The sequence below is a fragment of the Ramlibacter sp. genome (assembly GCF_036676645.1).
Lineage (GTDB): Bacteria > Pseudomonadota > Gammaproteobacteria > Burkholderiales > Burkholderiaceae_C > Ramlibacter.
The window spans coordinates 1-55,107 of sequence record NZ_JAKFCM010000007.1 but is presented as its reverse complement, the minus strand read 5'-3'; the positions used below and the strand labels follow the sequence as shown (position 1 = coordinate 55,107).

Sequence of the window (55,107 nt, the reverse complement as noted above, 5' to 3'; positions counted from 1 at the left end):
TGGCCCGGCTGGTGCGCGAAGCGCTGGCCGAGGCCGGCCTGCCCGAGGACGCGGTGCAGCTGGTGCAGACCACCGACCGGGAGGCCGTGGGCCAGCTGATCGCCATGCCGCAGTACGTGGACGTGATCATCCCGCGCGGCGGCAAGGGCCTGATCGAGCGCATCAGCCGCGAGGCGAAGGTGCCGGTGATCAAGCACCTGGACGGCAACTGCCACACCTACGTCGACGACCCCTGCGACCTGGCGATGGCCACCCGGCTGGTGGACAACGCCAAGACCCAGAAGTACAGCCCGTGCAACGCCAGCGAAGGGCTGCTCGTGGCGCGCGGGATCGCCGCCGAATTCCTGCCGAAGATCGGCGCGGTGCTTGCGGCCAAGGGCGTGGAGATGCGCTGCGATCCCGAGGCCCGGGCCATCCTGGCGGATGCGGCGCCGGGCGACCTGCTCAAGGACGCCACCGAGCAGGACTGGTACGAGGAGTACCTCGCCCCCATCATCAGCATCAAGGTGGTGGCCGGCCTGGACGAAGCGATCGCCCACATCAACCACTACGGCAGCCACCACACCGATGCCATCGTCACGCGCGACCACGTGCACGCCCAGCGCTTCCTGCGCGAAGTCGATTCCGCGAGCGTGATGGTCAATGCGAGCACCCGCTTCGCGGACGGCTTCGAGTACGGGCTGGGCGCGGAAATCGGCATCAGCACCGACAAGTTCCACGCCCGCGGGCCGGTGGGCATCGAGGGGCTCACCTCGCTGAAGTGGGTGGTGCTCGGCCAGGGCGAGACGCGAAGCTAGCCGCCATGCCCGACTTCTGGCGCGGCTGCGGCTGGCGGCTTCTGCAACCCGGCCCCGAAGGCCAGCTCACCGTCACCGACGACTTCCTGCGCAGCCTGCTGCTGCGGCCCGAACTGGCGCCGGTGCCCGAATCCTGCGACAGCGAACGCTCGCTGCACCAGTGGCTGCTGGACCACCCGCGGCAGCCGGTCGACCCCGCCCGCCTGCACACCCTCGCCGACCCGGACGCGCAGTCCAACTACGAGGTCTGGCTGCGATTCCGTGGCCGCCTGCTCGCCGGCCCGACCCTCGAAGCCAGCTACCTGCAGCTGTTCCGCGCCGACGTCGACGTGCCGCCGGTCCTGGTGCACCTGCTCACCCAGGTGCTGCTGCGGCAGATTCTGGGCGAGGAAGCGACGCCGATGCAGGCGCGGGCAGCCGAGATGCTGTTCCGCCCCCAGCGCATCGCCATCCAGGACGACGGCCAGGTGATGGCGGCCGACGAGGAGACGGTCGAGCGCCAGGCCGAGGCCAGCTTCGGCGGAATCGGGCAGCTGCTGCGCCAGGCCGGGGCCACGCCGCGCACCGCCGAGCTGGATGTGCTGAACGATGCCAACGCCGGCGACTACTGGGCGCGCAGCGAAGCGCACGATTTCGTCATCGCCCTCAACCACGGGCAGTCCGCCCTGGACGCGCTCTGCCGCGTGATCGAGCGCTGGGTCGGACACTTCCTGGCGGTCGAAGTGCGGGTGCAGCCCGAGCGCGAAATCGACGAGGACCACTGGGTCTGGCACGTCGGCCTGGACGCGCAGGCGAGTGCCGTGCTCAACGCGCTGTACCGGGGCGAGGAGATCGAACCCGCCCAGGGCAAGCGCATGCTGTGCCTGTTCCGGCTGGAGTTCGGCGACCCGCGGCTGGTGGCGCCGCAGGTGGCCGGCCATCCGGTGTACCTGGCGATGGCGATGGACGAAGACCAGCGGCTGCGGCTGAAGCCGCAGAACCTGCTGCTGAACCTGCCGCTGGCGCGCCAGGGGTGAGCGCCGCCGCGCCTTGCAAGCTGCGCCGGCGGCCCCAGATTTCTACAATCGTCGAACCCCCGCGATCGAAGGCTGCATGGTTCCCCACCTCATCACCGCCCTGACCGGGCCGATCAACGAACTCGAGCAGCGCGTACTCGAATCGATGCCTGCCATCGAGCGCTGGTTCCGGCTGGAGTGGATGGAGCACACGCCGCCCTTCTACACCTCGGTGGACCTGCGCAACGCCGGCTTCAAGCTGGCGCCGGTGGACACCAACCTGTTCCCGGGCGGCTGGAACAACCTGACCCCGGAGATGCTGCCGCTGGCGGTGCAGGCGGCGATGGCGGCGATCGAGAAGATCTGCCCGGAGGCCAAGAACCTGCTGGTGATCCCGGAGAACCACTCGCGCAACACCTTCTACCTGGCCAACGTGCTGCAGTTGCAGCGCATCTTCCACATGGCCGGCCTGAACGTGCGCATCGGCTCGATCAACCCGGACATCAAGGAGCCCACCACGGTGCGCCTGCCCACCGGCGAGGCGATCCTGCTGGAGCCGGTGGTGCGCAGCCAGGGCCGCCTCGGGCTGAAGAACTTCGACCCCTGCACCATCCTGCTCAACAACGACCTGTCGGCCGGCGCGCCCGGCATCCTGGAAGACCTGCACGAGCAGTACCTGCTGCCGCCGCTGCACGCGGGCTGGTCGGTGCGGCGCAAGAGCCGCCACTTCCAGAGCTACGAGGAGGTCTCCAAGCGCTTCGGCAAGATGCTGGGCATCGATCCTTGGCTGGTGAACCCCATGTTCAACCGCTGCGGCGAGATCAACTTCGCCGAGGGCGCCGGCATGGACTGCCTGACCACCAACGTCGATGCGCTGCTCACCCGCATCCGGCGCAAGTACAAGGAATACGGCATCAACGAGAAGCCGTTCGTGGTGGTCAAGGCCGACAACGGCACCTACGGCATGGGCATCATGACCGTGCGCGACGTCAAGGACCTGGAGCAGCTCAACCGCCGCACCCGCAACAAGATGGGCGTGGTCAAGGACGGCCGGCCGGTGCAGGACGTGATCATCCAGGAGGGCGTGCAGACCTACGAGCGCATCCAGGACGCCGTGGCGGAACCGGTCGTCTACATGATGGACCGCTACGTGGTCGGCGGCTTCTACCGGGTGCACCCCGAGCGCGGCATCGACGAGAACCTGAATGCGCCCGGGGCCGGCTTCGTGCCGCTGGCTTTCGCCGAAAGTACGCGCTTGCCTCAGCCGGGCGAAAAGCCGGGCGCCAGCGCCCCCAACCGCTTCTACATGTACGGCGTGATCGGCCGGCTCGCCATGCTGGCGGCCAGCTACGAGCTGGAGGCCACCGACCCGCACGCCGAGAGTTACGACTGAACGGCCGGGCGCCAGTTGCTGCGCTGCAACATCGCAGGCTGAAGAGCTGCGCAGGCGTCGCACAATACGCGGTCCCGGGTTGTCCCGATTGCACCCGCGCGAAGACGGGGCTCCTTCGTGCAAACAAGCAAAAACTCGCTCGCGGCACTCACCCTCGGCGCCATCGGCGTCGTCTACGGCGACATCGGCACCAGCGTCCTGTACGCGGTCAAGGAGGTGTTCGGCTCCGGCCACGTGCCTTTCACGGCGGGCAACGTGTACGGGATCCTGTCGATCTTCTTCTGGACGCTGACGGTCATCGTCACGATCAAGTATGTCGTCCTGGTCCTGCGCGCCGACAACAACGGCGAGGGCGGATTGGTCGCGATGCTGGCGCTGGCCTCGCAGGCGATCAAGGACAAGCCGCGACTGCGGGCCCTGCTGCTGGCCGTGGGCATCTTCGGGACTTGCCTGTTCTACGGCGACGGCGTGATCACGCCCGCGATATCGGTGCTGTCGGCCATGGAGGGCCTCGAAGTGGTCTCGCCGCGGTTCGTCGACTGGGTGATCCCGCTGACGCTGCTGATCCTGTTCGGCCTGTTCGCGTTCCAGAAACACGGCACCAGCGGCGTCGGGCGCTACTTCGGGCCGGTCACCTCCCTGTGGTTCGTGGTGCTGGCGGTGCTGGGCGTGTCCAACATCGTGGACCACCCGCAGATCCTCACGGCCATCAGCCCGCACCACGCGGTGGGATTCATGTGGCGCAACCCGGGCACCACCTTCATCATCCTGGGCGCGGTGGTGCTGTGCGTCACCGGCGCGGAGGCGCTCTATGCCGACCTGGGGCACTTCGGCAAGAAGCCGATCCGGCTGGCCTGGTTCGCCATCGTCATGCCGGCGCTCACGCTCAACTACTTCGGGCAGGGCGCGCTGCTGCTGGAGCGGCCGGAAGCGGTCAAGAATCCCTTCTACATGATGGCGCCCGACTGGGCGCTGCTGCCCCTGGTGGGGCTGGCGACGGCGGCCACCGTGATCGCCTCCCAGGCGCTGATCACCGGCGCCTTCAGCGTCACCAAGCAAGTGCTGCAACTGGGGTACCTGCCGCGCCTGAACGTGCAGCACACCAGCGTCAGCGCGACTGGCCAGATCTACATTCCCTTCGTCAACTGGGGCCTGTTCGTGGCCATCGTGCTGGCGGTGGTTCTGTTCCGCTCGTCCAGCAACCTGGCGGCGGCGTACGGCATCGCGGTGACGCTGGACATGCTGATCACGACCGTGCTGACCTTCTTCGTGATCCGCTACGGCTGGCGCTATCCGCTGTGGCTGTGCATCCTGGCGACCGGCTGGTTCTTCGTGGTCGACCTGACCTTCTTCGCCTCCAACCTGCTCAAGGTGCTGCACGGCGGCTGGTTTCCGCTGGTCATCGGCGGCGCGATCTTCACGCTGATGATGACGTGGAAGCGCGGCCGCGCCATCCTCAACGAAAAGCTGCTCAGTGACGCCATCGACCTCAAGAGCTTCCTGGACGCGGTGTTCGTCAGCCCGCCGACGCGGGTGGAGGGCACGGCGGTGTTCATGGCGGCGGAGCCGGGCGCGGTGCCCAATGCGCTGCTGCACAACCTCAAGCACAACAAGGTGCTGCACGAGCAGAACCTGTTCGTCACGGTGCGCAGCCACGAGGTGCCGTGGATCGGCATGGGCAAGCGGCTGGAGGTGGAGTCGCTCGGGCGCAACTGCTGGCAGGTGGTGATCCACTACGGCTTCAAGAACGACTACGACGTGCCGCGTGCGCTGGAGCAGCTGCGCGGCCGCGGCTGCGAGCTGCAGCCCATGACCACCAGCTACTTCCTGTCGCGCGACCTGGTGGTGCCCACCCTGGGCGGCGGCATGGCGCCCTGGCGCGAGAAGCTGTTCGCGCAGATGCACCACAACGCGGGTGCGGCCGCGGAGTACCTCAACCTGCCGAGCAACGCGGTGGTGGAGCTCGGGGCGAAGGTCGAGATCTAGGAACGAAGGACGGGGCGCCCTGCGTCCGTTTCTGGGACCCGGCGTCCGCCTCCAGGGCATTCCGCCTCTGGGCCGGGGCGTTCGGCCCCCTGGGGCCGGGGCGTTCGCCTCTGGGCCCCGGCGTTCGCCGGGGCGGCCACCTGCGGCGGCGCGCTGCGCCGCCTTCAGGTGGCCGGCTTGTCGCTCTGGGCCTTCAGGTTCTCCTTCAGCTCGGGCGCCATCGGGAAGCCGAGGTTCGCGTTGCGCGGCGGGATGGGCGAGGTGAACCACCTGGCATACAGCTTCTCGAAGGAGCCGTCCTTCATCATGCCGCCGATCACGCGGTTGACCAGCGCATGGAACCGCGGGTCGTCCTTGCGCAGCATGCAGGCATACGGCTCCACCTGCAGCGCCTCGCCGACCACCTCGCAGTCGGCCGGGGTGCGGTCGCTGGCCTTCAGGCCGTACAGCAGGATGTCGTCCATGCCGAAGGCGACGGCGCGGCCGGACTCCACCAGCAGCTTGGATTCGGCGTGGTCCTTGGCTGCGATGATGTTCATGTCCAGGTTCTTGTCGGCGTTGTGCTTGCGCATGACCTGGAAGTTGGTGGTGCCGGTGGTGGTGGCCACGGTCTTGCCGGCCAGGTCGGCCCAGTCCTTGATGCCGCTGCCCTTCTTCACCAGCAGGCGCGTGCCGGTGTAGAAGTGGTTGATCGCGAACTGCACGTCCTTGCCGCGGGCGCTGTTGTTGGTGGTGGAGCCGCATTCCAGGTCCACCGTGCCGTTGGTCGGCAAGGGGATCCGGTTGGCCGAGGTCACCGCCTGCCAGCCCACCTCCAGGTTGGGCTTGTTGGTGACCTTCCGGACCTCGGCGGCGATGGCCTCGGAGATCTCCACCATCATCCCCACCGGCTTCTCGGGCCCGGCCAGGTAGCTGAAAGGCACCGAGGCCTCGCGGTAGGCCAGCGTGATCCGGTTGCTGTCGGCCACCTTCTTGAGCGTGTCGGCGCTCGCGCCGGCCGCCGCCAGGGCCAGCGCCAGGGGAACCAGGAATAGCTTGTTCGTTCGGACTCCTGTCGAACGGGGTCGCAGCCCATCGCTGCCGGGCCAGTGTAGGCAGGTTGCACGGCGCGGCGTCTCCGCGCAAACCCATGCCGCGCCGCCCGGAAAATCCACACGCCGTGGCCCCCGGGGCAGGCGTGCTACGGTGTCGGCATGACAACGGACCTGTCCAAATTCCCCGTCACCCGCAAGTGGCCGGCGCAGCACCCCGACCGGCTGCAGCTGTATTCGCTGACCACACCCAATGGCGTGAAGGTGTCGATCGCGCTGGAGGAAACCGGCCTGCCCTACGAGGCGCACCGGGTCGATTTCGAGAACCAGGACCAGCTCTCGCCCGAGTTCCTGTCGCTCAATCCGAACAACAAGATCCCGGCCATCCTCGACCCCGACGGCCCGGGCGGGCGGCCGCTGGCGCTGTTCGAGTCCGGCGCCATCCTGCTGTACCTGGCCGAGAAGACCGGCCAGCTGCTGCCGCGCGATGCGGCGCTGCGCTGGCAGGCGGTGCAGTGGCTGATGTTCCAGATGGGCGGGGTCGGGCCGATGTTCGGCCAGGTCGGCTTCTTCCACAGGTTCGCCGGCAAGGACTTCGAGGACAAGCGCCCGCGCGACCGCTACGTCGCCGAAGCGAAGCGCCTGCTGGCCGTGCTGGACCAGCGCCTGGGCGAAAGCGCCTGGCTTGCCGGACCCGAGTACGGCCTGGCCGACATCGCGACCTTCCCCTGGGTGCGCAACCTGGTCGGCTTCTACGGCGCCGGCGAGCTGGTGGAGTTCGAGCGGTTCGCGCATGTGCGCCGCGCCCTCGATGCCTTCCTTTCGCGCCCGGCCGTGCAGCGCGGTCTCGCCATCCCGGCGCCGCGCACCTGAACGCCCCGCCACTGCCACGCCAAACGATGAAGCTGCTCTTCGTTGCCGATCCGCTGGAGGCCTTCAAGGTCTACAAGGACACCACCTTCTCCATGATGCGCGAGGCGCAGCGGCGCGGCCATGCGGTCGCCGCGTGCGAGCCGCGCCACCTGTCGTGGCGCTCGGGCGGGCCGGTGCAGGCCCGCGTGCGCGAGATCCGGCTGACCGGATCGGACGAGGACTGGTTCGTCGAGACGGCGGACGGCGTGCGCGCGCTGAGGGATTTCGATGCGGTGCTGATGCGCAAGGACCCGCCCTTCGATCCGGAGTACTTCTACGCCACCCACCTGCTGGAGCAGGCCGAGCGCGAGGGCGCGCGCGTGTTCAACAGCCCGCGGGCGCTGCGCGACCACCCGGAAAAGCTGGCGGTGATGGAGTTCCCGCAGTTCGTCGCGCCCACGCTGGTGACGCGCGACCCCGAGGAGGTCAGGCGCTTCCACGCCGAGCACCGGGAGATCATCCTCAAGCCGCTGGACGGCATGGGCGGCATGGGCATCTTCCGGGTCGGCGCCGACGGCCTGAACCTGGGCTCGATCACCGAGACGCTCAACGGGCAGGGCGACACCACCATCATGGTGCAGCGCTTCGTGCCCGAGATCGTGCAGGGCGACAAGCGCATCCTGGTGATCGGCGGCCAGCCGGTCCCGTTCAGCCTGGCGCGCATCCCGCAGGGATCGGAAGTGCGCGGCAACCTGGCCGCCGGCGGCAAGGGAGTGGCGCAGCCGCTCACGCCGCGCGACCGCGAGATCGCGCAGGCGCTCGGGCCGTTGCTGGCGGCGCGCGGCCTGCTGCTGGTGGGCCTGGACGTGATCGGCGACTGGCTCACCGAGATCAACGTCACCAGCCCGACCTGCTTCCAGGAGATCCACCAGCAGGCCGGCTTCGACGTGCCGGCGATGTTCGTCGATGCGCTGGAGGCGGCACTGGCCGGATGAGCCGGTTCAGGCCAGGGCGCTGCCGTCCACGAACACGCGCAGTTCCCCCGGCTGCATGGCGGCCCAGTGCTCGTTCACCGTCAGCGGCGCGGTGACCACCACCGCCACCCGGTCCTGCGGCGTGGTGTGGCGGGCGAAGTCGATCGACAGGTCCTCGTCCCTGAGGCGGGCATGCGCGAAAGGATGCTTGCGCTCGACATGGAAGAGGCTGGTGGCGCAATGCGCCCACAGGGCCTCGCCATTGGACAGCAGGAAGTTGAACGGACCGTGCCGCGCGATGCGGGGCGCCAGTTCGCGCAGCGTGAGCGTCAGCTCCTGCACGCTGGGCACGCCGGCGTGCGACTTGCGCAGCTCCTGCAGGATCCAGCAGAAGGCACGCTCGCTGTCGGTGCTGCCCACCGGCTGGAAACCGGCGTGCAGCCGCGGCTGGAAGTCCTTCAGGTCGCCGTTGTGGGCGAACACCCAGTAGCGCCCCCACAGCTCGCGCACGAAGGGGTGGCAGTTCTCCAATGCCACTTCGCCCTGGGTGGCCTTGCGGATGTGGGCGATGACGTTGCGGCTCTTGATCGGATAGCGGCGGATCAGCTCGGCGACGGGCGACCGGGAAGCCGGCTCGTGGTCGACGAAGTGGCGCAGGCCCCGTCCTTCGAAGAAGGCGATGCCCCAGCCGTCGGCGTGGTGGTCGGTGCGCCCGCCGCGCTGTGCAAAACCGGTGAAGCTGAACGTGATGTCCGTGGGTGTGTTGCAGTTCATCCCGAGCAGCTGGCACATGCGGCCATTATTCGCGAGCGCCGCCCGCCGCGGGCGCTGCGGGGCGGAAGCGCCCCGGGCTAGCGTGCGCTGCCGGCTGCGCAGGCCGGGCAGATGCAGGCCCTGGCCGTCGCTTCCGCCGGCACCCGGGCGAGCAGCTCGGGTGCGAAGTCGACGCCGGTGCACCAGCAGGGCGGCTGCGGCCGGCCGCTGGCCTTCTCCAGCTCATGGGCGCAGCGGTTGGCCTGCCCGCACAAGGGGCAGAGCATCGGGTCCACGGGGTGGCAGTGCATGCCCCGCAGTCTAGCCAGGCCGGGCGGCCGGCGCGCCGAGGCTGGCTGCCGCGCGGCCGGGCTACTGGATCGGCGTCGCCGGCTGCGGGGTCGCCGGCGCGGCTGCCGCGGCGGACCCGGCGGCATCGATGCGTGCCAGTCGCATGCGGAAGCAGGCTCCGGCCCCGGTCCCCGGCACCAGCTCCAGCGTCCCGCCCAGCCGCCGCACGATCTGCCAGCTGATGGCCAGGCCCAGGCCGGCGCCCTGCATGCCCGGCAGGCGGGGCACTCCGCCGCGGGTGAACTTGGAGAACAGCCGGTCCTGCACCTCGGGTGCGATGCCGGGGCCGTTGTCCTGCACGGTCAGCTCGTAGTGGCCGTCGTCCAGCCGGCTGGTGATGAGCACCCGCGGGGCCCGATCGGTGTTGTGCCGGATCGCATTGGAGATCAGGTTGATGAAGACCTGGCTCAGGCGATCGGGGTCGGCCATCACGCAGGGCCCCTTGTCGTGCGGCGTGCGCACCACTTCCAGGCGGGCCGAGCTGGACAGGCCGCGGCAGATGTTCACCGCGCTTTCCAGCGCCACGTCCGGGTCGATGGCGCGCAGCGCCCAGGTGCTGTGCCCGCCTTCGAGCACGCTCAGCTCCAGGATGTCGTCGAGCAGGCGCGTCATGCGGATGCTCTCGTCGTGGATGATGCGCAGGAAGCGCTCGGACTGGGCCCGCTCCAGGCCGGGAGTCTGCAGCAGGATCTCGGAGAACGAGCGGATCGAGGTCATGGGCGTGCGCACCTCGTGGCTGACCTGGCTGAGGAAGTCGTCCTTCTGGCTGTCCAGGGCCTTGAGCCGCTCGTTGGCCACGCGCAGTTCCCGCGCCGTCTCGGCCAGTTCCCTGGACTGCGTCTCCAGCTGCCGGCTGTAGTCGCGCACCCGCTGGGTCTCGTCGGCGATCTGCAGCAGCCCGGCCAGGCTGATGGTCTCGCCGGTGACCACCTGCGAGACCATCGCGCGCGCCGATGCCGCGCCGACGCTGCCGGCCAGCCTGCGCTCGAGCTCGGTGATCAGCACGTCGTCGGCGACCGGGTCGCCGGGCGCCGGGTTGCCGCCGTGGCCGCCGGCGGCGAACAGCCGCCGCGCCTCGTCGACCCCGATCAGCCGTTGCGCCAGCACGTTGAGGTCATAGGTGTCGGCCGAGCGGCTGACGAAGCGCGAGGTGTCCGCGCTGCCCCGGCGGAAGACGTCGACGAACAGCGTGGCCTGCAGGTGCTCCAGCGGGCGCGGCTCACGCATCAGCGAGACGCCGATGAACACCGCGGTGTTGAAGGTCAGGCTCCAGAACACCGAGTGCACCAGCGGATCGACGCCGTGCATGCCGAACAGCTGCTGCGGCCGCAGCCAGGGCAGCCCGAACGGGCCCTCGGCGATGTCGGTCGGCGACAGCAGCCACGCGCCCTGGAAGCTGGGCAGCAGCAGCGTATAGGCCCACATGGCGGCGCCCACGGCCAGCCCGGCCACCGCGCCGCGGGCGGTGGCATGGCGCCAGAACAGGCCGCCGATCAGGCAGGGCAGCAGCTGTGCCGCGCCGGCGAAGGCGGTCAGGCCGATCGATGCCAGCGGGTTGAAGCGGGCGCTCAGCCGGAAGTAGACGAAGGCCAGCAGCAGGATCAGGCAGATGCTCACGCGCCGGCTGCGGATCAGCATGCGGCGCACGTCGCCGCTGGCGTTGATCGAGACCCACGGCAGCCGCAGCGCCAGCGGCAGGAGGATGTGGTTGGAGATCATGGTCGACAGCGCGATCGCCGCCACGATCACCATCGAGGTCGCCGCCGAGAAGCCGCCCAGGAACGCCAGCAGCGCCACTTCCTGCCGGCCGGCCCACATCGGCAGGGTGAGCATGAACATGTCGGGGTTGGCACCGGCCGGCAGCAGCGACAGGCCGGCGATCGCGATCGGCAGGATGAACAGGCTGATCAGGAACAGGTACAGCGGGAACAGCCAGGCGGCGGTGCGCAGGTGGCGCTCGTCGCCGATCTCCACCACCGTCACCTGGAACTGGCGTGGCAGGCAGATCACCGCGGTGGCCGACAGGAAGCACAAGGTGACCCAGCGCGGCCCGAACACCTCCTGCGCATGCAGCATGTCGGCCGGCATGCGGGCGAAGACGTCCGCCGGACCGGCGCCGATGCCGAACACCACCAGCAGCCCGACCGCCAGCATGGCCACCAGCTTGACGACGGCTTCCAGCGCAATGGCCGCCACCACCCCGGGATGCCGTTCGCTGGCATCGATGTTGCGGGTGCCGAACAGGATGGTGAACACCGCCATGCCGGCGGCGATCCAGAAGGCGAGGTGGAAGTTGGGCCGCGCGCTGTAGAAGCCCGACAGGGCGGCCGGCCCCGAGCCGCTGATCACCTGGAAGCTGGTGGTCACGGCCTTGAGCTGCAGCGCGATGTACGGCGTGGAGGCCGCCACCACGATCACGGTGACCAGGGCGGCGAGCCCGGCGCTCTTGCCGTAGCGCGAGGACAGCATGTCGGCGATCGAGGTGATGCGGTGCCGCTGCCCGATGCGCACCAGCTTGCGCAGGAACAGCCACCAGCCGACGAAGACCAGCGTGGGCCCCAGGTAGATCGTCACGTACTCCAGGCCGTTGCGGGCGGCCGAGCCCACCGCACCGTAGAAGGTCCAGGAGGTGCAGTAGATCGAGATCGACAGCGTGTAGGTGACCGGCGACTGCAGCCAGCCCAGCTGCCCCTGGCGCGCACGGCTGTCGCCGAGGAAGGCGACGCCGAACAGCACCGCGACGTACAGCAGCGCGGTCGCAAGGATCAGGTTGCCCGAGAGCATAGGCGTGCGGCCGGCTGTGCTTCAGCGGGCCCGGGTCTCCCCGGAGGGCCGTGCCGCGGCGCCGCCACGAACCTGGAGTCCCGGCATCGCTTCAGGCCGGCGGTTCCGGCTCGCCGCCGATCCGCCGGGCCAGCCACCAGGCCAGCCCGATCAGCGCGGCCCAGACGCCGAAGATGTAGACGACGATGAGCGGCATGCCCAGCACCTGCACGCGCGCGGTGAACAGCGGCAGGAACGGCGGCAGCAGCAGGAACGCGCCCAGGAAGGGCAGCACCACCGCCGCGCTGCGCAGGCGCTGCCGCGAGAGGCGCTCGATCGGCTTCACGCGCGGGTCAGCCGCCGCACCTGCTCGACCAGGTCGCGGTTGGCGAAGGGCTTGGTCAGGTAGGCCGCCGCGCCGATGGCTTCGGCCATTTCCCGGTCGCGCTGCTGGGTCTTGGCGGTCAGCACGATCACCGGCAGCGACTGCAGGCGCGCGTCGGCCTTGATCGCCTTGAGTACCTCGAAGCCGTTGCGCCCGGGCAGCATCACGTCGAGGATCAGCAGGTCGGGCAGGCCGCGCCGCAGCTGCTGCAGGACCGCTTCGCCATCGGCCACCGTGGACACGGCGTGGCCTTCCCGGCTGAGAATGAAGCTCAGTGATTCGGAGATGTTCGCCTCGTCCTCGGCGATCAGAACGCGTGCCGCCATGGCTGCCTGCCGCTGTGTTGGAGCGGCCCAGTCTAGCGGCGGCGCGTCGCGGCAGCCTCAGGACATGCCCGCATCGAAAAGGGGTTCTTCCTGGCGCCAGCTGCAATCGCGCCGCACGCAGACGCGGCAGGCCTGCCCCACCGGGGTGGCCGGCGCGCGTGGCGTCAGGTCCATGCCGTCGCCGTAGACCAGGCGGTCCGCGTGCAGGGCGTCGCAGAACAGCATGACCGACAGCAGGCGCGGGGGCGCGCCGAAGCCGGTGCCGTCCTTCTCCACCACACGCGCCACCATCAGGTAGCGGTCCCCGCCGGGGAATTCGGCCAGCTGCCGCACGATGCTGCCGGGGCTGCGGAAGGCCGCATGCACGGCCCACAGGGGACAGGCATTGCCCCAGCGTGGCAGCGGCAGGCGCGGCAGCGACAGGCGCTTGGTCACGAAGCCGGACGGATCGGTGCGCAGGAAGCCGAACGGGATGCCCTCGGCGCCGGGCCGGTGCAGGGTGGCGAGCCGGTGGCACACCTGCTCGAAGCTGGTGCCGAAGCGGCGCGCCAGCAGCTCGATGTCGTGGCGCGCCGCCGCGGCCGCGGCCTGGAAGACCTCGTAGGGCATCAGCAGCGCCGCGGCGGCGTAGCCGAACAGCGCGCGCCGCGCACGCCGCCGCGCGGCCTCGCTGGCGAGCACGCCCTGGGCGCGCGCCAGTTCCGCTTCGACCGCGTCGCCGCAGGCGCGCTCGCAGGCGGCCCGGGCCAGCGCGAAGCGGCGGCTGGCCGGGCTGGCCAGGGCCGGGAGTTCCAGCACGAGGGGGGAGGACGGCTCGCTGCCGGAGCTGCGCGCGGGCCCGGCCTCCCAGTCGGCGTCGCGCACTTGCAGGCCATGCCGCTCGCGCAGCCACTGCGCCAGGGCGGCCGTGGCAGGCATCGCCGCGCCGATCTCGCCGGCCAGCGACCGGGCGGCGTCTTCCAGCTGCGGGAAATGGTTGCCGCGGTCGAACAGGTAGTCGTCCACCTCCGCCGCCGGCGTGCTGGGCGGGCCCGAGGCCAGGTCGCGGCCGAGGAAGGAGGCCAGTGCCTGCGCCACGTCCGACAGCCGGCGGCTGTCCTGCGCGATGATGGACACGAAGCGGCGCTGGTGCGCGCCGTCCAGCGTCTCCTCGCCCTCCAGGATCTCGGACGCGGAGCGGATCGCCGTCAGCCGGGTGAGCAGCGCGTGCACGGCCTCGGCCACGAACGGGTCCTGGCTGAGCCGGTCGGACAGGGCCGCCACCGTCTGCCGCTGCGAGATGCCGGCGCGATGCAGCGCCACCAGGGCGCGGCCCCAGCCCGGATGGCGCGCCACCAGGTCGGCTGCCGAAGCCGCGTCGAGGTGCAGCGCGGACAGCAGCGGCTCGGCCGCGATCTCCGCCAGGTCGTCGAGCAGGCGGCGCTCGGCGGCGCCGTCGAATTCCTCCAGCGGCCGCTGGAGCGCCTGCGCGATGCGGTGCAGCAGCGCCCCGGCGATGTTGCGCCGGTCGCTTTCGATCAGGTTGAGGTAGGAAGGCGAGATGCCCACCCGCTGCGCCAGTGCCGCCTGTGTGACGCCCTGGGCGCGGCGCTGGTCGCGAATGCGCTGGCCGACGAGGGTGCGTGCCATGGAAAACCCTTCCGTGAAAACCCGCGTGTTGGCCGTTGCGGCTGTCAATCCTTGACCGAGCGGCCCGGGCGTGACAGCGGATCTTTACTAGAAAGTCCTTTGTCGTCAAACATTTATTGAAACCTTGACAAACCCATGAGATGGTCCGGCCCGTGCCGTGCAGTCGTCCGGCGGCGCATTCGATTCACTTCAACCCGATCGACGAGGTCCACCATGGAAGACAAGGTTCGACGCAACGTACTCAAGGGCATGGGCGCGATGGGGGCCGGTATCGCGGCGCCCACGTTCTTCATGCGCAACGCCTGGGCGGAGGAGTTCCGCAACAACCCGGGCAACAGCAAGACCGTGACCCTGGGCTTCAACGTGCCCCAGAGCGGCCCCTATGCCGACGAGGGCAACGACGAGCTCAAGGCCTTCAAGCTCGCCACCAAGCACCTCAACGGCGAGGGCGACGGCGGCATGATGAAGACCTTCAAGCCGTCCTCGCTCAAGGGCAACGGCATCCTGGGCAAGAAGGTCCAGTACGTGACCGGCGACACCCAGACCAAGGCGGACGCCGCGCGCGCCTCGGCCAAGCGCATGATCGAGAAGGACGGCGTGATCATGTTCTCCGGCGGCTCGTCCTCGGCCGTCGCCGTGGCGGTGCAGTCGCTGGCCCAGGAGATGGGCGTGATCTTCATGGCCGGCCTGACCCACTCCAACGACACCACCATGAAGGACCGGCGCCGCTATGGCTTCCGGCACTTCTTCAATGCCTACATGTCGGGCCAGGCGCTGGCGCCGATCCTGGCCCAGGAGATGGGCAAGGACCGCAAGGCCTACCACCTGACCGCCGACTACACCTGGGGCTGGACGCAGGAAGAGTCGATCAAGAACGCCACCGAGAAGCTCGGCTGGCAGACGGTCAAGGCGGTGCGCACGCCACTGGGCGCCGGCGACTTCTCGCAGTACATCACCCCGGTCCTGAACTCCGGCGCCGACGTGCTGATCCTGAACCACTACGGCAAGGACATGGTCAACTCGCTGCGCCAGGCGGTGCAGTTCGGCCTGCGCGACAAGAGCGTCAACGGCAAGAACTTCGAGATCGTGGTGCCGCTGTATTCGCGCCTGATGGTGCAGGGCGCCGGCGATGCCGCCAAGGGCATCCTGGGCACCGCCAACTGGCACTGGACGCTCAAGGACGAGGGGACCAAGGCCTTCACCAAGTCGTTCGGCCAGGAGTACGGCGAGCCGCCTTCGCAGGCCGCGCAGACCTGCTACGTGCAGACGCTGCTGTACGCCAACGCCGTGGAGAAGGCCGGCACCTTCTATCCGCCCGAGGTGATCAAGGCGCTGGAGGGCTTCAAGTTCGACGGCCTGGGCAACGGCCCGACCGAGTACCGCGCCGGCGACCACCAGTGCTTCAAGGACGTGCTGGTGATGCGCGGCGCCGAGAAGCCCAACGGCCGCTTCGGGCTGCTGGAAGTGGTCAAGGTGGTGCCGCGCGCGCAGGTCGAGTACGACCCGAAGATGGGCGGCGGCGAACTCGGCCCCTACAAGGTCTGACGGCAAGGGGCCCCGCGCGATGGACGCCATCCTGCTGCAACTGCTCAACGGCCTGGACAAGGGCGGGGCCTACGCCCTCATCGCCCTCGGCCTGACCCTGATCTTCGGCACGCTGGGGGTGGTGAACTTCGCCCACGGGGCCCTGTTCATGCTGGGCGGCTTCTGTGCGGTCGTGCTGCACAAGCTGCTGACGATCTCGAAGATGGTCAAGGACACGACCGTGACCTTCTTCGATTCGTACAAGGAGGTGCCCTACCTCACGCTGTGGTTCGGCGACGCCGGTGCGACGGTGATCGACTACGCGGTGCCGCTGTCGGTGCTGCTGGCGATCCCGCTGATGCTGGTGCTGGGCATCGCGTTCGAGCGCGGGCTGGTCCGGCACTTCTACCGGCGGCCGCACGCCGACCAGATCCTGGTGACCTTCGGGCTGGCCATCGTGCTGCAGGAGCTGGTCAAGGCCTACTTCGGCGCCAACCCGATCCCGGTGCCGACGCCGGACGCCTTCACCGGCAGCGCCGACGTCGGCGCCTGGCTGGGGCTGGGCAGCAACGCGATCACCTATCCGTGGTGGCGACTGGTCTACTTCGTGTTCTCGCTGGTGGTGATCGGCGCGGTGTTCGCCTTCCTGCGCTTCACCACCTTCGGCATGGTGGTGCGCGCCGGCATGCGCGACCGCGAGACGGTGGGCCTGTTCGGCATCCACATCGAGCGCCGCTTCACCGTGGTGTTCGGCCTGGCGGTGGTGGTGGCGGGCATCGCCGGCGCGATGTACACGCCGATCCTGGCGCCCGACTACCACATGGGGATGGAGTTCCTGGTGCTGTCGTTCGTGGTCGTGGTGGTGGGCGGCATGGGGTCGCTGGCGGGAGCGGTGCTGGCCGGCTTCCTGCTGGGCATCCTGCAGTCGTTCGCCTCGATGAACGAGATCAAGGCGCTGGTGCCCGGCATCGACCAGGTGATCATCTACCTGGTCGCCGTGGTGATCCTGCTGGTGCGCCCGCGTGGGCTGCTGGGCCGCAAGGGCCTGATGGAAACCTGAAGGAGGCGGCATGACGATCAATGGCCGCAAGGACCTGCTGCTGCTGGGCGGCTTCGCGCTGGCGGTGCTGGCGCTCCCCCTGTGGGCGGCGCCGCTGGGCGCGGGCTACCCGGACCTGCTGCAGAAATTCGCCATCTACGGCATCTTCGCGATCGGCTTCAACATCCTGTTCGGCCTGACCGGCTACCTGTCGTTCGGTCACGCCGCCTTCCTGGGCGTCGGCTCGTACACGGCGGTCTGGTGCTTCAAGCTGCTGACCATGAACGTGCTCCCGGCGGTGCTCTGCGCCATGGTCGTGGCCGGCCTGTTCTCGCTGGCGATCGGCTACATGAGCCTGCGCCGCTCCGGCATCTACTTCGCCATCCTGACGCTGGCCTTCGCCCAGATGTCCTACAACCTGGCCTATTCGGTGCTCACGCCGATCACCAACGGCGAAACCGGGCTGCAGATCACGCGCACCGACCCGCGCATGATCGACACCTGGTTGAGTGGGGCCAGCAGCGCGATCCCGCACACCAACCTGTTCGGCATCCCGATGAGCGGCTACAGCGGCTTCTATTTCTGCGCGGTGCTGCTGATCCTGGCGTTCTACGTCGCCTTGCGCATCAGCCGCTCGCCGTTCGGCACCATGCTGCGCGCCATCAAGTCCAACCAGAACCGGCTCAACTTCACCGGGGTGCACTCGCGGCCCTACGCACTGGCGGCGTTCGTGATCTCCGGCGTGTACGCCGGGCTGGCCGGCTCGCTGCTGGCCGTGACCGACCCGCTGGCCGGCGCGGAGCGCATGCAGTGGACCGCCTCCGGCGAGGTGGTGCTGATGACCATCCTGGGCGGCGTCGGCACCCTGCTGGGCCCGATGCTGGGCGCCGTGGTGATCAAGTACTTCGAGAACATCTTCTCGGCCTTCAACGCGCAGACCCTGCACGGCATCTTCTCCTTCCTGCCCGACCCGGTGGAGAACGCGGTGGTCGGCCTGCTCGGCCTGTTCGTGGGCGAGGGCTGGCATCTCACGCTCGGCGTGCTGTTCATGATCATCGTCATCTTCCTGCCGGGCGGGATCATGGAAGGCATCGAGCGCATCGGCCGCCTGCTGCGGCGGCGCAGCGCCGGTGAGCCGCAGGCGCATGCGGCGCCCGCCCACCCGGCCGGGCCGCACCACGCCACGCCCCATCCGGCGGGCTCGCAGCCGGGCGCACCGCAACCAGGGACATCGCACCCCGGATCGCCCAATCCCGTCACGCGCCCCGCGCAGGGCACCGCCTAGGAGGAAGGCCATGTCGATCCTCCACGTCAAGGGCGTGAGCAAGAGCTTCGCCGGCCTGAAGGCCCTGAACGACGTCAACCTCGCCGTCGAGGAAGGCAGCGTGCACGCCATCATCGGCCCGAACGGCGCGGGCAAGTCCACGCTGCTCAACTGCTTCGTCGGCCGGCTGGCGCCCGACAGCGGCTCGGTCACCTTCGACGGCAAGTCGCTGGTCGGGCTGGCGCCGCACGAGATCAACCAGACCGGCGTCGCACGCGTGTTCCAGACACCCGAGATCTTCGGCGACCTCAGCGTGCTGGAGAACGTGGTGATCCCGGCGCTGGCGCGCCGCGACGGCGCCTTCGCCTTCAACGCCTGGCCGCGCGCCGACGCCCAGGCCGAGGTGCTGGAGCGGGCCGAGCACGCGCTCGAGGACGTCGGCCTGGCCGGCAAGCGGCACGCCGTGTCGGGCAACCTCTCGCGCGGCGACAAGCGCCGGCTGGAACTGGCCATGTGCCTGGTGCAGGAGCCGCGCCTGCTGCTGATGGACGAGCCCACGGCGGGCATGTCGCGCGCCGACACCAACAACACCATCGACCTGCTGCAGCGGGTCGGCGAGGGCAAGGTGACCAAGGTGATCATCGAGCACGACATGCACGTGGTGTTCTCGCTGGCCCGGCGCATCAGCGTGATGGCGCAGGGGACGGTCATCGCCGAGGGCGACCCGCAGGCCATCAAGGGCGACGAGCGGGTCAAGCAGGCTTACCTGGGAGGCGCCCACCTGTGAACGCCGCCGTCACCACCCCCGAGCGCGAGAGCGCCGTCACGCCGGCTTCGCCGGCCTTCTTCTCCTGCCGCAACCTGCACGCCTACTACGGGCAGAGCTACGTGGTGCAGGGCGTGGGCTTCGACGTGCACGAAGGCGAGATCGTGGCCCTGCTGGGCCGCAACGGCGCCGGCAAGACCTCGACGCTGCGCACCATCGCGCGACTGGCCGATCCGCAGCTGCGCAGCGGCGAAGTCTGGCTGGACGGCCATGCGCTGCATCCGCTGGCGGCCTGGCAGGCGGCCCGGCTGGGCGTCGGGCTGGTGCCCGAGGACCGCCGCATCATCGGCGGACTGACGGTCGAGGAAAACCTGCAGCTGGCCCAGATCGAGCAGCCGCGCGGCTGGTCGATCGACCGCATCTACACCCACTTCCCGCGGCTGGCCGAGCGCCGCCGGCAGGAGGCCGTCACGCTCTCCGGCGGCGAGCAGCAGATGCTGGCGGTCGCCCGCGCGCTGTCGCGCGACGTCAAGCTGCTGCTGCTGGACGAACCCTACGAGGGGCTGGCGCCGGTGATCGTGCAGGAGATCGAGAAGATCCTGGAGGAGATCAAGGCTCTGGGCCTGACCACCATCATCGTCGAGCAGAACGCCATCGCGGCGCTGCACCTGGCCAACCGCGCCGTCATCCTCGACATGGGCGAGGTGGTGTTCGACGGGACCGCCAAGGAAGTGATCGACAACGCGGACCTGCGGCACCAGTACCTGGCGATCTGAGGCGAGGGCGGATACCGCTCGCGACTCCCGCGCATCTCGCCCCTGGTGTCATCCCGGCGAACGCCGGGATCCATCTCGCGCGGCCTGGACCCGCGCGGGCGTGTACCGTGCACGGGAGATGGATTGCGGGCCTGCCCCGGACCCCGATCCGGGGTCGAGCCCGCAATGACACCTTACGGGCCGCCTCAGCCCCGCGCCGCCTTCACCTTCAGCCGCCACGCGTGCAGCAGCGGCTCGGTGTAGCCGGACGGCTGCTCCTTGCCCTTGAACACCAGGTCGAGCGCGGCGCGGTAGGCGAACGAGGTCTCCCAGTTGCCGGCCATGGGCCGGTACAGCGGATCGCCCGCGTTCTGCCTGTCCACCACGGCGGCCATGCGCTGGAAGGTCTCGCGCACCTGCTGCTCGCCCACCACGCCGTGGTGCAGCCAGTTGGCGATGTGCTGGCTGGAGATGCGCAGGGTGGCGCGGTCCTCCATCAGGCCGACGTTGTGGATGTCGGGCACCTTGGAGCAGCCCACGCCCTGGTCGATCCAGCGCACCACGTAGCCCAGGATGCCCTGCACGTTGTTGTCCAGCTCCTGCTGGCGCTCCTCGGGCGTCCACTTCGCCTGCGGCACCACCGGCACCTGCAGCAGGCCGGCCAGGAGGGTCTCGCGCTCGCCGGCGGCGTCGATCTTCTCCAGCTCGCGCTGCACCGCGGCGACGTCGACCTGGTGGTAGTGCAGCGCGTGCAGCGTGGCGGCGGTCGGCGAGGGCACCCAGGCGGTGTTGGCGCCGGCCTTGGGATGGCCGACCTTCTGCTCCAGCATGGCGGCCATCAGGTCCGGCATGGCCCACATGCCCTTGCCGATCTGGGCGCGGCCGCGCAGGCCGCAGGCCAGGCCGACCAGCACGTTGTTCCTCTCGTAGGCCTGGATCCAGCTGCTGGCCTTCATGTCGCCCTTGCGGAACATCGGCCCGGCCAGCATCGCCGTGTGCATCTCGTCGCCGGTGCGGTCGAGGAAGCCGGTGTTGATGAAGGCCACGCGCGCGGCGGCCTCGGCGATGCAGGCCTGCAGGTTGACGCTGGTGCGGCGCTCCTCGTCCATGATGCCCAGCTTCACCGTGTTGGCCGGCAGGCCGAGCAGCTGCTCGACGCGGCCGAACAGCTCGCTGGCGAACGCCACTTCCCGCGGCCCGTGCATCTTGGGCTTGACGATGTAGACCGAGCCGGTGCGCGAGTTGCGGATGCCGTTGGCGCCGTGTCCCTTCAGGTCGTGGACCGCGATGGCGGTGGTCACGACCGCGTCGAGGATGCCTTCCGGGATCTCCTGGCCCTCGCCCCACAGGATGGCCGGGTTCGTCATCAGGTGCCCGACGTTGCGCACGAACAGCAGCGAGCGGCCGTGCAGCGTCACGCTGCCGCCGCCGGGCGCGGTGTAGACGCGATCGGGATTCAGGCCGCGCGTGAAGGTGCGGCCGCCCTTGCTCACCTGCTCGGTCAGGTCGCCCTTGAGGATGCCCAGCCAGTTGCGGTAGGCCAGCACCTTGTCCTCGGCGTCGACCACCGTCACCGAGTCTTCCAGGTCGAGGATGGTCGACAGCGCCGCCTCCATCACCACGTCGGTGATGCCGGCCGGGTCGCCGCTGCCGATCGGCGTCGTGCGGTCGATCCGGACGTCGATGTGGATGCCGTGGTGCCGCAGCAGCACGGACGAAGGCGCGCCGGCCGGCCCCTGGAAGCCCACGAACTGCGACGCATCCTTCAGTCCGGTGCTGGCGCCGCCCTGCAGCGCCACCACCAGCCGGCCGCCTTCGACCCGGTAGGCGAGCGCATCGCGGTGCGAGCCCTGGGCCAGCGGTGCGGCCTGGTCGAGCACGCCGCGCGCGTAGGCGATCACCCTGGCCCCGCGCACCTCGTTGTAGCCGGGGCCCTTCTCGGCGCCGGCGGTCTCGGGAATGGCGTCGGTGCCGTACAGCGCGTCGTACAGGGAGCCCCAGCGTGCGTTGGCGGCGTTCAGTGCGTAGCGCGCATTCAGGATCGGCACCACCAGCTGCGGACCGGCCTGCAGCGCCAGTTCGGCGTCCACGTTGGCGGTGGTGGCCTGCACGCCGGCCGGCGCCGGCACCAGGTAGCCGATCTGCTCCAGGAAGGCGCGGTAGCCCTGGACGTCCTGCACCGGGCCGGGGTGGGCCTGGTGCCAACGGTCCAGTTCGGCCTGCAGCCGGTCGCGCTCGGCCAGCAGGGCCTTGTTCTTCGGCGCGAGGTCGTGCACGAGGGCGTCGAAGCCCTTCCAGAAATCGGCGGGGGCGACCTCGGTGCCGGGCAGGACCTCCTCCTCGATGAAGCGGTGCAGCTCGGTGGCGACCTGCAGGCGGTGGGCGGACGTGCGGGCGGTCATGGCAAGACTCCAGTGGATTGCAAGGAAATAGGACAGCGCGCGGCCTTCGCCGCGGCCCTTGGTCGGACTTTATTCCAACCTGTGACCAAGGTTTAGAGCCCGGCAAGTGATTTGATTCGTGACTTGCCAATGGTTAATCCGACCATAATCGGGCCTGGATGGACAAGCTCAAGCAACTCGAGTCCTTCGTCTCGGTCGCCACCCGCGGCAGCCTCACCGCGGCCGCCAAGGCCGAGGGGGTGGCGCCCGCCATCATGGGCCGGCGGCTCGACGGGCTGGAGGAGCGCCTGGGCGTGAAGCTGCTGGTGCGCACCACCCGGCGCCTGACGCTGACCCACGAGGGCAGCGCCTTCCTGGAGGACTGCCAGCGGCTGCTGGCCGACCTGGCCAATGCCGAGGCCAGCGTCAGCGCCGGCGGCGTCAAGGCCAGCGGCCACCTGCGCGTCACGGCGCCGGCGGGCTTCGGCCGGCGCCACGTGGCACCGCTGGTGCCGCGCTTTCGCGAGCAGCACCAGGACGTGACCATCTCGCTCAACCTCAGCGACCGCGTGGTCGACCTCACCGGCGAGGGCTACGACTGCGCCGTGCGGGTGGGCGACCTGCCCGACTCCTCCCTGGTCAGCGTGCGCATGGCCGACAACCGCCGCCTGTGCGTGGCGACGCCGCAGTTCCTGGCGCGCCATGGCACCCCCCAGCACCCGGCGGACCTGGCGCGCTTCCCCTGCCTCATGCTGTCGAGCGAAGCCTCGCAGGTGCGCGGCTGGGCGTTCCGGGTCCCGCGGACCGCCCCGGGGCGGATCCACGAAGGTGTCCTGGCGGACGCCGGGCCGCCCTCGGCGCTGGAGGTGGTGCACTTCCGCCCCGCCGGGCCGCTCGACTGCTCCGACGGCCAGGTGCTGCACGACTGGTGCCTGCGCGGCTGGGGCATCGCCTGGCGCAGCACCTGGGAAGTGGAGGCCGACCTGCAGGCCGGCCGGCTGGTCGAGGTGCTGGCCGACTACGCCGCCCCGCCCAACGGCATCTACGCGGTCTTTCCGCAGCGCAAGCACCTGCCCGTGCGGGTGCGCCTGTGGATCGATTTCCTCAAGCAGCATTTCGGCCGGCCCGATTTCTGGCGCGAAGGCGCCCCCTCCATCCCATGACCCTCGAAGCCCTGCTCGCCTTCCTGCACATCTCCGCCGTCCTGGCGATCGTGGTCTTCCTGACCAGCGAAACGGCGATCTGCCGGCCCGAATGGCTCAATGCCACGGTGATCGAGCGGCTGGTGGTCGTGGACCGCATCTACGGCATCGCGGCCGCCGCCGTGCTGCTGACGGGGCTGGCGCGCATCTTCCTGGGCATGAAGGGGGCCGGCTGGTACGGAACGAACTGGCTGCTGTGGTCCAAGGTCGGCCTGTTCGCCATGGTCGCGCTGATGTCGATCCGGCCCACCCTGCGCTTCATCGCCTGGCGCAAGGCGCTGCGCGCCGACGGCAGCCTGCCGTCCGCGGAGGAAGTGCGTCGGGTGCGGCGCTGGGTGATGTGGCAGGCCCACATCGTCCCCTTCATCCCGCTGCCGGCGGTGTTCCTGGCGCGCGGCTGGGGACAGCTGGGCTGATCCGGCGGGGGACGCCCCCGCCGCCGCTCAGGACTTCTTCTTCAGGCACTCGCTCATGAACGCCTTGCGTTCGTCGCCCTTGAGCGCCCTGGATTTCGCTTCGGCATTGCAGGCCTTCATGCGGGACTGCTGCCCTGCCGTGGCCGGCGCCGCTTTCAGTTCGGCCGCCTGGGCGGCGCCGAGCGACAGCGACAGCGACAGCCCCAGGGTGGCCAGGCCAAGAATCTTCTGCATGGGAACCTCCTCGATTGAAGTAGACGGGCCGGCTTTGTAGCGCGGACCAGGGCCGGCCCGCTTCCCCCAGCCTGGCGAGGTTCCCCCCAGGACGAGGGAGGCCAGCCCTTCTCGAGGCAGTCGCTCGTGCGCGCCGACGGCTGGATGAGGTCGCGCCCGTAAAATCCGGCGATGCTCCTGGTGAAAGAAGAATTGCTCGGCGCGCTGGCGTCCGGGCTGGAACGGCTGTCGCCGGGCGCGGGAGCGAAAGCCGCGTTCGAGTCGCCCAAGGCGGCGGCGCACGGCGACCTGGCCTGCACCGCGGCCCTGCAGCTGGCCCGGCCGCTCAAGCTCAATCCGCGCCAGGTCGCGGAAAACCTCCGCTCCGGCCTTCTGCAGGCGCCCGCCTTCCAGCGCTGGGTCGATGCCGTCGAGATCGCCGGCCCCGGCTTCCTGAACATCCGCCTCAAGCCCGCCGCCAAGCAGCAGGTGGTGCGCGAGGTGCTGCAGGCCGGCGAGCGTTTCGGCCACCGGCGCGCCAACGGCCAGCGCCTGATGGTGGAGTTCGTCTCGGCCAACCCCACCGGCCCGCTGCACGTGGGCCACGGCCGCCAGGCCGCCCTGGGCGACGCGATCTGCAACCTGTACGCCAGCCAGGGCTGGGACGTGTGGCGCGAGTTCTACTACAACGACGCCGGCGTGCAGATCGCCACCCTGGCGCAGTCGGTGCAGTTGCGCGCGCGCGGCCTGAAGCCCGGCGACGCCGGCTGGCCGGAGGCCGCCTACAACGGCGACTACATCGCCGACATCGCGCAGGACTTCCTGGCGGGCAGGACGGTGCAGTCGGACGACCGCGCCTTCACCGCTTCCGGCGACGTCGAGGACCTGGACGGCATCCGCCAGTTCGCGGTGGCCTACCTGCGCCACGAGCAGGACCTGGACCTGCGGGCCTTCGCCGTGAAGTTCGACCACTACTACCTGGAGTCCAGCCTGTACACCAGCGGCAAGGTCGAGGCCACGGTGCAGCGGCTGCAGCAGGCCGGCAAGACCTACGAGCAGGACGGCGCGCTGTGGCTGAAGTCGACCGACTACGGCGACGACAAGGACCGCGTGATGCGCAAGTCCGACGGCGGCTACACCTACTTCGTGCCGGACGTGGCCTACCACATCAGCAAGTGGGAGCGCGGCTTCCGCAAGGCGGTCAACATCCAGGGCACCGACCACCACGGCACCATCGCGCGGGTGCGCGCCGGGCTGCAGGCGGCCGGCGTCGGCATACCGGCCGGCTATCCCGATTACGTGCTGCACACCATGGTGCGCGTGATGCGCGGCGGCCAGGAGGTCAAGATCTCCAAGCGGGCCGGCAGCTACGTGACGCTGCGCGACCTGGTCGAGTGGACCAGCAAGGACGCGGTGCGCTTCTTCCTGCTGTCGCGCAAGCCGGACACCGAGTACGTGTTCGACGTCGACCTGGCGCTGGCGCAGAACAACGACAACCCCGTGTACTACGTCCAGTACGCCCACGCCCGCATCTGCTCGGTGCTGGCGGCCTGGGGCGGTGACGCCGGCGCGCTGCGCGAAGCGGACCTGTCGGCGCTGGACAGCCCGGTGGCGCTGGCTCTGATGCTGCAGCTGGCCAGGTACCCCGACATGCTGGCCGCGGCCGCGGCCGACTTCGCGCCGCACGACGTGACCTTCTACCTGCGCGAGCTCGCGGCCGCCTACCACTCCTACTATGATGCCGAGCGCATCCTGGTGGATGACGAGACGCTGAGGCGGGCGCGGCTGGCGCTGGTGGCGGCCACCGCGCAGGTGCTGCGCAACGGCCTGGCGATGCTCGGCGTGGACGCGCCGGAGAAGATGTGAGCAGGAACTTGAACAGACAGCGTGGCAATGTGCTGGTGGGCCTCGTCATCGGGGTGCTGATCGGGCTGGGCATCGCGCTCGCGGTGGCGGTCTATGTCACCAAGGTGCCGGTGCCCTTCGTCAGCAAGCACACCGGCCGTACGGCCGAGCAGGACGCGGCCGAGATCAGGAAGAACAAGGACTGGGATCCCAACGCGCCGCTGTACGGCAAGAACCCGGCGCGGCCGCTGCCGCCGGCGCCTGCCGCGGGGCCCGCGCCGCTGCCGCCGGCGGTGGCCGGCCGGCCAGCCACCGCCGCCTCCGGCTCGGCCGATCCGCTGGGCGAGTTCGCCGCGGCGCGCTCGGCCAGCCCGGCCGCCGATCCCTTCCTCTATTTCGTGCAGGTCGGCGCCTTCCGCACCGCCGAGGATGCCGAGGCGCAGCGTGCCAAGCTGTCGCTGATGGGCATCGAGGCGCGCGTCACCGAGCGCGAGCAGTCGGGCCGGCAGGTCTTCCGCGTGCGCGTCGGTCCCTTCGAGCGCAAGGACGAGGCCGACCGCAGCAAGGAAAAGCTCGAAGGCATAGGGCTGGAAACCGCGCTGGTGCGCGTCCAGCGCTGAGCGGCCGGCGGGAACCAAGCCGCCGCGCCACGGCTCTGAGCCCAGACTCAAGGAGTGAAAGACCGACATGAACCGACGTGAGTTCTCCGCGGGCGCCGCCTGCGTCGTTGCCGCCGCGGGCCTGGGGCTGCCGCCGCTGGCCTGGGCCCAGAAGAAGCCCGAGGACGGGGGCGACTACAAGTCGCTGGACAAGCGCGCGCCCACCGAAGCACCCGCCGGCAAGGTCGAGGTGGTGGAGTTCTTCTGGTACTCGTGCCCGCACTGCAACTCCTTCGAGCCGCAGCTGGAAGCCTGGCAGAAGCGGCTGCCGGCGGACGTGGTGTTGCGCCGGGTGCCGGTGGCCTTCCGCGACAGCTTCGTGCCGCAGCAGCGCCTCTACTTCACCCTGGAAGCCATGGGCAAGGTCGACGAGCTGCACCGCAAGGTGTTCCACGCGATCCACGCCGAGCGGCAGGCGCTGGACAAGGAGGGCCCGATCCTCGAGTGGGCCGCGAAGAACGGCCTCGACAAGGCGAAGTTCCAGGAGATCTACAACTCCTTCTCGATTTCCACCAAGGCGCGCAAGGCGGCCCAGCTGCAGGACGCCTACAAGGTGGAGGGCGTGCCCGCGCTGGGCATCGCCGGGCGCTGGTACACCGACGGCTCCATGGCCGGCAGCATGCCGCGCGCCGTGCAGGTCGCCGAGTACCTGATCGCCGAGGCACGCAAGTCGCGCTGATCCGGCCCGGCTCGTCGACTCGCACCGGCCCGCTTCGGCGGGCCTTGTGTTCTGGGGCGCGTCGCGGGGCCCCCGTACAATCGACAGCAAGATTCGTGCCTTTATGAAGACCTTTCTTCCCGTCCTTCTGCTCGCGTCGGCCGCGCTGGCCCTGCCGGCCCAGGCCGAACGGGCCGACCGCGGCCAGCCGATGAACATCGAGGCCGATGCGCTGCGCTACGACGACCTCAACCAGACCAGCGTGTTCACCGGCCGGGTGGTGCTGACCAAGGGCACCATCCTGATCCGTGGCGCGCGGGTGGACGTGCGGCAGGACCCCGAAGGCTTCCAGTACGGCGTGGTGACGGCGGCGCCGGGCGAGCGCGCGTTCTTCCGCCAGAAGCGCGAGGGCGTGGACGAGTACATCGAGGGCGAAGGCGAGGTGATCGAGTACGACGGCAAGGCCGACCGCGTGAAGTTCATCCGGCGCGCCGAGATGCGCCGCTACCGGGGCGCCACCCTGGCCGACGAGGTGCAGGGCAGCCTGATCACCTACGACAACACCACCGACGTGTTCACCGTGGACGGCGGGCCGACCTCGCCCACCCCGGGCGGGCGCGTGCGCGCCGTGCTGGCACCGCGTGCATCCGCGTCCGCACCCGCGCCGTCCGCACCGGCCGCGCCGCCGCCGGCGCAGCTGCGGCCGAGCACCACCTTGCGCGGGGAAGCGCGGTGAAGGTGGACCTGGCGGAGGCTGTGCCGGCCGCCCCGGAAGCGCAGCCGGTCCGCAGCCGCCTGGAGGCGCGCCACCTGCGCAAGACCTACGGCAGCCGGGCCGTGGTCAAGGACGTGTCGCTCGGCGTGGCCAATGGCGAGGTGGTCGGCCTGCTGGGCCCCAACGGCGCGGGCAAGACCACCTCCTTCTACATGATCGTGGGGCTGGTGCGCGCCGATGCCGGCGACATCTCCATCGACGGGCAGGCCGTGGAGCACATGCCGATCCACCGCCGCTCGCGCCTGGGGCTGTCCTACCTGCCGCAGGAAGCGTCGATCTTCCGCAAGCTCAACGTCGCGGAGAACGTGCGGGCGGTGCTGGAACTGCAGCGTGGCCCGGGCGGCCGGCCGCTGGCGCGCGAGGAGATCGAGGAACGGCTGGCCGCGCTGCTGCAGGACCTGCGGGTGGATCACCTGCGCGACTCGCCGGCGCCCGCGCTGTCCGGCGGCGAGCGGCGGCGGGTCGAGATCGCCCGCGCGCTGGCGACGCAGCCGCGCTTCATCCTGCTGGACGAGCCCTTCGCCGGCATCGACCCGATCGCCGTCATCGAGATCCAGCGCATCATCGGCTTCCTCAAGTCGCGCGGCATCGGGGTGCTGATCACCGACCACAACGTGCGCGAGACGCTGGGCATCTGCGACCACGCCTACATCATCAGCGAGGGCGAGGTGCTGGCGCAGGGCACCCCTTCGGAGATCGTCGACAACGCCGACGTGCGCCGGGTCTATCTCGGCGAGCACTTCAGAATGTAATGGCCCCCCGCTTGTCGCTTCGTGTCCTGCGCTGCCTCCCGGGAGGGCGCTCGCGCCTTGGGGCGGGCCGGCGGCGCTCGACCTAGCCATGGCGCGCCGGGGACACCCATGAAGCAGGGGCTGTCGCTTCGGGTCTCGCAGCACCTCGCGCTGACCCCGCAGCTGCAGCAGTCGATCCGCCTGCTGCAGCTGTCGACGCTCGAGCTGGCGCAGGAGGTCGAGCAGATGCTCGGCGACAACCCGTTCCTCGAGGTCGTGCCGGAGGAGGCGCCGCGCGAGGAGTTCGGCCTCAGCCATGCCGACACCCTGCCGCCCGAGGCCGAGCGGGAGGAAGCGGCGCTGGAGGCGGCCGCGCCGGACACGCCCGCGGCCGGCGCAATCGACGCGACGTCGCCGGAGGCGGCCGACTGGGAGGGCGATGGCAGCATCGAGCTGGTGCCCGACGACGGCGAGTGGGGCGGGGAGGCCCCGGCTCGCCGCAGGGATTCCGATGGCGAGGGCGGCGCCGATGCGATCGACCTCGCGTGCGGGCACGAGTCCTTGCCGGACCACCTGCACCGGCAGGCGCTGGCCTTGCGGCTGGCCGCGGAGGACCGGGCCGCGCTGCGCTTCCTGATCGAGTCGCTGGACGACGACGGCTATCTGGAGGATTCGCCCGAGGCGCTGGCCGCCGCGCTGGCCCCCGGCGACCCGGAGCAGCAGGAGGAACTCGTCCACCGCTTCACGGTCGCGCTGCGCTTGCTCCAGCACCTCGATCCCGCCGGCGTGGGCGCGCGGTCGCTGGCCGAGTGCCTGCAACTGCAGCTGCAGGCCCGGCGGGAGGAGGGCGCCGATCCGGCGGCGTGCGACACCGCGCTGGCGATCTGCGGGCAGCCGATGGACCTGCTGGCGCGCCGCGACGTGCGGCGACTCGCCCAGCTGTGCCGGCTGGCCGAGCCGGACATCAGGGCCGGGATGGCCCTGATCAGCCGCCTGGAGCCCAAGCCGGGGCGGCGCTTTGCCGACGTCGAGCGCAACATCGTGGTGCCGGACGTGCTGGTCAGCCCCGCCGGGCCGGGCAACCCGTTCCGCTTCCGCGTCCAGCTCAACCCCGACGTGCTGCCCCGGCTGCGCGTGCACGACGCCTACGCCGGTGCCCTCAGGGCGCACCGCGGCGAAGGGCACCAGGCGCTGCAGCAGCGGCTGCAGGAAGCGCGCTGGTTCATCAAGAACATCCAGCAGCGCTTCGACACCATCCTGCGGGTGTCCACCGCCATCGTCGAGCGGCAGAAGAACTTCTTCGTGCACGGCGAACTCGCGATGCGCCCGCTGGTGCTGCGCGAGATCGCCGACGAGCTGGGCCTGCACGAATCCACCATCTCGCGCGTGACCACCGCCAAGTACATGGCCACGCCGCTGGGGACCTTCGAGCTCAAGTACTTCTTCGGCTCCGCGCTGGGCACCGAGACCGGCGGCAACGCGTCGTCCACCGCCGTGCGGGCGCTGATCCGCCAGCTGGTCGCCGCCGAAGACGCCGCCCGGCCGCTGTCGGACAGCCGCATTTCCGAGATGCTGAAGGAGCAGGGCATCGAGTGCGCGCGCCGCACCGTCGCCAAGTACCGCGAGGCGCTGCGGATCGCGCCGGCCAACCTGCGAAAGGCCCTGTGACCCTCCAACTGTTCCTGCCGTGCGCGGCCGGCGTCGAAGACCTGCTGGCCGACGAGGTGCACCGGCTCACCGGCCTGGCCGGCGACGACCTGCTGGTCGGCCGCGGCGGCGTGCAGGCGCGCGCCGGCTGGCGCGATGCGCTGCGGCTGAACCTGCACAGCCGGCTGGCCCAGCGCGTGCTGGTGCAGCTGTCGCACACCCCCTACCGCGCCGAGGCCGACCTGTACGACGCCGCCGCGGCGGTCGGCTGGGAGGCCTGGTTCACGCCGCGCCAGAGCTTCAAGGTCGAGGTCACGGCGCAGCGCAGCCCGCTCAGGAGCCTGAACTTCGCGGCGCTGAAGATCAAGGACGCGGTCGCCGACCGCTTCCGGGCGAAGGCCGGCGCACGCCCCGACGTGGACACCCAGCGGCCCGACGTGCGCCTGTTCGCGCACCTGAGCGCCACCGACTGCACGCTCTACATCGACACCTCCGGCGAGCCGCTGTTCAAGCGCGGCTGGCGCGAGGACAAGGGCGAGGCGCCCCTGAAGGAGACGCTGGCTGCCGCCATGGTCGCGGCCAGCGGCTGGCAGGCGGACGTCCCCCTGTACGACCCCTGCTGCGGCAGCGGCACGATCGCGATCGAGGCGGCCCAGCTGGCCTGCGGCATCGCCCCGGGATCCTTGCGGCGCTTTGCCTTCGAGCGCCAGCTGCCCTTCCAGCCGCCAGTCTGGAAGCAGCTGAAGGAGGAGGCGCAGGCTGCGCAGCACCCGGCCACGGCGCCCGTCTTCGGCAGCGACGTGGCGTTCCGCATGGTCGATTTCGCCCGCCGCAACGCCGAACGCGCCGGCGTCGCAGCGGCGCTGGAATTGCGCGGTGGCGATGCGCTGCAGCGGCTGCCGCCCTGCGCGGCGCCCGGCCTGCTGCTGCTCAACCCGCCCTATGGCGAGCGCATCGAAACGGCCGGCGTGGCCGGGCGCGTGCAGCGCGGGCGCGAGCGCCCGCAGGTGGACCCGGCGCAGGACTTCTTTGCCGCGCTGGCCGCCCACTGGAAGCGGCACTACGCCGGCTGGACGGCCTGGGTGCTGACGCCCGACCTGAAACTGCCCTCGCGGATGCGCCTGAAGGAGTCGCGCCGCGTGCCCTTGTGGAACGGTCCGATCGAGTGCCGGCTGTTCCGCTTCGACATGGTGGCGGGTTCGACCCGCGGCGCAGAGGGCGATGCAACGCCTCGTGCTTGACACCAACATCGTGCTGGACGTGTTCGTGTTCGGCGATGCCGCGGCGCGCCCGCTGCACCAAGGGCTGCTGGAGGGGCGCCTGCAGTGGCTGGCCACGGCCGCCATGCGCCAGGAACTGGAGCGGGTGCTGGCCTATCCGCAGTTGGCGCGCCGGATGAGCGCCGGCGGCATCGCGGCCGCCGAGGTGCTGGGTGCCTTCGACCGCCACGCGCAGCCGGCACCTTCGGCCCCGCGCGCGGGGCCTGCCTGCCGCGACCCCGACGACCAGAAGTTCATCGACCTGGCCGTGGCCCGGCGCGCTGCGCTGCTGAGCAAGGACCGCGCGGTGCTCGCCCTGGGCAAGCGGCTCGCGGGTCTCGGTGTCCACGTGGCGCCGGCGCTGGCCTGACGCCGCGGCGGATCTTCAGCCGCCGAACGCGTCGTTGAACCAGTGCGTGGACGGCACGTCGTTCGCGTAGCTGAACGTGCCTTGCGAGCGCATCTCGCGGCCGGCCGCCAGCAGCGCCGCATAGGCGGTGCGCGCCAGCGAACCGCCCACGCTGATGCGGCGCACCCCCAGGGCCTGCAGTTGCGCCAGGTCCAGCGGCATGCCGGGCGCCCCCATGATCACGTTGACCGGCTTCTTCACGGCCGCCAGCACGGCGCGGATCTGGTCCGCCGTTTTCAGCCCCGGTGCGAACAGCACGTCGGCGCCGGCCTCTTCGTAGGCCACCAGTCGCCGGATGGTGTCGTCCAGGTCGTCGCGCCCCCACAGGTGGTTCTCGGCGCGCGCCGTCAGCGTGAAGGGAAAGGGCAGCGAGTGCGCGGCTTCGGCCGCGGCCTGCACGCGTTCGCGCGCCAGCGAGAGCTCGTAGATCGGGTCGTCCACGGGGCCGCGGCAGTCCTCGATCGAGCCGCCGACCACGCCCGCGATGGCGGCCAGCCGGATGGTTTCGGCGGCCTCCTCCGGCCGGTGGCCGAAGCCGTTCTGCAGGTCGGCGCTGACCGGCAAGGCGGTGGCGGCGCAGACTTCGCGCAGGTGCTGCAGCTTCTCCTCGCGCGTCACGCCCATGTCCGGGCGCCCGCGCGAGAAGGCGAATCCGGCACTGCTGCTGGCGAGCGCCTCGAAACCGAGCGACTCCAGCAGCCGGGCGGACCCCACGTCCCAGAAGTTGGGGATCACGAAGCAGCCGGGCCGCGCATGCAGTTGCGCCATGCGTTGCGCCTTGTCTCGTTGCGATGCCATCACGCCTCTCCTTGCCGGAAGAACGATGCGAGTGCCTCCGCGGTCTCGCGCGGCAGCTCCTCGGGGATGAAGTGGCCGCTCGGCAGCGCGCGGCCGCCGACGCGGCCTTCGCACTGTGCCTGCCACAGCTCGAGCGGGCGGAACAGCTTGTTCACCAGGCCGCGCTCGCCCCACAGCACCAGCGTGTCGCAGCGGATGCGCTCGCCGGCGTCCCGGCTGGCCTGGTCGTGCACCATGTCGATGCCGGCGCTGGCCCGGTAGTCCTCGCACGCACCGTGGATCGCCTCGGGCCGGCAGAAGCAGCGTTCGTACTCGGCCAGCGCCTGCGGCTCGATGTACGACAGCCCGCCCGACCCCCAGCCGCCCAGCTTGGCGTGCAGGTAGGCCTTGGGGTCGCCACCGATCATGGTTTCGGGCAGCGGCGCCGGCTGGATCAAATGGAACCAGTGGTAGTAGCTGCGCGCAAAGATGAAATGCGGGTTGGCTTCCAACCTCCCGGCGGGCTCGCCGGGAACTGGAATCCGACCCCAATGGCCCTGGTACATGTCCAGGGTCGGAGCGATGTCGAGCACGCACAGCTTCTTCACGCGCCCGGGGTGGTCCAGGGCGAGGCGGTGCGAGACGCGGCCGCCACGGTCGTGGCCGCACAGGAAGAAGTGCTCCACCCCGAGCGACGACATCAGGGCGACGGCGTCGGCGGCCATGGCCCGCTTGCTGTAGTTGGCGTGGTCGGGCGCGCCCGGCGGCTTGGCCGAGTCGCCGTAGCCGCGCAGGTCCGGCAGCACGATGAAGTAGTCGGCGGCCAGCCGGCGCGCGACCCGGTGCCACAGCGCGTGGGTCTGCGGAAAGCCGTGCAGCAGCAGCAGCGCCGGCTTGCGGCGGTCGCCGCCGAGGCGGGCGAAGATGTCCACCCCGTTGACGCGGTGGACGCCGGCTCCGAAGCCGTCGAACCAGTCCATCTCACGCTCCTTGCAGCAGCGCGAGCAGGCGCGCCAGCGCATGCCGAACGGCGGCCTCGCGCACGGCCTGGCGGTCGCCGTCGAAACGCATCGTCTCGCTGGTGAGCCGCCCGTCGACCGAGAAGCCGAACCACACGGTGCCCACCGGCTTGTCCGGGCTGCCGCCGGCCGGGCCTGCGATGCCGGTCACGGCGACGGCCACCTGGGCGTGCGAGCGGCGCACGGCCCCGAAGGCCATGGCGCGCGCCACCATTTCGCTGACCGCGCCATGCGTCGCGATCGCGCTGGCATCCACGCCGAGCAGGTCGGACTTGGCTTCGTTCGAGTAGGTCACGAAGCCGCGCTCGAACCAGTTGCTCGAGCCGGCCAGCGAGGTGCACGCCGCGGCGATCAGGCCGCCGGTGCAGCTCTCGGCGGTGGCCAGCATCCAGCCGCGCCCGACCAGCGCCTGCGCCAGGCCTTCGCAGACGCGGTTCAGCCCAGCGTCCATGCGAGCCGCACCCCCAGCGCCAGCACCAGCAGCGTGCAGAACGCAGCGACCAGGTCGTCGAACACGATGCCCAGTCCGCCGCGCCAGCCGAAGCCGTGGAAGAGCTTGTCCGCCCAGCCGACCGGCCCCGGCTTGGCGGCGTCGAAGAAGCGGAACAGGATGAAGGCGAGGAACTGGACCAGCCAGCCGGCCGGCATCAGCAGCCAGAGCACCAGCCAGAACGACAGGATCTCGTCGGCGACGATGGCGCCCGGATCCGCCACGCCCAGGTGGCCAGCCGTGACGGTGCTGGCCCACCAGCCGACCGGCACGCTGGCCACCACCACCCAGCCGAGTGCGGCCGGCGGCAGCCAGGCCTGCAGCACCAGGAAGGAGAGCCAGGCCCACAGGGTGGCGACCGTGCCCGGCGCCGCCGGGCTGAGGCCGCAGCCGAATCCCAGCGCGAGCAGGTGGGCCGGGTGCGACAGCAGGAAGCGCGCACCGGGGCGCCCGCCGACGGGCCGCAGGGGCGCTTCCAGCGACGAGGGCAGGGGCACGCTCATGCGCCCAATGGTAGCGGGGCGGCTGCAAGCGCGCTCAGCGCGCCTCGTGCGCCTCGCAACTGCCGTGCAGCTTGCGGAAGCGCGCCGGCTCGATCGGCCGGCGTTCGGCCCACAAGCCGCGGCGTGCCTGGCGGGCCAGCGACTGCAGCCGTGCATAGGGCCCCGGGTTGCGGCGATAGCGATAGGACCAGGCCAGCCCGCTGGACACCAGCCAGCTGCCGACGTCCTGCCCCGACCACTGCAGGCGCGCCAGCGTGCGCTGGTAGTCGTCGCGGCCGCGCTCCTGCACCGTCACCGTCTGGCGCAGCAGGCGCTGCTGCAGGGTCGACCGTGCGTGCACGCCGAACGGCTGGCAGATCTCGGGCGCGTCGATGCCCTGGATGCGCACCGGGATGGCCGGGCCGCCCCAGGCGGGACGCACCCTCACCGAGTCGCCGTCGGTGACATGCACCACGGTGGCCCGGTAGCTGCGCGGCTGCGGCAGCGCCGTGGCCGGCAGCCACAGCGCCAGCAGGAGGAGTGCGAGACGGTGCATGCGAAATCCACAACGGCCGGTGCGGCCGGCCCGTCGACAGCGCCTCCCCTCAGGCGAAATGGTCCCAGGAGCGGTACTGGCCCGGCAGCGCGCGGCCGTCGGCGTCGAGCAGGCGCAGGCCGGGCTCGGCTTCGATGCGGCCGATGCGGCTGACCGGCGTGGCGCTGGCCGCGGCGGCGGCTTGCACCGCCGCGCGGCGGTCCGGCGGCGCGGTGAAGACCAGTTCGTAGTCGTCGCCGCCGGCCAGCACGCAATCGAGCTGCAGCCGGGCGTCGGGCAGGCCCTCGCCGCCGGCGGCGTGCCGGCGGGCCGCCAGCAGTTCCAGCGTGGCGGAGGTGTCGAGCGTGGCACCGGCACCGGAGCGCCGCAGCACGTGGCCCAGGTCGCCCAGCAGGCCATCGCTGACGTCGATCGCAGCCGACGCGACGCCGCGCAGGGCCTGCCCCAGGGCCACCCGTGGGGTCGGCCGCTCCAGGCGCTCGCGTGCCGCCTCGAACAGCGAGGGCGGCAGCGACACCTTGCCGCGGAACACTTCCAGCGCCAGGCGCGCGTCGCCCAGCGTGCCACTCGCCCAGAGGTCGTCGCCGGCCCTGGCCCCGGAGCGCAGCAGCGCCTGCCCGCGCGGCACTTCGCCGAATACCGTGATGCAGATGGCGAGCGGGCCGCGCGTGGTGTCGCCGCCGGCGAGTTCGCATCCGTGGGCATCGGCCAGCGCGAACAGGCCGCGCGCGAACGCCGCCAGCCAGGGCTCGTCGGCCGCCGGCAGCGCCAGCGCGAGCGTGAACGCCAGCGGCCGTGCGCCGCAGGCGGCGAGATCGCTCAGGTTCACGGCCAGCGCCTTGTGGCCCAGGCGCTCGGGGTCCACGGTCGACAGGAAATGCCGGCCCTCCAGCAGCATGTCGCACGAGACGGCCAGTTCGTGGCCGGGCGAGGGCGCCAGCAGCGCGCAGTCGTCGCCGACGCCCAGCGGCACCTGCGCCGAAGGCGGGCGTCCGCGGCGCAGGAAGAAGCGGTCGATCAGCTCGAATTCACCCATGTCCGGGCGAGGATAACCGCCCGTCGGGCTGCCGCGAGGGGTGGGGCGGCTCAGGTGCGGTGCGAGCGGCCGCGCACCAGGCCGTAGATCACCAGCAGCACGATGGCGCCGACGATGGAGGCGATCCAGCCGGCCGGTTCGCCCTCGCCGTACCAGCCCAGCGCCATGCCCGCATAGCGGGCCAGGAACGCGCCGGCGATCCCCAGCAGGGTGGTCATGATGAGCCCCATCTTGTCGTCGCCCGGCTTCAGGGCGCGGGCCAGCAGCCCGACGATGAATCCGACGACGATGGTTCCGATGATCGACATGGGCAATCTCCCGTGAGGGCACCCGCGGCAGGGGGTGCTGCGCCATTCTGGGCGGCGGGCCGCGGCGCGGCTGTAGGACGGCGGCGGCGCCCGTGCCGGCAGGGCCGCCGGGTCAGATCCGCTTCAACTCCGCCGTCACCAGCGCCACGAAGGCATCCGCCATCCGCGAGGGCGCCAGGTGCGGGGCATGGCCCAGCACCACCTGCACGTCGCGGCGCGGCAGCAGCGGAACGATCCGCAGGTCGCGCGCAAAGACGGAAGCCACATACGGGTTCACCACGCCGATGCCGACGCCCTCGGCCGCCAGCCGGCAGATGGTGAACGAATAGGTGGTCTCCACCCCGCCGGCCGGATCGGCGCCGTGCTCCTGCAGCAGGCGCTGCATCTGCAACTGCAGGTCGTCGTCGGCGGGCAGCGTCAGCAGCGTCTGCTGCCGCAGGTCCTGCACGTGCAGCCGGTGGCGCCCGGCCAGCGGATGCGCCGGGTGCATGACGCACACCACGGCCGCCCGATGCAGTGCGGTCGCCGAGGCCGGGGCCATGCTGGACGGCGTGGTGGACAGCACCAGGTCGAAGGCGCCGTTGTGCAGCCCTTCCCAGAGCTGGTGCCCGCCGTGCGTGTGCAGGCTGACGTGGACCTCGGGGTGCTGCCGGCGCAGCGCCGCGATCGCGCGCGGCAGCACGCTCAGGCCCAGCGCCGGGGTGCTGCCGATGCGCAGCGCCCCGGCGCCGGCCCGGCGCAGGATCGCCACCCGCTGCTCGATGCGCCCCAGTCCGAGGAAGTGGCGTTCGACTTCCTCGAACAGGTCGCGCGCCTCGGGCGTGGGGCGTAGCCGGCCGCGCTCGGGCTCGAACAGCTTCAGCCCGGTGGCGGAGGCCATCTGCGCCAGCAGGCGGCTGACCGAGGGCTGGGTGGTGTGCAGCACGGTCGCCGCCGCCGTGGTGGTCCCGGTCTGCATGACCGCGCGGAAGGCCTGGATCTGGCGGAAGTTGAGTGCGCGGGTCAAGCGGCTCCTCGTATATCAGTGTTGCATAGGGTGCTGGGCAGAAAGCATTTTATGGATGACCCCCCGCAACCTAGACTTTGTCGAACGGCTCCCATTGGCGGGGCCCGACCGAGGAGCACCCATGAACTCTCGCCCCAGCCGCCGCGGCTTCGTCCGGGCCGCCGCCGCCCTCGCCGCGATCGCCGCGGCCCCCCTGCCGGCGCTCGCGCAGCCGGACTTCCCCAACCGCGGACTGCGCATCGTCGTGCCGTTCACGGCCGGCGGCAGCTCCGACGTGCAGGGCCGGATGCTGGCGGAGCGGCTGGCGCGCCTGTACAAGCAGTCCGTGGTGGTGGACAACCGGCCCGGCGCCGGCGGCCACATCGGCGGCAAGGCCGTGGTGGACGCGCCGGCCGACGGCTACACCCTGATGCTCGGCTCGATCGGGCTGCACGCCACCTACGGCGTCTACAAGAAGCTGCCCTACAACCCGGCGACCGACTTCAAGGTGCTCACGGTGCTGGCCGAGATGCCGCACGTGATCGTCGCCAACCCGGCGGTGCCGGCCGCGGGCGTCAAGGAACTGGTGGCGCTCGCGCGCCGGCAGTCGGGCGCGCTGAACTTCGGCTCGGCCGGCATCGGCTCCTCGGTCCACATGATTGGCGAGCTGTTCCGGTTCAGTGCCGACGCGCCGATGACGCACGTGCCCTACAAGGGCAGCTCCGCCGCGATGAACGACCTGCTGGGCGGGCAGATCCAGCTGATGTTCGAGAACCCGCCCACCACGCTGCCCCACGTGCGGGCCGGCAAGCTCAAGGCGCTGGCCGTGACCGGCAAGGCGCGCTCGGCGGCGCTGCCCGAGGTGCCCACGGTGGCCGAGTCCGGCCTGCCCGGCTTCGAGGCGACCTCCTGGACGACCGTGGCCGTCGGCGCCAAGGTGCCCGATGCGATCGCCGATCGCCTGAGCGCGGACATTCGCAAGATCATCACCAGCCCCGAGTTCGTGGAGGCGCTGGCCGCCCAGGGCATGGCGCCGGTGGCCAGCAGTCGCGAGGCGGCAACCAGGTTCATCGCGGCGGAGAAGCAGCGCTGGGACGCCGTCATCCAGAAGGCAGGGCTGGCAGCGGATTGAACCGGATCGCCGGCGAAGCGCCACGCCCCTCGAGGAGCGCCAGCGGCCTGGCAACGCCGGTTCCGCGACGGCGCCGGATTGACCCCGTTCGCTTTGCCGCGGCGTGGCTGTCGACGATCGCCACGGAGAATTGAAATGCATCAGATCGTGAAGACGCCCTGTCCGGTGCGGCGGGTGGGCGACGGCCGCCAGCACCACTTCTTCGGCTACTACAACAAGACCAACTGGGACCGCAGCGGGCGCTACCTGCTCGCGCAGCAGGTGCCCTGGCACGATGTCCGGCTGACACCCGAGCGGGTGGCCGGCATCGGCTTCTTCGACCTGGCGGACGGCGATCGCTTCGTGCGCGTGGCCGAGACCCGCGCCTGGAACTGGCAGATGGGCAGCCAGCTGCAGTGGCTGGATGGCGCCGATGGGCTGAAGCTGGTCTTCAACGAGCGGCGCGACGCAGCCGGCGGCCCCTACCCGGGCTTCGGCAGCGTGATCGTGGACGCGCACAGCGGCCAGCGGCGCGAGCTCCCGCTGCCGGTCTACGTGGTGGCGCCCGACAGCCGCTACGCGCTGTGCGTGGACTACCGGCGGCTGTACGTCACGCACGAGACCATCGGCTACAGCGAACAGGGCGGCCCGTTCGAGCTGGCGCTGGCGCCGGCCGACGACGGCATCCGCTGGATGGACCTGGCCAGCGGCCACGCCCGGCTGGTGGTCAGCTACCGGCAGCTGCGCGAATTCCATCCGCGCGCGTCCATGGAGCGGGCGATCCACTGGGTCAGCCACATCGAGATCAACCCGGCGTCCTCGCGCGTGCTGTTCCTGCACCGCTGGACCGAGCGGGTGGAAGACGAGACCTGCTTCCTGCACCGCCTGGTCACCATGAACCCCGACGGTTCGGACCTGCGCCTGCTCGAGTGCTCGGACCATCCGCTGCCGCAGCTGGCCGCCGACTTCGATCCGTCGGCCGTCGGCACCTTCGACTACGAGAAGTCCGAATACCAGATCTCGCACCCGCTGTGGCGCACCGACCGGGAGATCGTCGTCTGGGCCCCGCACGCGGGCGCGATCCACTACCAGCTGTACGAGGACGCCGATGGCGGGACGGTGCGGCCGATCGGCGCCCCCGTGCTCACCGAGAACGGGCACATGACGTTCTCGCCGGTGGACAAGCGTTGGCTGCTGAGCGACACCTATCCGGACCCGGCGACGCACGAGCGCATCCTGTTCCTCTACGACGTCGATGCCGGCGTGCGGCACGACCTCGGCAGCTTCTACGCCGACCCGCGCCTCAGCAAGGAGAACCGCTGCGACCTGCATCCACGCTGGAGCCGGGACGGCCGCCGGGTGTGCATCGATTCGGTCCACCAGGGCGACCGGCAGATGTACATCGTGGACGTGGGCCGAGTCGTCGGCTGACCCGGGTGGCGGCGCGCCCGGCCGCTAGCGGCCCTTGAAGCGCTCGCCCGCCTGGCGCACCACCTCGGCGAGCAGGCGCTCGCGCACCTGCTGCTGGCGCAGCCAGCGGGCGTCGTTCAGGCCCTTGGCCGCGTCCTGCACGAGCTGTTCGATCGCCGGCCAGGCCCCCAGCCGCTGCGCGTGGGGCGCGACCTGCTGCAGCGTCAGCCGGATGTGCTCGCGCAGCGGCATGTGGCGGCCGCTGACCGGGTCCACGTACACCGCCTCCAGCCCGAAGCGGCAGGCCTGGAAGCGGTTGTAGGTGTAGACCATGTAGTCGTCCTCGGCCGGCATGAACGGCTGCTCGTGGATGAACCACGAGGCGAGCGACTGCACCAGTCCGGCCAGCGCCGCGGCGCGCTCGATGGTCAGCGGCGTGTCGAACACCCGGATCTCGATCGTGCCGTACTCGGGCTTGGGCCGGATGTCCCAGTAGAAGTCCTTCATGCTCTTGACCACGCCGGTGCGGGTGGTCTTGGTGAAGAAGGCGTCGAAACCCTCCCACGACAGCGTGAACGGCGCGCGCCCCGACATCGGGAAGGCGAACACCGAGTTCAGCCGCGCCGAATCGAACTGCGTGTCCTGCCCCTGGACGTACGGCGAGGACGCCGACAGCGCGATGAAATGCGGGATGTAGCGCGACATCCGGTGCAGCATCAGCAGCGCCTCGTCGGCGCCCGGGCAGCCCACGTGCACGTGCTGGCCGAAGATGGTGAACTGCTTGGACAGGTAGCCGTACAGCTCGGACAGTTCGCGAAAGCGCGGCCGGTCGTAGATGCGCTGCTGGTGCCACTGCTGGAACGGGTGGGTGCCGCCGCCCACCACCGCGATGTTGAGCTTGTCGGCGCAGCGCACCAGTGCATCGCGCAGCTGGCTCAGCTCGCCCAGCACGTGGGCGGTGGACTCGCACACGCCGGTGGAGATCTCGATCATGCTCGAGGTCATCTCCGGCACCACCGAGCCGGGCAACTCCCTCTTGCGCATCAGGCGCAGCATCTCGTCGGAGTAGGGCGCCAGGTCGTAGTCGTGCGTGTTGACCAGCTGCAGCTCCAGCTCCACCCCGAGCGTCAGCGGCGCCGACTGGCGGAACGGCTCCAGCACCGGTGTGTCGTGCGGCGCGGCGGCCGCCGTTCCGGGCTCGTTGAGCACCGGCTCACGCACGCTGCACCCCGCTGCCGGGCACGCCCGCCGTCGGTTCGGGGCGCGAGCCTTCGCCGGCGCGCTGGATCACGAAAGTGGCGAGGATGGCGCCCAGCACCTCCACCAGCAGGATCGCCGGCAGGGCGATGCTGGCGATGCGCGGGCCCAGCGACGGCGAGGCCGCGGTGAACTGCGCCACCAGCAGCAGCGCCAGCGAGGACATCGGCGACATCGCGGCGCCGGTCATCAGCGCCTGTTTCCAACTGGTGCCGCTGCCCGGGTTGGCGACCAGCAGGCCGAACACCTTGGCCAGCCCGCGCGAGGCCACCAGCGCCAGCACCAGGCCGGCGACCGCCGGATTCCAGTCGGCCTGGGCCGCCACCACCGACACCAGCACGAAGCTCAGCATCACCAGCAGCGAGGCGGCGGTGCCGAGCTGGCGCGGCCAGGCCCAGGGCCGCGGGTTGAGCTGCTTGAGCAGCAGCCCGGCCAGCAGCGCCGCCAGCGGCGCGGAGCCGCCGAAGTGCGAGGCCAGCGCCGTGCCGGCGGCGATGCTGGTGATCAGCAGGATGGAGGTGTTCTCGCTGGTCGGGCTCATGAAGCGCAGGGCGGTCCGCAGCACCAGTGCCAGGCCGGCGCCCACCACCACGGAAATGCCGAGCACCACCGCCACCGGGAACAGCAGCGCGAGCAGCCGGGTCTCCTCGCTGTGCATGAGGCTGGCCCGGCCGGCCACCAGCGTGAGCGCGTACAGGGCGCCGAGCGTGGCCAGCACGATCACGCGTTCGGTCACCGGACCGGCCGCGCGCATGTCGCCGAACACGCGACTGAGCACGGCCGGCGAGGAGGCGATCGCCACCAGGGCCAGCGCATCGGCGACCGATGGCCGCACGTCCAGCCAGCGCAGCGTGAAGTACACGGCCGCGTAGGTCAGCACCGCCTCCAGCAGGCTTTGCAGCAGCACCATGGGGTTGTGGCGGAACCAGCGCAGCGCGATGCGCCCGGCCGTCTCGAACAGCACCACCGACACGCCCAGCTCCAGCAGGAACAGGCCGATGCCTTCCAGCGGCCAGGCGGCGCCGGGGAAGCCGGACAGGCCGGCGAGGGCGCCGATGGCCGAATAGCCCACCACCTTGGGCAGCGCCAGGTGGCGATGCACCAAGTGGCCGGCCGCCGCGGCCACGGCCAGCAGCAGCGACCAGTGCACGATGGGCAGGCCGGCGGACGGCCGCAGCCATTCGCCCCAGAACGCCGAAATCTCGTTCATTCGTCTCCCGGAGAAAAAACAATCGCTGCGTTCAGTGCAGCACGCGCCGGCGGCCGTCGTCCAGCAGGAAGGGCTCGATCGCCGTGTCGAAGCGCTCGCCGTCCTCGGCCACGCAGAAGTAGCTGCCCTGCATGGTGCCGCTGGGCGTGCGCAGCCGGCAGCCGCTGGTGTACTGGAACGACTGGCCGGGCTGCAGCAGCGGCTGGTGGCCCACCACGCCCAGGCCCCTGACTTCCTGCACCTCGCCGGTGGCGTCGGTGATCACCCAGTGGCGCGAGATGAGCTGCGCCGCCACCTCACCGGCATTGGTGATGGTGATGGTGTAGGAGAAGCTGAAGACGCCCTCCTCCGGCGCCGATTGCTCGGGCAGGTAGTCGGGCTGGACCTCCACTCGGAACTGGTGCCGCGCCATCGGCCGATGGTACCCGGCAGGGAGCCGTTTGCGAGAATCCCGTCCATGAGCACGCCGCACCGCATCGCACCGTCCATCCTGTCGGCCGATTTCGCCCGCCTCGGCCAGGAGGTGCACGACGTCGTCGCCGCCGGCGCCGACTGGATCCACTTCGACGTCATGGACAACCACTACGTCCCCAACCTCACCTTCGGCCCGATGGTGTGCGCTGCGCTCAAGCCGCATGCGCGCCGCGCCGACGGCACGCCGGTGCCGGTGGACGTGCACCTGATGGTGCAGCCGGTCGACGCGCTGGCCCAGGCGTTCGCCCAGGCGGGCGCCGACTACATCAGCTTCCATCCGGACGCCACGCCGCACGCGCACCGCAGCGTGCAGGCGATCAAGGCGAGCGGCTGCAAGGCCGGGCTGGTGTTCAACCCGGCGGCACCGCTGGACGTGCTGGACTGGCTGATCGAGGACATCGACCTCGTCCTCGTCATGAGCGTCAACCCGGGGTTTGGCGGCCAGGGCTTCATCGACTCGGCCCTGCGCAAGATCGAGCTGGCGCGCCGCCGCATCGACGCGTGCGGCAAGGACATCCGGCTCGAGGTGGACGGCGGCATCAAGGCCGACAACATCGCCCGGGTGGCCGCTGCCGGCGCCGACACCTTCGTCGCCGGCAGCGCGATCTTCGGCCAGCCGGACTACGCCGGCGTCATCGCCGCCATGCGGCACGCGCTGGCCGGCTGATCCGGTCAGCGCGGCTTGCTGGCACGGCCCGGCGGTTCCTTGCGCAGCTTGCCGTAGGCGGCGTCGAGTTCGGCGCCCCGGGTGGTGTCGGCCACGCCGCGCTGCGCGTCCGCATGGGCCCGCTCGCCCACCCGGCGGTTGGACGGCTCCATGCGGGCCTGTCCGTCGGCCGACTCGTCGCGCTCGTGCGGCATCCGCGGGACGCGGTGCTGGGTCTCGCCCTGCACCAGGGTGGTGTTGCCACCCTTGGTGCCTGGCTCGGGCGGGTCGCCGCCCGGTTCGGTCGCCCTGGTCATCCGTCGGGACATCGCGCTACTCCTTGCATCGGCATGCGGCCATGCTCGCAGCCTCGGGACGCAGGCGCAGTAGGACCGCTCGCGTCAACCCTGTAGCCCATGGGCTGTCGGCGCGCTCCTACCCGAAGCAGCTGCGGTGTCGGACAAACTCGCCCGCTGCCGGGCTACGGGCCACTCCCCATGAGCTTGGCAGAGTGGGGCCTTCCGAATGCGGACGCGTGCACCGAAGGAGCGAGCCATGGAAGTGATCGCAGCAATGCCGGACTGGCTGGTGTGGTGCGCCGCCGCCGCCGTGGCTGCGGTCGCGCTGGCCGTGCTGGTGAACACCATCGAAGCCGCCCTCGATCTCGACACCTGATCCCCGCCAACGGCGCGCACCTGCGCCCCTGCGCGGATGCCGCATCCAGGAACATCCATGGCCCAGTCCCGAGCGGACGCGCAGCGCAGAACCCGCACCGCCGACGGCGGCAGCGCCAAGCACAAGCAGCTGGACGCCTTCGTCCAGCCGGCCGAGGGCATGCTCACCACCAGCCAGGGGGTGGTGGTTCCGGACAACCACAACTCGCTGCGCGCCGGGGCGCGTGGGCCGACGCTGCTGGAGGACTTCCAGCTGCGCGAGAAGCTCACCCACTTCGACCACGAGCGCATCCCGGAGCGGGTGGTCGGGGCGCGCGGCGCCGGCGCGCACGGCTATTTCGAGGTGTACAAGACGCTGCGCCCCTTCACGAGCGCCGATTTCCTGCAGGAAGCCGGCCTGCGCACGCCGGTGTTCGCGCGCTTTTGCGGCATGAGCGGCGAGCGCGGTTCGGCCGACACCGTGCGCGACCTGCGCGGGTTCGCGGTCAAGTTCTATACCCGCGCAGGCAACTACGACCTGGTGGGCGCGAGCGCGCCCGTGTACTTCGTGCAGGACGCGATGAAGTTCCCCGACTTCGTGCATGCGCTGCGGCCCGAGCCGCACCACGGCATGCCGCAGGCGTCCAGCGCGCACGACAGCTTCTGGGATTTCGTCTCGCTCGCGCCGGAGACCACCCACGCGCTGATGTGGCTGATGTCCGACCGTGCGCTGCCGCGCAGCTGGCGCATGATGGAAGGCTTCGGCGTGCACACGTTCCGCTTCGTGAACGCGCACGGCGCCACCCATTTCGTCAAGTTCCGCTGGCGCCCGCGCCTGGGGTGCCACGCGCTCGCCTGGGACGAGGCGCGGCGGCTGGCCGGGGAGGACCCCGATTTCCACCGGCGCGACCTTTGGGAAGCGATCGACCAGGGCGCCTTCCCGGAGTGGGAGCTCGGCGTGCAGCTGGTGGAGGAGGCCAAGGCCGATGCCCTGGGCGTCGACCTGCTGGACTGCACCAAGCTGCTGCCGGAAGAACTGGCGCCGGTGCAGTGGGTCGGCAAGCTGGTGCTCAACCGCAATCCCGAGAACTTCTTCTGCGAGTCCGAGCAGGTGGCCTTCAATCCGGCGCACCTGGTGCCGGGCATCGATTTCAGCAGCGACCCGCTGCTGCAGGGACGCCTGTTTGCCTACCTGGACAGCCAGCTCGGGAGACTGGGCGGGCCCAATTTCCACGAGTTGCCGATCAACCGCCCCGTCTGCCCCTTCCACACCTTCCAGCGCGACGGCCGGCACCGCACGGCCATCGCGCGCGGTGCGGTGGCGTATGAACCCAATACGCTGGCCAGCGGCGCGGAGTTCCGCGTCGACGGCGGCCAGCAGGGCTTCCGCAGCCACCCGGAGGCGATCGACTCGCCCAAGCAGCGCCGCCGCAGCGCCGGCTTCGAGGACCATTTCAGCCATGCCACCCTGTTCTGGAACAGCCAGGGCGCGGCCGAGAAGGACCACATGGTCTGCGCCTTCCAGTTCGAGCTGTCCCGTGTCGAGACGGCGGCGATCCGCCAGCGCGTGGTCGACAACCTGGCGCACGTGGATGCGCGGCTGGCCCGCAAGGTGGCCGAGCCGCTGGGGCTGGTGGCGGACGGCCGGGCGGCCGCCGGTCGGGCGGGCTTTCGCGAGCGGCGCGAGCGCCCGCCGGTGGAAGCCTCGCCCTCGCTCAGCATCGAGTCGGCGGACAGCCCGCTGGCGACGCGCCGGGTCGCGGTGCTGGCCGCGGCAGGGGTGGAGATCGGCGCCCTCAAGATCATCCAGCAGGCGCTCGCCGAGCAGCAGGTGAGCGTCAAGGTGGTCGCCGCCCACATGGGCGTGGTGTCCACGTCCTCGGGGCAGCAGCTGCCGGTGGATCGCTGCCTGCTGACGACATCCTCGCTGGGCTTCGACGCGGTGCTGGTGCCCGGGGGCGCCGTGCACGCGCAGGCGCTGGCGCAGGACGGCCGCGCGGTGCAGTTCCTGCTGGAGGCCTATCGCCACTGCAAGCCGATCTGCCTGATCGGCGAGGCGGCGCAGTTGCTGCGGCTCGCCGGCGCCGAGGCGGGGTCGACGCCGGCCCACGGCGTGCTCGTCGCCAAGGGCGAGCCTGCCGGCCGCGTGCCGCTGGCGCAGGCGTTCATCGCCGCGATGGCCCGGCACCGGCATTGGGGACGGCCCCAGCTCGATGCCGGGCCCGCCTGAGCCGGGGCGCTGCCGCCTTGCGGCACACTCGCTGCATGTCCCGCTTCACCGGATTGCAAGCCGCCATCGTCGACCTGGACGGCACCCTGGTCGACACGCTGGGCGACTTCGTGGTCGCCTTGAACGGCGCGCTGGCCGAACTCTCGCTGCCGGCCCTGCCCGCCGCCACCGTCGAACGGCTGGTCGGCAAGGGTTCCGAACACCTGGTGCGTTCGGCCCTGCGCGAAGCCGGCGGCGCCGACGCGCTCTACGAAGCCGCGTGGACGGCCTACCAGCGCCACTACGGCAAGGTCAACGGCCGGCACGCGACGGCCTACCCGGGCGCCGAGCAGGGCCTGCGGGCGCTGCGCGATGCCGGCTTGAGGCTGGCCTGCGTCACCAACAAGCCGACCGGGTTCGCCCGCGAGCTGTTGCGGCAAAAGGGCCTGCTTGCCTTCTTCGGGCAGGTGTTCGGCGGCGACGCGTTCGAGCGCAGGAAGCCCGATCCGCTGCCGCTGCTGGAGGCCTGCCGGGTGCTCGGTGCGGCACCGGCACGCACGCTGGTCATCGGCGACTCGGTCAACGACGCCGCGGCCGCGCGCGCGGCCGGCTGCCCGGTGGTGCTGGTCAGCTATGGGTACAACCACGGCCAGCCGGTGCGGTCGGCCGATGCCGACGGCTTCCTCGACTCGCTGGCCGGGGTCGGCGCCTGGCTCTAGCCCGCCTTGCCCAGCAGGGCATCCTTGAGCTTCCAGTCGGCCGGGCTGGGGCCGAGCCAGATGCGCAGCAGGGCGTTGAAGAACTCCGGTTCCTTGAACGGCTCGCCCTGCGCAACGCCCTTGACGGTCACGATCGCGCCGGTGCCGGGGACCCAGTCGATCATGAAGCTTTCGCCCGGGTTGAGCTTCTTATGGTCGCTGAAGATCTGGCTCATGCGGACCACCCCCGGGATCAGCTTGGAGAAGGCGGTCCTGTCCATGTTGTCTTCCATGCCGCGCGAGAACAGCTTGCCCAGCTCGGCCGAATCGATCTCGCGCAGCATGGTGATGCTCAGCCGCTTGGCACCGGGCATCGCCAGCACTTCCTCGGGCGTGCTGGCCTTCTTCGGCAGGTACAGCCCGGCGGTGTAGACCTTGAAGACCGCCTTGTAGCGCACCCCGGCGCCATTGAGCTGCAGCTTCGCCCCGCGCAGTTCGCTGGCGTCCTCGTACTTCACGCCCGACAGGGTCACGGGTTCGGCCTGCGCGGCGGCGCAGACGGCGATGGCAGCCATCGCGGCGGCGAGCGATCGGAAGACCTTCATGGCAATCTCCTTGGAAAAGAACGACCGTTCGTTTTGAGTTACCGATTGTTGCGAATGCGCCGGCGAGGGGCAACAGGGGTTTTCGCCAGCGAAAGGGCTTTGCTACACTCGGCCGCGATGTCCATCCACCGCACCATCCTGACAGGTTGCTTCGGCCGGGGAGCCTGGCCCTGGCGCAAGCCTGTCGACGTGCGTTCCTGACCTGCACGGGGCACCCCCGTGCCCCCGCCGTCCCACCCGCTGGGACCCCCGAAATGGAAAGCGGCCCGTGGCCGCGCGAGCTTGTGGAGGCTCATCCCGTGATCACCGAACTCGAGTTCAAGAGCCTTGCATCCCAGGGCTACAACCGCATCCCCCTCATTGCGGAGGCGTTCGCCGACCTCGAAACCCCGCTGTCGCTGTACCTGAAGCTGGCCCACGGGCGCGGCAACGGCCGGCACAGCTTCCTGCTGGAGTCCGTCGTCGGCGGCGAGCGGTTCGGCCGCTACAGCTTCATCGGCCTGCCGGCGCGCACGCTGCTGCGGGCCGGCGGCTTCGGCGCCGATGCCGTCACGGAAGTGGTGACGGACGGCGAAGTGGTGGAGCGTGTCCGCGGCAACCCGCTGGACTTCGTCGCTGCCTACCAGCAGCGCTTCAAGGTGGCGCTGCGGCCCGGCCTGCCGCGCTTTTGCGGCGGGCTGGCCGGCTACTTCGGCTACGACGTGGTGCGCCACATCGAGAAGAGGCTGCAGGCTTCCTGCCCGCCCGATACGCTGGGCTGCCCGGACATCCTGCTGCTGCAGTGCGAGGAACTGGCGGTCATCGACAACCTGTCGGGCAAGCTGTACCTGATCGTCTATGCCGACCCGGGCCGCCCCGAGGCCTTCGGCACCGGCAAGAAGCGCCTGCGCGAACTGAAGGAACAGCTCAAGTACTCGGTCAGCGCGCCGCCGGTGCGTCCGTCGGCCAGCTTCCCCGCCGAGCGCGAGTTCGCCAAGGCCGACTACCTGAAGGCGGTGGAGCGCGCCAAGGAGCTGATAGCCGCGGGCGACTTCATGCAGGTGCAGGTGGGCCAGCGCATCAAGAAGCGCTACACCGAGTCGCCGCTGTCGCTGTACCGCGCGCTGCGCTCGCTCAATCCCAGCCCCTACATGTACTACTACGACTTCGGCGACTTCCAGGTGGTGGGCGCCTCGCCGGAGATCCTGGTGCGGCAGGAGCAGGTGGAGCAGGGCCGCAAGATCACGATCCGCCCGCTGGCCGGCACCCGGCCGCGCGGCGCCACGCCGGAGCAGGACAAGGCGATCGAGCAGGAGCTGGTCAACGACCCCAAGGAGCGCGCCGAGCACGTGATGCTGATCGACCTGGCGCGCAACGACATCGGCCGCATCGCCCGGGTCGGCAGCGTGAAGGTGACCGAGGCCTTCGCCGTCGAGCGCTACAGCCACGTGATGCACATCGTCAGCAACGTCGAGGGGCTGCTGGAGCCGGGCATGGACAGCATCGACGTGCTCAAGGCCACCTTTCCGGCCGGCACGCTGACCGGCGCGCCCAAGGTGCATGCGATGGAACTGATCGACCAGCTCGAGCCGAGCAAGCGCGGCCTCTACGGCGGCGCCTGCGGCTACCTCAGCTATGCCGGCGACATGGACGTGGCCATCGCCATCCGCACCGGCATCGTCAAGGACCAGACCCTGTACGTGCAGGCCGCGGCCGGCGTGGTCGCCGACTCGGTGCCCGAGCTGGAATGGAAGGAAACCGAAGCCAAGGCGCGGGCCCTGCTGCGCGCGTCGGAGCTGGTCGAGGAGGGGCTGGAATGAAAGTCCTGGTGATCGACAACTACGACAGCTTCACCTACAACCTCGTCCAGTACCTGGGCGAACTGGGGGCGCAGGTGGAGGTGTTCCGCAACGACGAGATCACGGTGGAGGGCGTGGCGGCACGCGCGCCCGACCGGTTGCTGGTCTCGCCGGGGCCCTGCTCTCCCGCGGAGGCGGGCATTTCGGTCGAGGCCATCCGCCACTTCGCCGGCAAGCTGCCGATCCTGGGCGTGTGCCTGGGGCACCAGAGCATAGGAGCCGCCTTCGGCGGGCGCGTCGTGCGCGCCGCGCAGTTGATGCACGGCAAGACCAGCGCGATCACCACCACGCGCGAAGGCGTCTTCGCCGGCCTGCCGGAGCGCTTCACGGTGAATCGCTACCACTCGCTGGCCATCGAGCGCGCGAGCTGCCCTGCGGAGCTGCAGGTCACCGCGCGCACCGACGATGGCGAGATCATGGGCGTGCGCCATCGCGAACTCGCCGTGCAGGGCGTCCAGTTCCACCCGGAGTCCATCCTCACCGAGCACGGGCACGCGATGCTGAAGAACTTCCTGGAGCAGGCCGCATGAACCTCGTCGACCTCCGCAGCGACACCGTCACCCGGCCCACCGGGGCCATGCGCCGGGCCATGCTGGCGGCGCCCCTGGGCGACGACGTCTTCGGCGACGATCCCGCCGTGAATGCGCTGCAGGAGCAGATCGCCTCGCTGCTGGGCTTCGAGGCGGCGCTGTTCGTGCCGACGGGCACCCAGTCGAACCTGTGCGCCGTGCTGGCGCACTGCCAGCGCGGCGACGAGTACGTGGTCGGCCAGCAGCAGCACTGCTATCGCTGGGAGGGCGGCGGCGCGGCGGTGTTCGGCAGCGTGCAGCCGCAGCCGCTGGAGCACCAGCCGGACGGCACCCTGGCGCTGGCGGCGATCGAGGCGGCGATCAAGCCGGACGACCCGCATTTCGCCCGCACCCGCTTGCTGGCGCTGGAGAACACGCTGGGCGGCCAGGTGATCCCCATGGACTACCTGCAACAGGCAACGGCGCTGGCGCGCGCCAAGGGGCTGGCGACCCACCTCGATGGCGCCCGCCTGTTCAATGCGGCCGTCGCCGTGGCGGGCGAAGGCGGCGATGCGCGCGCGGTCGCGCGCCGCATCGCCGGGCACTTCGATACGGTGTCGGTCTGCTTCAGCAAGGGCCTGGGTGCCCCGGCCGGCTCGGCCCTGTGCGGCTCCCGCGAGCTGATCGCGCGCGCGCGGCGCGTGCGCAAGATGGCCGGCGGCGCCATGCGGCAGGCCGGGCTGCTGGCCGCCGCGGCCTCGCATGCGCTGGAGCACCACGTCGAGCGGCTGGCCGACGACCACGCGCTGGCGCGGCGACTGGCGCAAGGCCTGGCCGGAATCGAAGGCCTGCGGGTCGAGCCCCCGCAGACCAACATCGTCTTCGCCGACCTGCTGGGGCCGGCGCGCGATCGCTCGGCGGAGCTGCTGGGGGCGTTGGAGTCCGAGGGCATCCTGGCCACCGGCCTGTACCGCCTGCGCTTCGTCACCCACCTGGACGTGGACGAGGCCGGCGTGGACCGCGCGGCCGCCGCGATCCGCCGCTTCCTGGCCGGCTGAGGCACGCCATGCCGGACCTGCAGCACCTGCTGATCTTCATCGCCGCCGGCTGGCTGCTCAACCTGACGCCGGGGCCGGACGTGCTCTACATCGTCAGCCATGCGCTGCGATCCGGCGTGCGCGCCGGCGTCGTGGCCGGCCTGGGCATCACCGCCGGGTGCTTCGTGCACGTGTTCGCGGCGGCCGTCGGCGTCGGCGCGCTGCTGGCCGCTTCGGCCACGGCGTTCACCGTCCTGAAATGGACGGGCGCCGCCTACCTCCTGTGGATCGGCGCGCGCCTGCTGCTCGCCCGGGCGCCGCAGGCCTCCACCGACCTCGCGGCGCTGGCCAGCGCGCAGCCAGCCGGCCTGCGCGCCGTGTTCCTCGGCGGCTTCTGGACCAACGTGCTCAACCCCAAGGTCGCGATCTTCTTCCTGGCCTTCGTGCCGCAGTTCATCGCGCCCGATGCGCCGCACAAGGCCCTTGCGTTCGTGGCGCTGGGCATCCTGTTCAACCTCAACAGCATCCCCGTCAACAGCGGCTGGGCGTTCGCGGCGGCCTGGATGGCGCGCCGGCAGGCCATCCAGCGCCGCCTGCACTGGCTGGACCGTGCCGCCGGCCTGATGTTCCTCGCCTTCGGGATCCGGCTGGCCCTGACCGAGGCGCCCCGCGCCGCCTGACCGCCGCCCCCAAGCCCTAGCCCCTAGCCCCTAGCCCCTAGCTCCTAGCCCCTAGCCCCTAGCCCCTAGCCCCTAGCCCCTCAGGAACCCCCATGTCCATCACCCCCCAGGAAGCGCTGCAGCGCACCATCGAGCACCGCGAGATCTTCCATGACGAGATGCTCAAGATCGTGCGCCTCATCATGAGCGGCGAGCTGTCGCCGGTCATGACGGCCGCGCTCATCACCGGCCTGCGCGTGAAGAAGGAAACCATCGGCGAGATCACCGCCGCGGCCGAGGTGATGCGCGAGTTCTCCACCAAGGTCCACATTGCCGACCGCACGCACCTGGTCGACATCGTGGGCACCGGCGGGGACGGCTCGCACACCTTCAACATCTCGACCTGCTCGATGTTCGTTGCCGCGGCGGCAGGCGCCAAGGTCAGCAAGCACGGCGGGCGCAGCGTCAGCAGCAAGTCGGGCAGCGCCGACGTGCTGGAGAGCCTGGGCGTGCAGATCAACCTGGCGCCCGAAGCCATCGCCCGCTGCGTGCAGGAGGTGGGCATCGGCTTCATGTTCGCGCCCAACCACCACCCGGCCATGAAGAACGTGGCGCCGGTGCGCAAGGAACTGGGCGTGCGCACCATCTTCAACATCCTGGGTCCGCTGACCAACCCGGCCGGCGCGCCGAACATCCTGATGGGCGTGTTCCACCCCGACCTGGTCGGCATCCAGGTGCGCGCCCTGCAGCGGCTGGGTGCCGAGCATGCCCTGGTGGTGTACGGGCGCGACGGCATGGACGAGGTGAGCCTGGGCGCCGCCACCATGGTCGGCGAACTGAAGGACGGCCAGGTGTCGGAATACGAGATCCACCCGGAAGACTTCGGGCTGCCGATGGCCAGCAACCGGGCGCTGAAGGTGGAGACGCCCGAGCAGTCGCGCGCCATGCTGCTGGGCGTGCTGGACGGGCAGCCGGGGGCGGCGAGCGACATCGTGGTGTTCAACGCCGGCGTGGCGCTCTACGCGGCCAATGTGGTGGCCGGCATGGCCGACGGCATCGCCCGCGCCCGCGAGGCCATCGCTTCGGGTGCGGCCAAGGCCAGGCTCGAGAGCCTGGTGACCCTGTCGCGCCGGCTCGGCGCCTGAACGCATGGACATCCTCGAGAAGATCGTTGCCGTCAAGCGCGAGGAGATCGCCGCGGCCAGGAAGAGGCTGCCCCTCGAGGCGGTGCGCGCGGATGCGGAAAGCCGTGTCCTCACGCGCGACTTCGAAGGCGCGTTGCGGCGCCGGATCGCCGCGGGCGCGAGCGCCGTCATTGCCGAGATCAAGAAGGCCAGCCCCAGCAAGGGCCTGCTGCGCCCCGACTTCGTGCCGGCCGACATCGCCCAGAGCTATGCCGCACATGGCGCGGCCTGCCTGTCGGTGCTGACCGATCGCCAGTTCTTCCAGGGCCGGCCCGACTACCTGAAGCAGGCGCGCGCCTCCTGCGACCTGCCGGTGCTGCGCAAGGACTTCGTGGTCGATCCGTACCAGGTCTACGAGTCGCGCGCGATGGGCGCCGACTGCATCCTGCTGATCGCCGCCTGCCTGGACGACGGGCTCATGGCCGAGCTGGAGCGGATCGCGCACGGCCTGGACATGGCGGTGCTGGTCGAGGTCCATGACGGGGCGGAGCTGGAGCGGGCCCTCAAGCTCCCCACGCCGCTGGTGGGGATCAACAACCGCAACCTGCGCAGCTTCGAGGTATCGCTCGACACCACGCTGGCGCTGCTGCCGCAGGTGCCGGGCGACCGGCTGCTGGTCACCGAATCGGGCATCCTGGCGCCCGCCGACGTGCAGCGCATGCGGTCGGCCGGCGTGCATGCTTTCCTGGTCGGGGAGGCTTTCATGCGGGCACCGGAGCCTGGCGAGGCGCTGGCGGCGCTGTTCGGCCAGTGAGCGCGCACCTCCAGGCGGCGCTGCCGCTGCCGGCGCCGGCCGCGGCACGGCTGCCGGGCTGGGATCCGTCGGCCATCGAACTGGCGCCGGGCTGGCAGCCGGTGGTCGATCGTTTTTTCGCGGGGGACGCCGGACGCAAGCTGTCCGCCTTCCTGCGCGAACGCCTCGCGGCCGGCGCGACCATCTACCCTCCGCGCCCCCTGCGGGCCCTGGAGACCACGCCCCTGGACCGCGTGCACGCCGTCATCCTGGGTCAGGACCCCTACCATGGCGCCGGCCAGGCCGAAGGGCTGGCCTTCTCCGTGCCGGCGGGCGTGAAGATCCCGCCGTCGCTGCGCAACATCTTCAAGGAACTGGGCTGCGGCAGCGGGCGGCCCCAGCCGCCCAGCGGCTCGCTGGTGCACTGGGCCGAGCAGGGGGTGCTGATGCTCAACGCTGCACTGACGGTCGAGGATGGCCAGCCCGGCAGCCACGCACGCAAGGGCTGGGAAATGCTAACGGATGAGGTGCTGGCGCTGGTGGCGGCAACCGCGACGCCCTGCGCCTACCTGCTCTGGGGTGCGCACGCCCAGGCCAAGGCCGGGCTGATCGCCCGCACCGCCGAGGCGCACGGCCGCGAGGCGCTGCTGTTGCAGGCCAACCACCCCTCGCCCCTGTCGGCGGCCCGGCCGCCCGTGCCTTTCCTCGGCTGCGGCCACTTCGCCCAGGCGCGCGAGTGGCTTGCCGCCCGCGGGCATCCGGGTTTCTTCACCTGATCGGTGCCGGGCCGCATTGGCGCAGTGTAAAAGCAGGGGTTGGGCGCCTCAAACATGGTATATTCCGCGGTTCGCCGGAGGGGTGCCCGAGTGGCTAAAGGGGGCAGACTGTAAATCTGTTGGCTTACGCCTACGTTGGTTCGAATCCAACCTCCTCCACCAGGCTTCGATGAGAAGCCCGGCGAGTATGCAAGAGATCGAAAGTGGCAGCGAAGAAGGAGCGTCCGCCGGCTCGGCCGTCGGGCACCGCCAGGGGCCTTGGAACCACGCCCGATGCGGGAGTAGTTCAATGGTAGAACCTTAGCCTTCCAAGCTAATGACGCGGGTTCGATTCCCGTCTCCCGCTCCACCGATCGGCTTGCGTCGGCGAGAAGAATTTCGCCCTTGTGGCTCAGTGGTAGAGCACTCCCTTGGTAAGGGAGAGGTCGCGGGTCCGATTCCCGCCAAGGGCACCAGGTTAGTTGTTGGTTAGTCGGAGGGGACGGGGCAGCTCGCATGCTCGCTGGTCCATCCCCAGGTCATTCGATGTTTCGGAAGGCGAAAAATGGCAAAAGGTAAATTCGAGCGCACCAAGCCGCACGTGAACGTGGGCACGATCGGCCACGTGGACCACGGCAAGACGACGCTGACGGCGGCGATCACGACGATCCTGTCGACCAAGTTCGGC

The 55,107-nt window shown here is 70.6% G+C and carries 56 protein-coding genes and 3 tRNA genes (1 of these 59 only partly in view); 37 read left to right on the top strand and 22 right to left on the bottom strand.

Features of this window, described 5'->3' with window-relative positions:
* The 4 genes from V6M57_RS00715 to V6M57_RS00700 form a co-directional block, all read left to right on the top strand.
* Positions 1-797: the 3' portion of a glutamate-5-semialdehyde dehydrogenase gene (locus V6M57_RS00715; RefSeq protein ID WP_332813050.1), read on the top strand. 487 nt of this gene lie to the left of the window's left edge; only the last 797 of its 1,284 coding nucleotides appear in the window; its start codon lies off the left edge, out of view; the stop codon is at positions 795-797.
* 5 nt (positions 798-802) lie between these two features.
* Positions 803-1,813 carry a DUF6352 family protein gene (locus V6M57_RS00710; RefSeq protein WP_332813049.1) on the top strand — a complete coding sequence of 337 codons (1,011 nt, stop codon included), beginning with the start codon at positions 803-805 and terminating at the stop codon, positions 1,811-1,813.
* A gap of 76 nt (positions 1,814-1,889) precedes the next feature.
* Positions 1,890-3,185: a glutamate--cysteine ligase gene (gene gshA / locus V6M57_RS00705; RefSeq protein WP_332813048.1), complete on the top strand. Its 1,296-nt coding sequence runs from the start codon at positions 1,890-1,892 to the stop codon at positions 3,183-3,185.
* Positions 3,186-3,302: 117 nt separating this feature from the next.
* Positions 3,303-5,171 (top strand): potassium transporter Kup, encoded by a 1,869-nt coding sequence (locus tag V6M57_RS00700; protein WP_332813047.1) that lies wholly within the window; start codon positions 3,303-3,305, stop codon positions 5,169-5,171.
* A 164-nt stretch (positions 5,172-5,335) separates the two neighbouring features.
* On the opposite strand, the gene V6M57_RS00695 is transcribed toward V6M57_RS00700, so the two are convergent.
* Entirely contained in the window at positions 5,336-6,199 is an 864-nt protein-coding gene (locus tag V6M57_RS00695) for a transporter substrate-binding domain-containing protein (RefSeq protein ID WP_332813086.1), read from the bottom strand.
* A 165-nt stretch (positions 6,200-6,364) separates the two neighbouring features.
* Here V6M57_RS00695 and V6M57_RS00690 point away from each other — a divergent pair, with 165 nt between their 5' ends.
* Together V6M57_RS00690 and gshB are read left to right on the top strand one after the other, a co-directional pair.
* Positions 6,365-7,075, top strand: a complete 711-nt coding sequence (locus V6M57_RS00690; RefSeq protein ID WP_332813046.1) for a glutathione S-transferase N-terminal domain-containing protein — start codon at positions 6,365-6,367, stop codon at positions 7,073-7,075.
* A 26-nt stretch (positions 7,076-7,101) separates the two neighbouring features.
* A complete protein-coding gene (gene gshB, locus V6M57_RS00685) occupies positions 7,102-8,049 on the top strand; it encodes a glutathione synthase (protein WP_332813045.1) in 948 nt (315 codons plus the stop codon).
* A 6-nt stretch (positions 8,050-8,055) separates the two neighbouring features.
* Here the strand turns inward: gshB and V6M57_RS00680 are convergent, their stop codons facing one another.
* From V6M57_RS00680 to V6M57_RS00655, 6 genes are all read right to left on the bottom strand, one after another.
* Positions 8,056-8,820 carry a class II glutamine amidotransferase gene (locus V6M57_RS00680; protein ID WP_332813044.1) on the bottom strand — a complete coding sequence of 255 codons (765 nt, stop codon included), beginning with the start codon at positions 8,818-8,820 and terminating at the stop codon, positions 8,056-8,058.
* Positions 8,821-8,879: 59 nt separating this feature from the next.
* Positions 8,880-9,092: a cysteine-rich CWC family protein gene (locus V6M57_RS00675; RefSeq protein WP_332813043.1), complete on the bottom strand. Its 213-nt coding sequence runs from the start codon at positions 9,090-9,092 to the stop codon at positions 8,880-8,882.
* A 61-nt stretch (positions 9,093-9,153) separates the two neighbouring features.
* On the bottom strand, positions 9,154-11,916 hold the full coding sequence (locus tag V6M57_RS00670; RefSeq protein ID WP_332813042.1) for a sensor histidine kinase: 2,763 nt from the start codon (positions 11,914-11,916) through the stop codon (positions 9,154-9,156).
* Between the two features lie 91 nt (positions 11,917-12,007).
* A complete protein-coding gene (locus tag V6M57_RS00665; protein WP_332813041.1) occupies positions 12,008-12,241 on the bottom strand; it encodes a hypothetical protein in 234 nt (77 codons plus the stop codon).
* Complete coding sequence (locus tag V6M57_RS00660; protein WP_332813040.1) at positions 12,238-12,606, bottom strand: response regulator transcription factor; 369 nt, start codon at positions 12,604-12,606, stop codon at positions 12,238-12,240. The genes V6M57_RS00665 and V6M57_RS00660 overlap by 4 nt, the downstream gene beginning before the upstream one ends.
* Before the next feature lie 57 nt (positions 12,607-12,663).
* Positions 12,664-14,235 (bottom strand): helix-turn-helix domain-containing protein, encoded by a 1,572-nt coding sequence (locus V6M57_RS00655; RefSeq protein WP_332813039.1) that lies wholly within the window; start codon positions 14,233-14,235, stop codon positions 12,664-12,666.
* Between the two features lie 213 nt (positions 14,236-14,448).
* Between V6M57_RS00655 and V6M57_RS00650 the strand changes: the two genes are divergently transcribed.
* The 5 genes from V6M57_RS00650 to V6M57_RS00630 are packed head-to-tail and all read left to right on the top strand — an operon-like array spanning position 14,449 to position 19,604.
* Positions 14,449-15,780, top strand: a complete 1,332-nt coding sequence (locus V6M57_RS00650) for a substrate-binding protein (protein WP_332813038.1) — start codon at positions 14,449-14,451, stop codon at positions 15,778-15,780.
* Between the two features lie 19 nt (positions 15,781-15,799).
* Entirely contained in the window at positions 15,800-16,819 is a 1,020-nt protein-coding gene (locus tag V6M57_RS00645) for a branched-chain amino acid ABC transporter permease (protein WP_332813037.1), read from the top strand.
* A gap of 10 nt (positions 16,820-16,829) precedes the next feature.
* The gene (locus tag V6M57_RS00640; protein ID WP_332813036.1) at positions 16,830-18,083 is read left to right on the top strand and encodes a branched-chain amino acid ABC transporter permease; all 1,254 of its coding nucleotides are present in this window, start codon (positions 16,830-16,832) and stop codon (positions 18,081-18,083) included.
* A gap of 10 nt (positions 18,084-18,093) precedes the next feature.
* Positions 18,094-18,849 (top strand): ABC transporter ATP-binding protein, encoded by a 756-nt coding sequence (locus V6M57_RS00635; RefSeq protein WP_332813035.1) that lies wholly within the window; start codon positions 18,094-18,096, stop codon positions 18,847-18,849.
* Complete coding sequence (locus V6M57_RS00630; RefSeq protein ID WP_332813034.1) at positions 18,846-19,604, top strand: ABC transporter ATP-binding protein; 759 nt, start codon at positions 18,846-18,848, stop codon at positions 19,602-19,604. The genes V6M57_RS00635 and V6M57_RS00630 overlap by 4 nt, the downstream gene beginning before the upstream one ends.
* Before the next feature lie 185 nt (positions 19,605-19,789).
* Here V6M57_RS00630 and V6M57_RS00625 read toward each other — a convergent pair whose 3' ends face one another.
* On the bottom strand, positions 19,790-21,985 hold the full coding sequence (locus V6M57_RS00625) for a malate synthase G (protein ID WP_332813033.1): 2,196 nt from the start codon (positions 21,983-21,985) through the stop codon (positions 19,790-19,792).
* A gap of 158 nt (positions 21,986-22,143) precedes the next feature.
* Between V6M57_RS00625 and V6M57_RS00620 the strand changes: the two genes are divergently transcribed.
* Positions 22,144-23,127 (top strand): LysR family transcriptional regulator, encoded by a 984-nt coding sequence (locus tag V6M57_RS00620; RefSeq protein WP_332813032.1) that lies wholly within the window; start codon positions 22,144-22,146, stop codon positions 23,125-23,127.
* Entirely contained in the window at positions 23,124-23,582 is a 459-nt protein-coding gene (locus V6M57_RS00615; RefSeq protein WP_332813031.1) for a DUF2214 family protein, read from the top strand. Before V6M57_RS00620 ends, V6M57_RS00615 begins: the two co-directional genes overlap by 4 nt.
* Before the next feature lie 27 nt (positions 23,583-23,609).
* Here the strand turns inward: V6M57_RS00615 and V6M57_RS00610 are convergent, their stop codons facing one another.
* Positions 23,610-23,816, bottom strand: coding sequence for a PsiF family protein (locus V6M57_RS00610; RefSeq protein ID WP_332813030.1), 207 nt, complete (start codon positions 23,814-23,816; stop codon positions 23,610-23,612).
* Positions 23,817-23,987: 171 nt separating this feature from the next.
* Between V6M57_RS00610 and argS the strand changes: the two genes are divergently transcribed.
* The 8 genes from argS to V6M57_RS00570 all read left to right on the top strand — a co-directional run bounded on the left by argS (position 23,988) and on the right by V6M57_RS00570 (position 31,739).
* Complete coding sequence (gene argS, locus V6M57_RS00605; RefSeq protein ID WP_332813029.1) at positions 23,988-25,661, top strand: arginine--tRNA ligase; 1,674 nt, start codon at positions 23,988-23,990, stop codon at positions 25,659-25,661.
* An 8-nt stretch (positions 25,662-25,669) separates the two neighbouring features.
* A complete protein-coding gene (locus tag V6M57_RS00600; RefSeq protein ID WP_332813028.1) occupies positions 25,670-26,260 on the top strand; it encodes an SPOR domain-containing protein in 591 nt (196 codons plus the stop codon).
* A 67-nt stretch (positions 26,261-26,327) separates the two neighbouring features.
* Positions 26,328-26,978: a thiol:disulfide interchange protein DsbA/DsbL gene (locus V6M57_RS00595; RefSeq protein ID WP_332813027.1), complete on the top strand. Its 651-nt coding sequence runs from the start codon at positions 26,328-26,330 to the stop codon at positions 26,976-26,978.
* A 103-nt stretch (positions 26,979-27,081) separates the two neighbouring features.
* Complete coding sequence (lptA, locus tag V6M57_RS00590) at positions 27,082-27,693, top strand: lipopolysaccharide transport periplasmic protein LptA (RefSeq protein ID WP_332813026.1); 612 nt, start codon at positions 27,082-27,084, stop codon at positions 27,691-27,693.
* Positions 27,694-27,695: 2 nt separating this feature from the next.
* Positions 27,696-28,484, top strand: a complete 789-nt coding sequence (lptB, locus tag V6M57_RS00585) for an LPS export ABC transporter ATP-binding protein (protein ID WP_332813085.1) — start codon at positions 27,696-27,698, stop codon at positions 28,482-28,484.
* Positions 28,485-28,592: 108 nt separating this feature from the next.
* On the top strand, positions 28,593-30,131 hold the full coding sequence (rpoN, locus tag V6M57_RS00580; RefSeq protein WP_332813025.1) for an RNA polymerase factor sigma-54: 1,539 nt from the start codon (positions 28,593-28,595) through the stop codon (positions 30,129-30,131).
* Entirely contained in the window at positions 30,128-31,351 is a 1,224-nt protein-coding gene (locus tag V6M57_RS00575; protein WP_332813024.1) for a THUMP domain-containing class I SAM-dependent RNA methyltransferase, read from the top strand. The genes rpoN and V6M57_RS00575 overlap by 4 nt, the downstream gene beginning before the upstream one ends.
* Complete coding sequence (locus V6M57_RS00570; RefSeq protein WP_332813023.1) at positions 31,344-31,739, top strand: putative toxin-antitoxin system toxin component, PIN family; 396 nt, start codon at positions 31,344-31,346, stop codon at positions 31,737-31,739. The genes V6M57_RS00575 and V6M57_RS00570 overlap by 8 nt, the downstream gene beginning before the upstream one ends.
* Positions 31,740-31,754: 15 nt before the next feature.
* On the opposite strand, the gene V6M57_RS00565 is transcribed toward V6M57_RS00570, so the two are convergent.
* The 8 genes from V6M57_RS00565 to V6M57_RS00530 all read right to left on the bottom strand — a co-directional run bounded on the left by V6M57_RS00565 (position 31,755) and on the right by V6M57_RS00530 (position 37,452).
* Positions 31,755-32,576, bottom strand: a complete 822-nt coding sequence (locus tag V6M57_RS00565; protein WP_332813022.1) for an isocitrate lyase/PEP mutase family protein — start codon at positions 32,574-32,576, stop codon at positions 31,755-31,757.
* A complete protein-coding gene (locus V6M57_RS00560) occupies positions 32,576-33,535 on the bottom strand; it encodes an alpha/beta fold hydrolase (RefSeq protein WP_332813021.1) in 960 nt (319 codons plus the stop codon). Before V6M57_RS00560 ends, V6M57_RS00565 begins: the two co-directional genes overlap by 1 nt.
* A 1-nt stretch (position 33,536) precedes the next feature.
* Complete coding sequence (locus tag V6M57_RS00555) at positions 33,537-34,025, bottom strand: CinA family protein (RefSeq protein WP_332813020.1); 489 nt, start codon at positions 34,023-34,025, stop codon at positions 33,537-33,539.
* Positions 34,010-34,567 carry a phosphatidylglycerophosphatase A family protein gene (locus V6M57_RS00550; RefSeq protein ID WP_332813019.1) on the bottom strand — a complete coding sequence of 186 codons (558 nt, stop codon included), beginning with the start codon at positions 34,565-34,567 and terminating at the stop codon, positions 34,010-34,012. The genes V6M57_RS00555 and V6M57_RS00550 overlap by 16 nt, the downstream gene beginning before the upstream one ends.
* A gap of 34 nt (positions 34,568-34,601) precedes the next feature.
* Entirely contained in the window at positions 34,602-35,102 is a 501-nt protein-coding gene (locus tag V6M57_RS00545) for a thermonuclease family protein (RefSeq protein ID WP_332813018.1), read from the bottom strand.
* 49 nt (positions 35,103-35,151) lie between these two features.
* The gene (gene thiL / locus V6M57_RS00540) at positions 35,152-36,138 is read right to left on the bottom strand and encodes a thiamine-phosphate kinase (protein WP_332813017.1); all 987 of its coding nucleotides are present in this window, start codon (positions 36,136-36,138) and stop codon (positions 35,152-35,154) included.
* 50 nt (positions 36,139-36,188) lie between these two features.
* Entirely contained in the window at positions 36,189-36,446 is a 258-nt protein-coding gene (locus V6M57_RS00535; RefSeq protein ID WP_332813016.1) for a GlsB/YeaQ/YmgE family stress response membrane protein, read from the bottom strand.
* A 112-nt stretch (positions 36,447-36,558) separates the two neighbouring features.
* Complete coding sequence (locus V6M57_RS00530) at positions 36,559-37,452, bottom strand: LysR substrate-binding domain-containing protein (protein ID WP_332813015.1); 894 nt, start codon at positions 37,450-37,452, stop codon at positions 36,559-36,561.
* A gap of 121 nt (positions 37,453-37,573) precedes the next feature.
* Between V6M57_RS00530 and V6M57_RS00525 the strand changes: the two genes are divergently transcribed.
* Both V6M57_RS00525 and V6M57_RS00520 read left to right on the top strand, forming a co-directional pair.
* Positions 37,574-38,563 (top strand): Bug family tripartite tricarboxylate transporter substrate binding protein, encoded by a 990-nt coding sequence (locus tag V6M57_RS00525; protein ID WP_332813014.1) that lies wholly within the window; start codon positions 37,574-37,576, stop codon positions 38,561-38,563.
* 135 nt (positions 38,564-38,698) lie between these two features.
* Positions 38,699-39,973, top strand: coding sequence for a hypothetical protein (locus V6M57_RS00520; protein ID WP_332813013.1), 1,275 nt, complete (start codon positions 38,699-38,701; stop codon positions 39,971-39,973).
* A 24-nt stretch (positions 39,974-39,997) separates the two neighbouring features.
* On the opposite strand, the gene V6M57_RS00515 is transcribed toward V6M57_RS00520, so the two are convergent.
* From V6M57_RS00515 to apaG, 3 genes are read right to left on the bottom strand one after another with little or no spacing between them, the layout of a single operon-like run.
* The gene (locus V6M57_RS00515; protein ID WP_332813084.1) at positions 39,998-41,113 is read right to left on the bottom strand and encodes a YbdK family carboxylate-amine ligase; all 1,116 of its coding nucleotides are present in this window, start codon (positions 41,111-41,113) and stop codon (positions 39,998-40,000) included.
* A gap of 52 nt (positions 41,114-41,165) precedes the next feature.
* Positions 41,166-42,419: a cation:proton antiporter gene (locus V6M57_RS00510; protein ID WP_332813012.1), complete on the bottom strand. Its 1,254-nt coding sequence runs from the start codon at positions 42,417-42,419 to the stop codon at positions 41,166-41,168.
* Positions 42,420-42,450: 31 nt separating this feature from the next.
* A complete protein-coding gene (gene apaG / locus V6M57_RS00505) occupies positions 42,451-42,831 on the bottom strand; it encodes a Co2+/Mg2+ efflux protein ApaG (RefSeq protein ID WP_332813011.1) in 381 nt (126 codons plus the stop codon).
* 45 nt (positions 42,832-42,876) lie between these two features.
* Between apaG and rpe the strand changes: the two genes are divergently transcribed.
* The gene (gene rpe, locus V6M57_RS00500) at positions 42,877-43,560 is read left to right on the top strand and encodes a ribulose-phosphate 3-epimerase (RefSeq protein WP_332813010.1); all 684 of its coding nucleotides are present in this window, start codon (positions 42,877-42,879) and stop codon (positions 43,558-43,560) included.
* 5 nt (positions 43,561-43,565) lie between these two features.
* On the opposite strand, the gene V6M57_RS00495 is transcribed toward rpe, so the two are convergent.
* Entirely contained in the window at positions 43,566-43,868 is a 303-nt protein-coding gene (locus V6M57_RS00495) for a hypothetical protein (RefSeq protein WP_332813009.1), read from the bottom strand.
* Positions 43,869-44,271: 403 nt separating this feature from the next.
* Here V6M57_RS00495 and V6M57_RS00490 point away from each other — a divergent pair, with 403 nt between their 5' ends.
* Positions 44,272-46,422 (top strand): catalase, encoded by a 2,151-nt coding sequence (locus V6M57_RS00490; RefSeq protein ID WP_332813008.1) that lies wholly within the window; start codon positions 44,272-44,274, stop codon positions 46,420-46,422.
* 35 nt (positions 46,423-46,457) lie between these two features.
* A complete protein-coding gene (gene gph, locus V6M57_RS00485) occupies positions 46,458-47,120 on the top strand; it encodes a phosphoglycolate phosphatase (RefSeq protein WP_332813007.1) in 663 nt (220 codons plus the stop codon).
* Here gph and V6M57_RS00480 read toward each other — a convergent pair.
* Positions 47,117-47,704, bottom strand: coding sequence for a chalcone isomerase family protein (locus tag V6M57_RS00480; RefSeq protein ID WP_332813006.1), 588 nt, complete (start codon positions 47,702-47,704; stop codon positions 47,117-47,119). The two genes, gph and V6M57_RS00480, sit on opposite strands and share 4 nt — an antisense overlap.
* A 299-nt stretch (positions 47,705-48,003) precedes the next feature.
* Between V6M57_RS00480 and trpE the strand changes: the two genes are divergently transcribed.
* From trpE to V6M57_RS00425, 11 genes are all read left to right on the top strand, one after another.
* Entirely contained in the window at positions 48,004-49,503 is a 1,500-nt protein-coding gene (gene trpE / locus V6M57_RS00475; protein WP_332813005.1) for an anthranilate synthase component I, read from the top strand.
* The gene (locus V6M57_RS00470) at positions 49,500-50,072 is read left to right on the top strand and encodes an anthranilate synthase component II (protein ID WP_332813004.1); all 573 of its coding nucleotides are present in this window, start codon (positions 49,500-49,502) and stop codon (positions 50,070-50,072) included. Before trpE ends, V6M57_RS00470 begins: the two co-directional genes overlap by 4 nt.
* Complete coding sequence (gene ltaE, locus V6M57_RS00465; protein WP_332813003.1) at positions 50,069-51,109, top strand: low-specificity L-threonine aldolase; 1,041 nt, start codon at positions 50,069-50,071, stop codon at positions 51,107-51,109. The genes V6M57_RS00470 and ltaE overlap by 4 nt, the downstream gene beginning before the upstream one ends.
* Before the next feature lie 8 nt (positions 51,110-51,117).
* Positions 51,118-51,768, top strand: a complete 651-nt coding sequence (locus V6M57_RS00460; protein ID WP_332813002.1) for a LysE family translocator — start codon at positions 51,118-51,120, stop codon at positions 51,766-51,768.
* Positions 51,769-51,860: 92 nt separating this feature from the next.
* A complete protein-coding gene (gene trpD, locus V6M57_RS00455) occupies positions 51,861-52,892 on the top strand; it encodes an anthranilate phosphoribosyltransferase (RefSeq protein WP_332813001.1) in 1,032 nt (343 codons plus the stop codon).
* Positions 52,893-52,896: 4 nt separating this feature from the next.
* Complete coding sequence (gene trpC / locus V6M57_RS00450) at positions 52,897-53,685, top strand: indole-3-glycerol phosphate synthase TrpC (protein WP_332813000.1); 789 nt, start codon at positions 52,897-52,899, stop codon at positions 53,683-53,685.
* On the top strand, positions 53,682-54,440 hold the full coding sequence (locus V6M57_RS00445; protein ID WP_442968763.1) for a uracil-DNA glycosylase: 759 nt from the start codon (positions 53,682-53,684) through the stop codon (positions 54,438-54,440). The genes trpC and V6M57_RS00445 overlap by 4 nt, the downstream gene beginning before the upstream one ends.
* A 76-nt stretch (positions 54,441-54,516) precedes the next feature.
* Positions 54,517-54,602 (top strand) — tRNA-Tyr (locus tag V6M57_RS00440).
* A gap of 113 nt (positions 54,603-54,715) precedes the next feature.
* A tRNA-Gly gene (locus V6M57_RS00435) sits at positions 54,716-54,789 on the top strand.
* Between the two features lie 31 nt (positions 54,790-54,820).
* Positions 54,821-54,895: transfer RNA gene (locus tag V6M57_RS00430), tRNA-Thr, on the top strand.
* An 89-nt stretch (positions 54,896-54,984) separates the two neighbouring features.
* Positions 54,985-55,107 (top strand): GTP-binding protein (locus V6M57_RS00425; protein WP_233202605.1); only part of this gene is annotated, 123 nt, incomplete at its 3' end.

Excerpts from the sequence above, each read along its gene's own strand:
- argS (WP_332813029.1), top strand. The coding sequence starts at position 23,988 with ATGCTCCTGGTGAAAGAAGAATTGCTCGGCGCGCTGGCGTCCGGGCTG.
- V6M57_RS00460 (WP_332813002.1), top strand. The coding sequence starts at position 51,118 with ATGCCGGACCTGCAGCACCTGCTGATCTTCATCGCCGCCGGCTGGCTG.
- V6M57_RS00490 (WP_332813008.1), top strand. The coding sequence starts at position 44,272 with ATGGCCCAGTCCCGAGCGGACGCGCAGCGCAGAACCCGCACCGCCGAC.
- V6M57_RS00545 (WP_332813018.1), bottom strand. The coding sequence starts at position 35,102 with ATGCACCGTCTCGCACTCCTCCTGCTGGCGCTGTGGCTGCCGGCCACG.
- V6M57_RS00625 (WP_332813033.1), bottom strand. The coding sequence starts at position 21,985 with ATGACCGCCCGCACGTCCGCCCACCGCCTGCAGGTCGCCACCGAGCTG.
- V6M57_RS00535 (WP_332813016.1), bottom strand. The coding sequence starts at position 36,446 with ATGTCGATCATCGGAACCATCGTCGTCGGATTCATCGTCGGGCTGCTG.
- rpe (WP_332813010.1), top strand. The coding sequence starts at position 42,877 with ATGAGCACGCCGCACCGCATCGCACCGTCCATCCTGTCGGCCGATTTC.
- V6M57_RS00495 (WP_332813009.1), bottom strand. The coding sequence starts at position 43,868 with ATGTCCCGACGGATGACCAGGGCGACCGAACCGGGCGGCGACCCGCCC.
- V6M57_RS00710 (WP_332813049.1), top strand. The coding sequence starts at position 803 with ATGCCCGACTTCTGGCGCGGCTGCGGCTGGCGGCTTCTGCAACCCGGC.
- V6M57_RS00640 (WP_332813036.1), top strand. The coding sequence starts at position 16,830 with ATGACGATCAATGGCCGCAAGGACCTGCTGCTGCTGGGCGGCTTCGCG.
- V6M57_RS00510 (WP_332813012.1), bottom strand. The coding sequence starts at position 42,419 with ATGAACGAGATTTCGGCGTTCTGGGGCGAATGGCTGCGGCCGTCCGCC.
- V6M57_RS00690 (WP_332813046.1), top strand. The coding sequence starts at position 6,365 with ATGACAACGGACCTGTCCAAATTCCCCGTCACCCGCAAGTGGCCGGCG.
- rpoN (WP_332813025.1), top strand. The coding sequence starts at position 28,593 with ATGAAGCAGGGGCTGTCGCTTCGGGTCTCGCAGCACCTCGCGCTGACC.
- V6M57_RS00670 (WP_332813042.1), bottom strand. The coding sequence starts at position 11,916 with ATGCTCTCGGGCAACCTGATCCTTGCGACCGCGCTGCTGTACGTCGCG.
- trpD (WP_332813001.1), top strand. The coding sequence starts at position 51,861 with ATGTCCATCACCCCCCAGGAAGCGCTGCAGCGCACCATCGAGCACCGC.
- V6M57_RS00620 (WP_332813032.1), top strand. The coding sequence starts at position 22,144 with ATGGACAAGCTCAAGCAACTCGAGTCCTTCGTCTCGGTCGCCACCCGC.
- V6M57_RS00565 (WP_332813022.1), bottom strand. The coding sequence starts at position 32,576 with ATGGCATCGCAACGAGACAAGGCGCAACGCATGGCGCAACTGCATGCG.
- lptA (WP_332813026.1), top strand. The coding sequence starts at position 27,082 with ATGAAGACCTTTCTTCCCGTCCTTCTGCTCGCGTCGGCCGCGCTGGCC.
- ltaE (WP_332813003.1), top strand. The coding sequence starts at position 50,069 with ATGAACCTCGTCGACCTCCGCAGCGACACCGTCACCCGGCCCACCGGG.
- V6M57_RS00655 (WP_332813039.1), bottom strand. The coding sequence starts at position 14,235 with ATGGCACGCACCCTCGTCGGCCAGCGCATTCGCGACCAGCGCCGCGCC.
- V6M57_RS00525 (WP_332813014.1), top strand. The coding sequence starts at position 37,574 with ATGAACTCTCGCCCCAGCCGCCGCGGCTTCGTCCGGGCCGCCGCCGCC.
- thiL (WP_332813017.1), bottom strand. The coding sequence starts at position 36,138 with ATGGGTGAATTCGAGCTGATCGACCGCTTCTTCCTGCGCCGCGGACGC.
- gshA (WP_332813048.1), top strand. The coding sequence starts at position 1,890 with ATGGTTCCCCACCTCATCACCGCCCTGACCGGGCCGATCAACGAACTC.
- V6M57_RS00660 (WP_332813040.1), bottom strand. The coding sequence starts at position 12,606 with ATGGCGGCACGCGTTCTGATCGCCGAGGACGAGGCGAACATCTCCGAA.
- gph (WP_332813007.1), top strand. The coding sequence starts at position 46,458 with ATGTCCCGCTTCACCGGATTGCAAGCCGCCATCGTCGACCTGGACGGC.
- V6M57_RS00550 (WP_332813019.1), bottom strand. The coding sequence starts at position 34,567 with ATGAGCGTGCCCCTGCCCTCGTCGCTGGAAGCGCCCCTGCGGCCCGTC.
- trpC (WP_332813000.1), top strand. The coding sequence starts at position 52,897 with ATGGACATCCTCGAGAAGATCGTTGCCGTCAAGCGCGAGGAGATCGCC.
- V6M57_RS00680 (WP_332813044.1), bottom strand. The coding sequence starts at position 8,820 with ATGTGCCAGCTGCTCGGGATGAACTGCAACACACCCACGGACATCACG.
- V6M57_RS00480 (WP_332813006.1), bottom strand. The coding sequence starts at position 47,704 with ATGAAGGTCTTCCGATCGCTCGCCGCCGCGATGGCTGCCATCGCCGTC.
- V6M57_RS00560 (WP_332813021.1), bottom strand. The coding sequence starts at position 33,535 with ATGGACTGGTTCGACGGCTTCGGAGCCGGCGTCCACCGCGTCAACGGG.
- V6M57_RS00645 (WP_332813037.1), top strand. The coding sequence starts at position 15,800 with ATGGACGCCATCCTGCTGCAACTGCTCAACGGCCTGGACAAGGGCGGG.
- V6M57_RS00635 (WP_332813035.1), top strand. The coding sequence starts at position 18,094 with ATGTCGATCCTCCACGTCAAGGGCGTGAGCAAGAGCTTCGCCGGCCTG.
- gshB (WP_332813045.1), top strand. The coding sequence starts at position 7,102 with ATGAAGCTGCTCTTCGTTGCCGATCCGCTGGAGGCCTTCAAGGTCTAC.
- apaG (WP_332813011.1), bottom strand. The coding sequence starts at position 42,831 with ATGGCGCGGCACCAGTTCCGAGTGGAGGTCCAGCCCGACTACCTGCCC.
- V6M57_RS00520 (WP_332813013.1), top strand. The coding sequence starts at position 38,699 with ATGCATCAGATCGTGAAGACGCCCTGTCCGGTGCGGCGGGTGGGCGAC.
- V6M57_RS00675 (WP_332813043.1), bottom strand. The coding sequence starts at position 9,092 with ATGCACTGCCACCCCGTGGACCCGATGCTCTGCCCCTTGTGCGGGCAG.
- V6M57_RS00615 (WP_332813031.1), top strand. The coding sequence starts at position 23,124 with ATGACCCTCGAAGCCCTGCTCGCCTTCCTGCACATCTCCGCCGTCCTG.
- V6M57_RS00650 (WP_332813038.1), top strand. The coding sequence starts at position 14,449 with ATGGAAGACAAGGTTCGACGCAACGTACTCAAGGGCATGGGCGCGATG.
- V6M57_RS00470 (WP_332813004.1), top strand. The coding sequence starts at position 49,500 with ATGAAAGTCCTGGTGATCGACAACTACGACAGCTTCACCTACAACCTC.
- V6M57_RS00555 (WP_332813020.1), bottom strand. The coding sequence starts at position 34,025 with ATGGACGCTGGGCTGAACCGCGTCTGCGAAGGCCTGGCGCAGGCGCTG.
- V6M57_RS00595 (WP_332813027.1), top strand. The coding sequence starts at position 26,328 with ATGAACCGACGTGAGTTCTCCGCGGGCGCCGCCTGCGTCGTTGCCGCC.
- V6M57_RS00610 (WP_332813030.1), bottom strand. The coding sequence starts at position 23,816 with ATGCAGAAGATTCTTGGCCTGGCCACCCTGGGGCTGTCGCTGTCGCTG.